The 46,489-nt window shown below is 39.4% G+C and carries 62 protein-coding genes, 1 tRNA gene and 10 pseudogenes; 24 read left to right on the top strand and 49 right to left on the bottom strand.

What is annotated here, in order from left to right:
• Nucleotides 1–588: 588 nt before the first annotated feature.
• The 40 genes and pseudogenes from AYJ55_RS20520 to AYJ55_RS20340 all read right to left on the bottom strand — a co-directional run bounded on the left by AYJ55_RS20520 (nucleotide 589) and on the right by AYJ55_RS20340 (nucleotide 25,767).
• Entirely contained in the window at nucleotides 589–906 is a 318-nt protein-coding gene (locus AYJ55_RS20520; protein ID WP_063657756.1) for a hypothetical protein, read from the bottom strand.
• Between the two features lie 40 nt (nucleotides 907–946).
• Complete coding sequence (locus tag AYJ55_RS31185; RefSeq protein ID WP_187153347.1) at nucleotides 947–1,549, bottom strand: hypothetical protein; 603 nt, start codon at nucleotides 1,547–1,549, stop codon at nucleotides 947–949.
• Nucleotides 1,539–1,997, bottom strand: a pseudogene (locus AYJ55_RS20510) (phage head-binding domain-containing protein); the annotation flags it as partial. The gene AYJ55_RS31185 and the pseudogene AYJ55_RS20510, both read right to left, overlap by 11 nt.
• A 71-nt stretch (nucleotides 1,998–2,068) precedes the next feature.
• Complete coding sequence (locus AYJ55_RS20505; RefSeq protein WP_063657753.1) at nucleotides 2,069–2,824, bottom strand: hypothetical protein; 756 nt, start codon at nucleotides 2,822–2,824, stop codon at nucleotides 2,069–2,071.
• On the bottom strand, nucleotides 2,805–2,927 hold the full coding sequence (locus AYJ55_RS34895) for a hypothetical protein (RefSeq protein ID WP_281181205.1): 123 nt from the start codon (nucleotides 2,925–2,927) through the stop codon (nucleotides 2,805–2,807). The genes AYJ55_RS20505 and AYJ55_RS34895 overlap by 20 nt, the downstream gene beginning before the upstream one ends.
• Nucleotides 2,928–3,033: 106 nt before the next feature.
• Nucleotides 3,034–3,156, bottom strand: coding sequence for a hypothetical protein (locus tag AYJ55_RS34890; protein ID WP_281181204.1), 123 nt, complete (start codon nucleotides 3,154–3,156; stop codon nucleotides 3,034–3,036).
• Complete coding sequence (locus tag AYJ55_RS20500; RefSeq protein ID WP_063657752.1) at nucleotides 3,153–3,866, bottom strand: hypothetical protein; 714 nt, start codon at nucleotides 3,864–3,866, stop codon at nucleotides 3,153–3,155. The genes AYJ55_RS34890 and AYJ55_RS20500 overlap by 4 nt, the downstream gene beginning before the upstream one ends.
• 80 nt (nucleotides 3,867–3,946) lie before the next feature.
• Nucleotides 3,947–4,198 (bottom strand): hypothetical protein, encoded by a 252-nt coding sequence (locus AYJ55_RS20495; RefSeq protein WP_063657751.1) that lies wholly within the window; start codon nucleotides 4,196–4,198, stop codon nucleotides 3,947–3,949.
• Between the two features lie 121 nt (nucleotides 4,199–4,319).
• A complete protein-coding gene (locus AYJ55_RS20490; RefSeq protein WP_063657750.1) occupies nucleotides 4,320–4,727 on the bottom strand; it encodes a hypothetical protein in 408 nt (135 codons plus the stop codon).
• A complete protein-coding gene (locus AYJ55_RS20485) occupies nucleotides 4,693–5,508 on the bottom strand; it encodes a phage DNA ejection protein (protein WP_063657749.1) in 816 nt (271 codons plus the stop codon). The genes AYJ55_RS20490 and AYJ55_RS20485 overlap by 35 nt, the downstream gene beginning before the upstream one ends.
• An 11-nt stretch (nucleotides 5,509–5,519) precedes the next feature.
• Entirely contained in the window at nucleotides 5,520–6,128 is a 609-nt protein-coding gene (locus AYJ55_RS20480) for a lipase chaperone (RefSeq protein WP_063657748.1), read from the bottom strand.
• Nucleotides 6,106–6,571, bottom strand: a pseudogene (locus AYJ55_RS20475) (DUF2824 family protein). Before AYJ55_RS20475 ends, AYJ55_RS20480 begins: the two are co-directional and overlap by 23 nt.
• Complete coding sequence (locus AYJ55_RS33830) at nucleotides 6,571–6,939, bottom strand: hypothetical protein (protein ID WP_245677487.1); 369 nt, start codon at nucleotides 6,937–6,939, stop codon at nucleotides 6,571–6,573. The pseudogene AYJ55_RS20475 and the gene AYJ55_RS33830 overlap by 1 nt, the downstream one beginning before the upstream one ends.
• 17 nt (nucleotides 6,940–6,956) lie before the next feature.
• Nucleotides 6,957–7,217 carry a hypothetical protein gene (locus AYJ55_RS33825; protein ID WP_245677486.1) on the bottom strand — a complete coding sequence of 87 codons (261 nt, stop codon included), beginning with the start codon at nucleotides 7,215–7,217 and terminating at the stop codon, nucleotides 6,957–6,959.
• The gene (locus AYJ55_RS35235; protein ID WP_342668192.1) at nucleotides 7,214–8,974 is read right to left on the bottom strand and encodes a packaged DNA stabilization protein; all 1,761 of its coding nucleotides are present in this window, start codon (nucleotides 8,972–8,974) and stop codon (nucleotides 7,214–7,216) included. The genes AYJ55_RS33825 and AYJ55_RS35235 overlap by 4 nt, the downstream gene beginning before the upstream one ends.
• Complete coding sequence (locus AYJ55_RS20460) at nucleotides 8,946–9,425, bottom strand: packaged DNA stabilization gp4 family protein (protein WP_063657662.1); 480 nt, start codon at nucleotides 9,423–9,425, stop codon at nucleotides 8,946–8,948. The genes AYJ55_RS35235 and AYJ55_RS20460 overlap by 29 nt, the downstream gene beginning before the upstream one ends.
• Nucleotides 9,406–9,609, bottom strand: coding sequence for a hypothetical protein (locus AYJ55_RS29925; protein WP_063657663.1), 204 nt, complete (start codon nucleotides 9,607–9,609; stop codon nucleotides 9,406–9,408). The genes AYJ55_RS20460 and AYJ55_RS29925 overlap by 20 nt, the downstream gene beginning before the upstream one ends.
• 56 nt (nucleotides 9,610–9,665) lie before the next feature.
• Nucleotides 9,666–10,643, bottom strand: a pseudogene (locus AYJ55_RS20450) (P22 phage major capsid protein family protein); the annotation flags it as partial.
• 46 nt (nucleotides 10,644–10,689) lie between these two features.
• Nucleotides 10,690–11,729: pseudogene (locus tag AYJ55_RS20445) on the bottom strand (IS481 family transposase).
• Between the two features lie 100 nt (nucleotides 11,730–11,829).
• Nucleotides 11,830–12,135: pseudogene (locus tag AYJ55_RS20440) on the bottom strand (P22 phage major capsid protein family protein); the annotation flags it as partial.
• 10 nt (nucleotides 12,136–12,145) lie between these two features.
• Nucleotides 12,146–13,044, bottom strand: a pseudogene (locus AYJ55_RS20435) (phage capsid protein).
• A 10-nt stretch (nucleotides 13,045–13,054) separates the two neighbouring features.
• Entirely contained in the window at nucleotides 13,055–15,256 is a 2,202-nt protein-coding gene (locus AYJ55_RS20430; RefSeq protein ID WP_063657665.1) for a portal protein, read from the bottom strand.
• Nucleotides 15,257–15,258: 2 nt separating this feature from the next.
• Entirely contained in the window at nucleotides 15,259–16,698 is a 1,440-nt protein-coding gene (locus AYJ55_RS20425; protein WP_245677485.1) for a PBSX family phage terminase large subunit, read from the bottom strand.
• Entirely contained in the window at nucleotides 16,682–17,092 is a 411-nt protein-coding gene (locus AYJ55_RS20420; protein ID WP_063657169.1) for a DNA-packaging protein, read from the bottom strand. The genes AYJ55_RS20425 and AYJ55_RS20420 overlap by 17 nt, the downstream gene beginning before the upstream one ends.
• 16 nt (nucleotides 17,093–17,108) lie before the next feature.
• The gene (locus AYJ55_RS20415; RefSeq protein ID WP_063657170.1) at nucleotides 17,109–17,333 is read right to left on the bottom strand and encodes a DUF2560 family protein; all 225 of its coding nucleotides are present in this window, start codon (nucleotides 17,331–17,333) and stop codon (nucleotides 17,109–17,111) included.
• Nucleotides 17,334–17,351: 18 nt separating this feature from the next.
• On the bottom strand, nucleotides 17,352–17,555 hold the full coding sequence (locus AYJ55_RS20410) for a hypothetical protein (protein WP_063657626.1): 204 nt from the start codon (nucleotides 17,553–17,555) through the stop codon (nucleotides 17,352–17,354).
• Nucleotides 17,552–17,869 (bottom strand): hypothetical protein, encoded by a 318-nt coding sequence (locus AYJ55_RS20405; protein WP_063657627.1) that lies wholly within the window; start codon nucleotides 17,867–17,869, stop codon nucleotides 17,552–17,554. The genes AYJ55_RS20410 and AYJ55_RS20405 overlap by 4 nt, the downstream gene beginning before the upstream one ends.
• A 647-nt stretch (nucleotides 17,870–18,516) precedes the next feature.
• Nucleotides 18,517–18,966, bottom strand: coding sequence for a lysis protein (locus AYJ55_RS20395; RefSeq protein WP_063657745.1), 450 nt, complete (start codon nucleotides 18,964–18,966; stop codon nucleotides 18,517–18,519).
• Nucleotides 18,936–19,418 carry a lysozyme gene (locus AYJ55_RS20390; protein WP_063657628.1) on the bottom strand — a complete coding sequence of 161 codons (483 nt, stop codon included), beginning with the start codon at nucleotides 19,416–19,418 and terminating at the stop codon, nucleotides 18,936–18,938. The genes AYJ55_RS20395 and AYJ55_RS20390 overlap by 31 nt, the downstream gene beginning before the upstream one ends.
• Complete coding sequence (locus AYJ55_RS20385) at nucleotides 19,378–19,614, bottom strand: phage holin family protein (RefSeq protein ID WP_245677484.1); 237 nt, start codon at nucleotides 19,612–19,614, stop codon at nucleotides 19,378–19,380. Before AYJ55_RS20385 ends, AYJ55_RS20390 begins: the two co-directional genes overlap by 41 nt.
• 324 nt (nucleotides 19,615–19,938) lie before the next feature.
• The gene (locus AYJ55_RS20380; RefSeq protein ID WP_063657743.1) at nucleotides 19,939–20,316 is read right to left on the bottom strand and encodes an antiterminator Q family protein; all 378 of its coding nucleotides are present in this window, start codon (nucleotides 20,314–20,316) and stop codon (nucleotides 19,939–19,941) included.
• Between the two features lie 76 nt (nucleotides 20,317–20,392).
• A complete protein-coding gene (locus tag AYJ55_RS20375; protein ID WP_063657629.1) occupies nucleotides 20,393–20,749 on the bottom strand; it encodes a RusA family crossover junction endodeoxyribonuclease in 357 nt (118 codons plus the stop codon).
• The gene (locus AYJ55_RS20370) at nucleotides 20,750–21,685 is read right to left on the bottom strand and encodes a hypothetical protein (RefSeq protein ID WP_063657630.1); all 936 of its coding nucleotides are present in this window, start codon (nucleotides 21,683–21,685) and stop codon (nucleotides 20,750–20,752) included.
• A 19-nt stretch (nucleotides 21,686–21,704) separates the two neighbouring features.
• Nucleotides 21,705–21,950, bottom strand: coding sequence for a DUF1187 family protein (locus tag AYJ55_RS20365; protein ID WP_063657391.1), 246 nt, complete (start codon nucleotides 21,948–21,950; stop codon nucleotides 21,705–21,707).
• A gap of 33 nt (nucleotides 21,951–21,983) precedes the next feature.
• Complete coding sequence (locus AYJ55_RS20360) at nucleotides 21,984–22,673, bottom strand: ATP-binding protein (RefSeq protein ID WP_162505771.1); 690 nt, start codon at nucleotides 22,671–22,673, stop codon at nucleotides 21,984–21,986.
• A gap of 90 nt (nucleotides 22,674–22,763) precedes the next feature.
• Nucleotides 22,764–23,252 (bottom strand): IS630 family transposase, encoded by a 489-nt coding sequence (locus AYJ55_RS27180; protein ID WP_063653499.1) that lies wholly within the window; start codon nucleotides 23,250–23,252, stop codon nucleotides 22,764–22,766.
• Nucleotides 23,253–23,269: 17 nt separating this feature from the next.
• A pseudogene (locus AYJ55_RS33820) lies at nucleotides 23,270–23,587 on the bottom strand (IS630 transposase-related protein); the annotation flags it as partial.
• A gap of 133 nt (nucleotides 23,588–23,720) precedes the next feature.
• Complete coding sequence (locus AYJ55_RS20350) at nucleotides 23,721–24,746, bottom strand: hypothetical protein (protein WP_063657741.1); 1,026 nt, start codon at nucleotides 24,744–24,746, stop codon at nucleotides 23,721–23,723.
• Between the two features lie 239 nt (nucleotides 24,747–24,985).
• Nucleotides 24,986–25,357 (bottom strand): hypothetical protein, encoded by a 372-nt coding sequence (locus AYJ55_RS20345; protein WP_063657740.1) that lies wholly within the window; start codon nucleotides 25,355–25,357, stop codon nucleotides 24,986–24,988.
• A 182-nt stretch (nucleotides 25,358–25,539) separates the two neighbouring features.
• Nucleotides 25,540–25,767 (bottom strand): helix-turn-helix domain-containing protein, encoded by a 228-nt coding sequence (locus AYJ55_RS20340; protein WP_063657739.1) that lies wholly within the window; start codon nucleotides 25,765–25,767, stop codon nucleotides 25,540–25,542.
• 77 nt (nucleotides 25,768–25,844) lie between these two features.
• On the opposite strand from AYJ55_RS20340, the pseudogene AYJ55_RS33815 reads away from it, so the two are divergent.
• Nucleotides 25,845–26,072, top strand: a pseudogene (locus AYJ55_RS33815) (helix-turn-helix domain-containing protein); the annotation flags it as partial.
• Between the two features lie 464 nt (nucleotides 26,073–26,536).
• A complete protein-coding gene (locus AYJ55_RS20330) occupies nucleotides 26,537–26,779 on the top strand; it encodes a hypothetical protein (protein ID WP_063657738.1) in 243 nt (80 codons plus the stop codon).
• A 138-nt stretch (nucleotides 26,780–26,917) separates the two neighbouring features.
• On the opposite strand, the gene AYJ55_RS20325 is transcribed toward AYJ55_RS20330, so the two are convergent.
• Nucleotides 26,918–27,121 carry a Cro/CI family transcriptional regulator gene (locus AYJ55_RS20325; protein WP_063657737.1) on the bottom strand — a complete coding sequence of 68 codons (204 nt, stop codon included), beginning with the start codon at nucleotides 27,119–27,121 and terminating at the stop codon, nucleotides 26,918–26,920.
• Between the two features lie 99 nt (nucleotides 27,122–27,220).
• Between AYJ55_RS20325 and AYJ55_RS20320 the strand changes: the two genes are divergently transcribed.
• From AYJ55_RS20320 to AYJ55_RS27165, 4 genes are all read left to right on the top strand, one after another.
• Nucleotides 27,221–27,916 (top strand): LexA family transcriptional regulator, encoded by a 696-nt coding sequence (locus AYJ55_RS20320; protein ID WP_063657736.1) that lies wholly within the window; start codon nucleotides 27,221–27,223, stop codon nucleotides 27,914–27,916.
• A 377-nt stretch (nucleotides 27,917–28,293) separates the two neighbouring features.
• On the top strand, nucleotides 28,294–28,728 hold the full coding sequence (locus AYJ55_RS20310) for a transcriptional antitermination N peptide (RefSeq protein WP_245677405.1): 435 nt from the start codon (nucleotides 28,294–28,296) through the stop codon (nucleotides 28,726–28,728).
• Entirely contained in the window at nucleotides 28,721–28,960 is a 240-nt protein-coding gene (locus AYJ55_RS20305; RefSeq protein ID WP_063657380.1) for a hypothetical protein, read from the top strand. The genes AYJ55_RS20310 and AYJ55_RS20305 overlap by 8 nt, the downstream gene beginning before the upstream one ends.
• Nucleotides 28,961–29,307: 347 nt before the next feature.
• A complete protein-coding gene (locus AYJ55_RS27165) occupies nucleotides 29,308–29,565 on the top strand; it encodes a hypothetical protein (RefSeq protein ID WP_063658154.1) in 258 nt (85 codons plus the stop codon).
• Here the strand turns inward: AYJ55_RS27165 and AYJ55_RS20300 are convergent.
• Nucleotides 29,544–29,619, bottom strand: a tRNA-Lys gene (locus AYJ55_RS20300). The genes AYJ55_RS27165 and AYJ55_RS20300 overlap by 22 nt on opposite strands.
• A 10-nt stretch (nucleotides 29,620–29,629) precedes the next feature.
• Nucleotides 29,630–30,049: a CCDC90 family protein gene (locus tag AYJ55_RS20295; RefSeq protein ID WP_063657734.1), complete on the bottom strand. Its 420-nt coding sequence runs from the start codon at nucleotides 30,047–30,049 to the stop codon at nucleotides 29,630–29,632.
• A gap of 104 nt (nucleotides 30,050–30,153) precedes the next feature.
• Between AYJ55_RS20295 and AYJ55_RS20290 the strand changes: the two genes are divergently transcribed.
• From AYJ55_RS20290 to AYJ55_RS27160, 7 genes and pseudogenes are all read left to right on the top strand, one after another.
• Nucleotides 30,154–30,939, top strand: a complete 786-nt coding sequence (locus AYJ55_RS20290; protein WP_063657733.1) for a KilA-N domain-containing protein — start codon at nucleotides 30,154–30,156, stop codon at nucleotides 30,937–30,939.
• 251 nt (nucleotides 30,940–31,190) lie between these two features.
• Nucleotides 31,191–31,577: pseudogene (locus tag AYJ55_RS36430) on the top strand (ORF6N domain-containing protein); the annotation flags it as partial.
• A gap of 467 nt (nucleotides 31,578–32,044) precedes the next feature.
• Nucleotides 32,045–32,866, top strand: coding sequence for an antA/AntB antirepressor family protein (locus AYJ55_RS35230; RefSeq protein ID WP_074168180.1), 822 nt, complete (start codon nucleotides 32,045–32,047; stop codon nucleotides 32,864–32,866).
• Between the two features lie 9 nt (nucleotides 32,867–32,875).
• Nucleotides 32,876–33,013, top strand: coding sequence for a hypothetical protein (locus AYJ55_RS31180; protein ID WP_187153132.1), 138 nt, complete (start codon nucleotides 32,876–32,878; stop codon nucleotides 33,011–33,013).
• A 146-nt stretch (nucleotides 33,014–33,159) separates the two neighbouring features.
• Nucleotides 33,160–33,408, top strand: coding sequence for a hypothetical protein (locus tag AYJ55_RS20275; protein ID WP_063653611.1), 249 nt, complete (start codon nucleotides 33,160–33,162; stop codon nucleotides 33,406–33,408).
• Nucleotides 33,405–34,154, top strand: coding sequence for a Sak single strand annealing protein (locus tag AYJ55_RS33805; protein ID WP_063653613.1), 750 nt, complete (start codon nucleotides 33,405–33,407; stop codon nucleotides 34,152–34,154). The genes AYJ55_RS20275 and AYJ55_RS33805 overlap by 4 nt, the downstream gene beginning before the upstream one ends.
• On the top strand, nucleotides 34,096–34,311 hold the full coding sequence (locus AYJ55_RS27160; RefSeq protein ID WP_245677346.1) for a PDDEXK family nuclease: 216 nt from the start codon (nucleotides 34,096–34,098) through the stop codon (nucleotides 34,309–34,311). The genes AYJ55_RS33805 and AYJ55_RS27160 overlap by 59 nt, the downstream gene beginning before the upstream one ends.
• A gap of 33 nt (nucleotides 34,312–34,344) precedes the next feature.
• On the opposite strand, the gene AYJ55_RS20265 is transcribed toward AYJ55_RS27160, so the two are convergent.
• On the bottom strand, nucleotides 34,345–35,385 hold the full coding sequence (locus AYJ55_RS20265) for an IS481 family transposase (protein WP_063654070.1): 1,041 nt from the start codon (nucleotides 35,383–35,385) through the stop codon (nucleotides 34,345–34,347).
• A gap of 76 nt (nucleotides 35,386–35,461) precedes the next feature.
• Here AYJ55_RS20265 and AYJ55_RS20260 point away from each other — a divergent pair, with 76 nt between their 5' ends.
• From AYJ55_RS20260 to AYJ55_RS20215, 11 genes are all read left to right on the top strand, one after another.
• Entirely contained in the window at nucleotides 35,462–35,884 is a 423-nt protein-coding gene (locus AYJ55_RS20260; protein ID WP_162505770.1) for a YqaJ viral recombinase family protein, read from the top strand.
• Nucleotides 35,836–36,273 carry a single-stranded DNA-binding protein gene (locus tag AYJ55_RS20255; protein ID WP_063657731.1) on the top strand — a complete coding sequence of 146 codons (438 nt, stop codon included), beginning with the start codon at nucleotides 35,836–35,838 and terminating at the stop codon, nucleotides 36,271–36,273. Before AYJ55_RS20260 ends, AYJ55_RS20255 begins: the two co-directional genes overlap by 49 nt.
• 38 nt (nucleotides 36,274–36,311) lie before the next feature.
• Nucleotides 36,312–36,467, top strand: a complete 156-nt coding sequence (locus tag AYJ55_RS31175; protein ID WP_187153348.1) for a hypothetical protein — start codon at nucleotides 36,312–36,314, stop codon at nucleotides 36,465–36,467.
• Nucleotides 36,468–36,846: 379 nt separating this feature from the next.
• A complete protein-coding gene (locus tag AYJ55_RS20250) occupies nucleotides 36,847–37,560 on the top strand; it encodes a Rha family transcriptional regulator (RefSeq protein WP_245677483.1) in 714 nt (237 codons plus the stop codon).
• A gap of 62 nt (nucleotides 37,561–37,622) precedes the next feature.
• Nucleotides 37,623–37,856 (top strand): KilA-N domain-containing protein, encoded by a 234-nt coding sequence (locus tag AYJ55_RS20245; RefSeq protein ID WP_063657730.1) that lies wholly within the window; start codon nucleotides 37,623–37,625, stop codon nucleotides 37,854–37,856.
• The gene (locus tag AYJ55_RS20240) at nucleotides 37,853–38,635 is read left to right on the top strand and encodes an ORF6N domain-containing protein (RefSeq protein ID WP_063657729.1); all 783 of its coding nucleotides are present in this window, start codon (nucleotides 37,853–37,855) and stop codon (nucleotides 38,633–38,635) included. Before AYJ55_RS20245 ends, AYJ55_RS20240 begins: the two co-directional genes overlap by 4 nt.
• A 260-nt stretch (nucleotides 38,636–38,895) precedes the next feature.
• Nucleotides 38,896–39,063: a hypothetical protein gene (locus AYJ55_RS31165; protein ID WP_187153273.1), complete on the top strand. Its 168-nt coding sequence runs from the start codon at nucleotides 38,896–38,898 to the stop codon at nucleotides 39,061–39,063.
• A gap of 236 nt (nucleotides 39,064–39,299) precedes the next feature.
• Nucleotides 39,300–39,503 (top strand): DUF4224 domain-containing protein, encoded by a 204-nt coding sequence (locus AYJ55_RS20230; protein ID WP_162505773.1) that lies wholly within the window; start codon nucleotides 39,300–39,302, stop codon nucleotides 39,501–39,503.
• Nucleotides 39,504–39,505: 2 nt separating this feature from the next.
• The gene (locus tag AYJ55_RS20225) at nucleotides 39,506–40,522 is read left to right on the top strand and encodes a tyrosine-type recombinase/integrase (protein ID WP_063657727.1); all 1,017 of its coding nucleotides are present in this window, start codon (nucleotides 39,506–39,508) and stop codon (nucleotides 40,520–40,522) included.
• A 446-nt stretch (nucleotides 40,523–40,968) separates the two neighbouring features.
• A complete protein-coding gene (locus tag AYJ55_RS27155) occupies nucleotides 40,969–41,790 on the top strand; it encodes an IS630 family transposase (RefSeq protein WP_063654603.1) in 822 nt (273 codons plus the stop codon).
• 406 nt (nucleotides 41,791–42,196) lie between these two features.
• A complete protein-coding gene (locus AYJ55_RS20215; RefSeq protein ID WP_063657757.1) occupies nucleotides 42,197–43,156 on the top strand; it encodes an Rpn family recombination-promoting nuclease/putative transposase in 960 nt (319 codons plus the stop codon).
• Nucleotides 43,157–43,214: 58 nt separating this feature from the next.
• Here AYJ55_RS20215 and AYJ55_RS20210 read toward each other — a convergent pair whose 3' ends face one another.
• The 5 genes and pseudogenes from AYJ55_RS20210 to AYJ55_RS31160 form a co-directional block, all read right to left on the bottom strand.
• On the bottom strand, nucleotides 43,215–43,772 hold the full coding sequence (locus AYJ55_RS20210) for a tail fiber assembly protein (protein ID WP_063655168.1): 558 nt from the start codon (nucleotides 43,770–43,772) through the stop codon (nucleotides 43,215–43,217).
• A 10-nt stretch (nucleotides 43,773–43,782) separates the two neighbouring features.
• Nucleotides 43,783–45,054: a phage tail protein gene (locus tag AYJ55_RS29900; RefSeq protein ID WP_162505768.1), complete on the bottom strand. Its 1,272-nt coding sequence runs from the start codon at nucleotides 45,052–45,054 to the stop codon at nucleotides 43,783–43,785.
• Nucleotides 45,055–45,117: 63 nt separating this feature from the next.
• The gene (locus tag AYJ55_RS20200) at nucleotides 45,118–45,765 is read right to left on the bottom strand and encodes a baseplate wedge 1 family protein (protein ID WP_063656255.1); all 648 of its coding nucleotides are present in this window, start codon (nucleotides 45,763–45,765) and stop codon (nucleotides 45,118–45,120) included.
• Nucleotides 45,762–46,160, bottom strand: a complete 399-nt coding sequence (locus AYJ55_RS20195; protein ID WP_187153345.1) for a hypothetical protein — start codon at nucleotides 46,158–46,160, stop codon at nucleotides 45,762–45,764. Before AYJ55_RS20195 ends, AYJ55_RS20200 begins: the two co-directional genes overlap by 4 nt.
• Nucleotides 46,129–46,489 (bottom strand): annotated as a pseudogene (locus AYJ55_RS31160) (baseplate J/gp47 family protein); the annotation flags it as partial. The pseudogene AYJ55_RS31160 and the gene AYJ55_RS20195, both read right to left, overlap by 32 nt.

Here is a 46,489-nt window from a genome sequence, read left to right as displayed (position 1 = left end):
TATATATGACATAAAAATATTTAATCACCACGGATTCATTAATAACTCATTTACTTATTAATTTCTAAGATTAATTTATATGAAACTGAAAATCCAACTGAATTTATTGGCGTTTGTAAAACTATTTGTGAATCAGTGTTAGATACTACACCTATTGGAGCTGCATTTGTAGCTGTGATTGACTAGAAATCACAGTGTGAACATCAAAATCAATGATTTTAAATCCTTCGGGGCGTCTATGGATACTCGTCCATCTGGGTTAACGGGTTTAAGTTTCCAACCTTTCATAATACACATTCCTTTGCCTAAGTATCTGTATGCTGTACCCGAATCAGGCAAAAAGCAGGGCTCTAAATATTTATCATTAATTACGTCTATATTCACCCAATTATTTGGTGATAGTCTTCGAAATCGCCAGTATAAATACCTGTATTAAAGAAAAGTACCCCACTAGATGAATCTTGATAACTAAGATATGCCGAATTGAAGACCTCCCTTGATGCATCCATTTTAAATTTTGACAGTTAATCGTCCATGAGACATAGAATAAAACAATGAATTATTACCAGATGGAATTGTTAAGGCTGTTCATACCTGTAAGTAATGACATCGAATGCCAGGGCCATTTTTCCCCGTTGAATTAACTATATCTTTTTGCTGTGCAAATGACTCTGATATCTCAAGAGCAGCATTTTGCAAGAGTACGTGAATTCCTTCCCATGCTTCAATTCCTAACCTCATGTTATTACCATCACCATTCAACATTGTCACCGCAATTGCTGTCTCGTTTGTACTATCATAGTTCCCCTGACCTACAACTGCTCCCTCAATATAGCCAGTAAATTCAGAATAACCACAACTTCTCAATACAAGGCCAAAAGGACACGCATCAATTTCTACTCGCAAATTAAAACTTGTATTTCTATTATTTGGAGGAGAAAGATTCTCAGGCGTTGGTGTCACGGGATCTGCATAAAAAACCCTTATGACATGAGTCTATGCGAATTGTACCTTTTGTTCCCCAGCATGAATATCCAAATACCCCATACTCACAGTCATTGACGGTAACGTCTATTTCAGCCTTAATAGCATAATTAAGATGTAATCCGATTCTGCCAGTACTCTTAGTGGGAGATCTTCTTGGTAATCCATACGTAAGCTTAAATCCTTTGAAAACCACTCCGCGTATAAATTCATCTGCACTACCTGCTGTTGTAGCGTTCATTACTCTTACGAAGCAGTCTTGTCCGAATGGCGGTGAGACGACATTAATGGTACGCTTTATTGTTGTGCCTCCAGAGTCAGTTTGTGGGTTGATTCCAGCTTTCCATTTTGAATTTACACCTATGCTTAAATAGTCGAATTTAAAATGATATTGAGCATATGAAGGACAATTAACTTCTGTCTTCCCTCTAGCATAATTCTCTGCTGCTTGGCATGCCGCCCAGTCAATGGTTTGATCTAATGAAGTTACGTGAGGGTAAACCGTTTGTGCTTCTTTTAATGTCTTAAATCGCTCAGATAGCGGCGTGGACATTACCATCACCAATCGCACCAAATTGTTCAGGCGTAACATAATGCAACATCTGTTGCAGATTACCCGATGGCTGGACACCTATCATTGATGCACCATCGGGTTGTTTAAGCTTACCTTTAAATTGGTCAGGATCGTACTTTAGAATATTTGGAAAATAGAATTGTTGCGCACCATGGCTGTCATACACAACCATTGAATGACCTTCTACTGTGACAAACTTGGCAATTTGACCATTGTAAACTGGATAGCCGGCTTGATTGATGATAATAGGTTGTGCAACAGGGACATGTGATCCGTCTTCATTCTCAAGATATACCTGAATCTGGTTCTCTGGGATGGTGGGATCCCTATCGATTTTACCGATGTAAACCTTACCATTGCTTGCAGCAGCAAACTTTCTTCTTAAGGTGAATAATTGGCTTGGCATACTCACGACAACATTAGGCATAATATCTGACATTTTTTCTCCAGATAGAAATGAGGTGTATATTTATTAAATAATGGGATTTATAAAACTTTTAGATAGGATTGTTATTCGTTGTTGTTACTTTTTGTCATTCCACTCATCGTAGCAACAAACCCAAGTCTGGCCATTTGCTGGAACTCTTCACGACTCAGCGTATCACGAAGTACTCTCATTACGGCTTTATTTTTAACAAAGCGTCTTTCAGCAGCTTCAATGGCTGATTGACTCGCTCCAGCATTAACCGCTTTAGTTGCTTCCTGAATAGCTTTCTCTATTGCATATCTGCCACTACGTTTACTGGCTAAATTGGCAATACCAGAATACAAAGCAGAACTCGCTAAAGAACCTAATACAGAACCAGTTACTCCAGCTCCTGCATAGCCAGCAATAGCCCCAACCGCTTTATTCTTGAGTGGGTCAGAAATAATTTGTAATATTTTTGGTAATTCACCATTGAGCGTTTTCAGGACGGGAACTGATCTTCCTGTATGTTCAATGCTTCTTAAAGGTTTTGACGCCGCTTTTGCTAATAAGCCATAAGCTTCTGTCAGTCTTCCAAGATCGGGTGAATATTGTCTAATCACATTAATGTTTTGTGGTGTAAGTATTGAAGCAATATGTGAAATTCCCGCGCCTTCTGATTTACCCCCTCTCACACCTTGTGATGCTGCATCCTGCAATATTGATGCTATCGTTGGTTCATGTTCATCCTTTGGAACAGATTTCATTATTTTATGAAAATCTTTTAAACCTTTTTTCGATGAGCTTTGTAATGCAGAAACGCCTTTTGTGATTAGCGCATCATTTGATAGGTCTTCCAAAAATAGCTTCAGCATCTTTTTGGGCGGTTATTCTTGCCTTAGATAATTCATTAGCTTTCGTCCAGTCTTCAAGAAAACCACCCTGTTGTGCCATTTTCTGCATATCTTGTGTTATGGCTTGTCTAACTTCTCCAGCACGTCTGGCCGCATTTGCTTCACCTCTACGGCTATATTTTCTGCTGCATCAGAAAATTTAGCTCTCCATGCTTTCATGCCATCAAACGTAATTCCCCCTTTTTATAAGCAGAAACAAATTGCTTCATTTCAGATGATAAAGGAACGCCAGCAGAATTTTCAGCTTGAACAACCGCATTGGCATTAGCCATTTTCATCTTTTGATTTGGCATTGTAGATCTAACATTTTCCAGGCTTTCCACTCTGCCTCTCTCATTTCATCTAGATTTGATATGACTCTTCCTTTAATCGCTGCGCTTTTTTCTGATGCCGTTCCAGATTCTGCACCTAATTCCTCTAAGTTTTTGTTCAACTTGCTTTTTATTTCATCAAATGCTTTCATGTGAGCATCTTGCACAATTCCTGGTGTTGAAGATAAAACTCCTTCAGTTTGCGCAATGCCTGTACTACCTGAACGCATACCTGGCGTTAAAGCATTAATGTCAATACCCGTAACATCAGCTGCTTTAGCAACATCCGGATCTATTTTGGCGGCTTGTTCTGCTATTGATTCTCGTCCTGCTTCAGATCTGGCTAATTGTACAATATCATTTGCCGTGTTAATTTCAGTTGATGCTGGTGATGCTGTACGTTGCACAACTGCATTATAAGCTTTACCTAATAGCGGAGTAATCGCTCTCGTTAATCCACTACCAGCAACCCCAATACCCAAATCAGTCGCTAAATTTTGGCCATTATCGCGCTGACTATTCTGTGCTAATGCCCCTACACTATTTTCAGCCACCATATCCGCTAATTTAGTTGCACCACGCTCCAGTCTTCCCGCGTTGGTAACAGAACCTAATGCGGCTGCTGTTCTTTCTGCGCCAACACCAGGAATAAGATAAGGCCCAATTTCAGCACCCAATTTGGCATATGGATCTTGTGGTTTTAAATTATCAGGTAACTCTAATCGCTGTGTTGGTGTATAAGTACCATCGCCAATTCCTAACTGATTACCCGCCCACGAAGCTCTGACATAAAAGCATCGGCAATTTCAGGGATAATATTCGCTACATTAACACCTGTTTGCAAAAGTCCTTTTCCTGCCTCAGTAATAGGATTACTATCTTGGTTTTGAGTAGATCGTCTTTGTTGAATTAATCCAGCAATTCGTTGAGCGCCAGTCTTATCGCCTGCTGAATCCGCATTTCTTAATGCAGTAAAAAGCTGTTCTTCTGAATAATCATTGATAGCCATGATTACCTCGATAAATATTTATTTAATAATTCATCATCTGAAATATTTGAACTATCAACATTCATCTTTTCGTTAGGCTCATCTTGCTTAAAATCCGGGTAAATTTGCTTGAAGTTAGCATTCAGCCTATTTTTGCTAGTATTTGCGTTTTTATAATATTCTGCAATGTTTTTCTGAGCGCTTCTGGCGACTGTTTTTCACTCAAATTACCCAGTGAATTCTGCAATGAACCAAATTCTCGGTTAGTGGTATTCCCTAATCCAGCGGCACCATTGGCTGACAATTCTTTCATTGAGCTTAATGTTTGCAGTCCTATTTGATCTTTCAAATTGCTAATCTGTGCCGCTAAATCTGCTCTGACAGTACCAGGAATATTTGGCATTATACTTCCTGCCCCAACCGTCCATTCCAGATAGGGATTATCCAATATACTTTGCGCTTGTTGTGCCAATCTGTCTGCGTTGTCATTAATTGTATCAATGCGTTTTCTATCATTAATCGGGCGACACGTTTTTTTCAGTTGCTTCATCTATCTTTTGTTGATTAGCCGCAATTTGTTGCTCTAATGCTTGTTTTCGCAATTCGTTAGTCGAATTTTGTGCTTGTCGATCAAGTTTCTTGTTCTCAAGTTCTGCTCTTTTTATCTCTCTATCCAAGGCTGCATTTTGCGCAGAAATATTTTGACTTCTCATTGTTAAAGACTCACCTGCTCGGTTGCTGCGTTCTGTTTCAGCAAGTTTACCTCTGTCAATGTCACGACCTTCTTGTTTATCTTGAATATCAAAATATTTTTCTGGACCCAATGCATGCATACCAATTAAATCAGTCATCTGATCAAACTGTTTTGGGTCTTGCTTGTAGGATAAAAATGCTTCTTCTGGTGATAATCCCATCTGATTTAATATCGGTGCATTTTTCTGTAATGATGACATCAGTGATTGATCACCACTTTTTGCAGCAAGACGCAAATCCATGGCTGCTTGTCCAATAACCTGATTTCTGTCCTGGTCAATAAAACCCATCCCTTTTTGAATGCGTTCAATTTGTTCAGGATGAGCCACAGCAAGTTGCTTCATTGCGTCGCGATCATTAGCCGCATAAGCCGCACCGAAAGATTTCATAAAATCCGCTTCTGATTGCTGTTTTTCTCTTGCCTGCAAATTGTCATAAATTGAACCTATACCCTGTGCAAGCATAACACCCGTATTAGGACGTTCAGCATATTGTGGTACTGCTGGCAATCCTAGCCCTCCCGCAGTTTGATTCGATATTTGCATACTGGGTAATCCAGCAAGTTGAAACGCCGCCATAGAAACTCCAATTAAAATAAACTACCCAGTGCACCTAAACCACCACCAATTACAGCTCCCCATGGTCCGCTAATACTTGCGCCTGTTGCAGCTCCTGCCATGCCACCACCTAATGCTCTCTGCCATCCAGAAGGGCTACTTGCCGAAGCCGCATTTGCTGCTCCAATGTTCTGTAATAATTGACCGACATTATTAGCGTAATTTTGACCTGCTGAAGCTTGTCCGGTTGCTGCATTCATGCCAATGCCAACTAAATTACCGTAATTTTGCATCTGATTAGATAGAAAATTCTGCCCTAATGCTGGAGCGATAGATGCTAATTGATTACCTGTTGCCGTCGAACCTAAACCACCTGTCGCTTCGGCGGCATTTAAACTTTGGTACCTCGCTTGACTAGCCAAATCATTAAACTGTTGCGAATTATAAAAATTGTTCAATGCCTGTGCCTGTCCCTCTGGCGACATCAAATTTTGCAATTGATTTAACGCTGGCACCCCGACTCCCATGTATGGCGTTAAATTTTGCATTACACGTTGCCATTGGTCTCTTTGTAGATCTATTGCTTCACGTGATGCCCTAGCTTGTTCGCTTGCGCCGTTATCCCCACCGCCTCCACCCATCTTCTAACTCCTCTTTTGTTACCTGATACATTGTCATATTGATTTGTTGATTACCTGCCGTTAATGCATTATCAATCACACCGACTCTTCGCATGTTCATTAATTTGCAAATAATTTTCCCCCACGGGTTTTTTCAGGAACATACGTAATCACGGTTGAAAAATTGATATTATCCACCAACCATTTTGAAAATTTTTTTGTGGCTTCTAATGCATATTTTCCTCGAAAACCTGGATCAAACACAGGATGAATTTCAATTAACTTGTTGCGAATAAATTCTATTGAAAAAAACCAACCAGCATTAACCCTTCATAAACACCCACATAAAGCTGATTGTTCTTTAATTGATAATCCCCGTTATTTTCCATTGCATAACCGATCTTGCTTTTATCCATAAAAAACCGCTGGAATTGTTGGATATTGTCAATAACTTTAATTTCCATCAGTCAATCAACCCGTGCGATCTTAACGCGTCTTCTAGTGCCTTGATGCGCTGGCGGGATGCGATTAATGCATTAGCCAATGCATCAATTTCATCTTTTTTATACTTTTTTCCAATTGCGAAGGATTGATCTGCATCAAAAGCGTTCTTCAATGGAGTACCGATAGCGGGAGTAAATCCAATAACACGCTGACCAACCACTTTTGTACCGTTAACGGAATAAGCAGTGTTGACATTGAGGGATGATGATAAATTTTGCTGAGTCACTCGACTCAAGGAGACGTAATCAACGATAATTTCGGATACTTTGCCATCCAAGTCTTGTATCTTTATTTTAAGTCCGTTAACGTCGTTCTCAATATTAAGCACCCGAACCTCAAGACTTGCTAAACCCTCCTCAGTTTTGTTATCCTTTCCTCGTGATTCCCAAGGATAATATCTTGCTCTTCATTTTTAAGTTGCGCAGCATAAGCTTCATATCCTGAGTCGTTAGCTCTGTTAACGACTTTGCCTATATCCTCGGCACCACTTAAAACGATCCTACGATAAGATTCGCTGAAATTTGAAGGAAGGATATCAGGGGTGATATATGAACCTTGGACGCTGATTGGCTCCTTTAATCCTGGATTTGCATATTGATTCGTCATTGTTCAATCCTTAGCGACATATTCGATAATGTCACAGGTGATTTAGTGATGATACGTATTTTAAAACCAATATTTTTTCTAACTCTGCCAATTCTTCGCCAAATAACTCGCTGGTCATAACGAAACGGGGAGTTTTGCTCTATTAATTGCTCTCTGCCATAATTGATGCCGTCTGTTGTTGCGGACAGAAATAATTTATCTGCAATTTGAGCAACACCAGTCGAAGATTCCAGTTCAAAATCAAATAATCTTGCATTGTCAGCTTTTATCATTGGTGTATAAAGAAGGTGTTCTGTCGATTGTTCGTATTGACTTGATGCGTCGAAAACTAAATTACCGATAATTCCTTCTTTCTTGTCACCCGCTGTGATTTGATTTCCATAGAACATAAAATCAATCGCACGATAGGGATTGTCATAAAGTCCTGATTTCAGTATCGACCATTGATTATTTGCAGAAATATCGAAACAAAGAGTATGCTTTGAAAGATGAATAATTAATAATTCATGATTATCAAATTTAATTGATTCCATAACTGATTTAGACAATTCATCAGCAGAATAATTACTGATGATTTTATCAATAGTAGCCGTTGATATTTTGTTTTTTTCACCTGAACCTATAATATAAACTGATGGTTGACCAATAGAATGATGACTAATAATTGCGTAATTGTCCTGATAACGACATTTGCAATTACGACCTGCAATACCAATCTGAATCATATACGCTGGTTGAGCAATATAAATGGGTTGTGAAGTATCAGAAGAGCCAGTTAACGAAAAGTATTCAATCGTAGAAGAACCAAAACAGACTATCATGTCTCGCCATGATGCAACTGAAACTATCCCATCAGGTTGCGATTCAGCGCTGTAAAATGGTCTATATCTATCAGGTTTTGATTCATCTTCAAGATCAGTTATGCCAAATCGATTACCCCCTTTTTGCAAAAATACATAACGACTTCTATTGTGACAAACATCAATAACTTCGCCTAAGTTGTATTGCGGATATCTTTCAATAACTTCTGGCACAGTCTGAATCATTGCAAATTCTGTAGAATCAGTGGTGGAACTATTCATCTTATAAGTTATTGTTATTTTTCCCCCTATTCGCTTAATTCCTTCCACCAAAATATCCGTCAAATAAGGTTTATTTCCTCCAGGATTACTTTGCGATACACGTGATCCGAACTGAGATTCAGAAATCGTTATTTCATTTCCCTTTTTGCCATCAGATGATTTTGGAATAATTTTAAGGGATAAATATCCTTCAATATCATCTTTTGATAATGTCACAAAATCATCATTACCAGCTTTATGTTCCCATTTTTTTACTTCTCGTGTGTATCCTTTTTTGACAACAACCTCTTCTGGCCAATTTGATAATTCTTTTTCTTTCCCATCATAGTCATAGAACTTTAATTTTCCACCAAAGCAAATCGCTTGACTGTTTCCTGAATGAGAAAGTGAAACCCGATCAGTTCCAGGTATATTAGCAATTTGAATGCCATTAAGATAAAGCTTGTTACCACAGACTCGATAGATAGTGTTGTTTTTTGTATTAAATTGCACACCACGTGATATGCCGTTCACTTCCTGTTTTTTTTCAATACCAGGGAATGATCTTAAATAACCCGCAGCATTAAGCACCTCTTTAGGTGTTGCCAGCATATTTACGGGTAATGCATCAATATAATCTGCGGTCTTGACATCTTTAGCTAATCCTTTAGCTAGCGGAATCTGCATTTTTGGCATGGAATCCCCTCTCAGCATAATAGCTATCAGCGCCTAACGAGGAGTATTTATTACCTTGACCAACAGGCATATCACCCCGCCTTTCTATTGGTGGAACACTGAGCGTGTCAATAAGAAGCGCATCATAGGAGGCGGCGGCCGACGCTTCTTGTCTCGGGGTAGGCTCAATGCAATAATCCGATAACATTCTCAGCATCAATTGATAACCAATAACCTGTTTATATTTACGAGGAAGACCTGACGCATCATCGGCTGCGGGTTGTTCATCTAATGAAAACTGATAGCCCAAATCCCCAAATGTAATTTGTAACTCTGCCATCAAGTCTTCAAGGTCAGTAATACTATCTTCAAACGATTGTGGTTCTACCTCTGTGTTAGTCGCATCTGAGGCAATACCCGCCTTACGCAAAGCAAACAGAACAATCTCACCTTTAGTTAACGGCTTTCTCATCTTTAGTGCCCTTTTCTTTTTTAGGCTCATTAGATTTTTCAGGTGTTTTTTTAGGTTCCTTTACTTCATCAACAGATGAAACAAAGCCCATTTTTTTGAAGACAGGGAAATCCGCTGCAACAATCACTGCCTGAACAAATCCAGCTTTATTATCCGACCAGACGAAAACGCTTTTTCTTTCCATGAGTAACCTCAAATAAAAAAAAGGGAGCCAACGCTCCCATATTGTTACGAAGATAATCAAGCATTGCCAAAAAATTGGCCACCCATATGTGGATTAAAACAGACATAGGCAGGTAATAAATCAAAACGCATCATCTGTTTATTTGCATCCCCATCAGCATATTTGTGTACACGAATAGAGAAACCCTCATAACTTGCGACTGCTGAATCAATGCTATGTAATTTTGGCAAGGGGATGGTTCCTAACCCACAGAAAAACTTATTGTAAAAAAGATTAGGTTTCATCTGTTGTTTTGCAGTTCCTATGATAGAAACGGCATCTCCTGCCTTAACTTTTGCATCAACGGCATTGTATTGGGCATTTTTTTCATCATAAATTGGAACACCCGATAATTTGACAGTAACATCACCAGAAGATGTAGAGTCAGTCTCTTCCAGCACTGTTGCTGTAAAACTGATTGCTGTCGATCCGTTATATAACGTTTGCTTACTTTGCTGATTTAACCAGTGAGTAGACGTAAATTTAAGCTGATCACCGGCTTTTAAAAAACCTGTCTTACTCGGTGTTGCTCCAGTTAATGTTATCGTAAACTGGTAGGAATCCTTAACAGAAAGATAATCAACGTTAGGCGCTGTTTTCACTGTGATTGTTCCGTCAAAATCCCCTTGCTCTCTTGATGCAAGACCATTAGACATTAATGCACGGATCCCCCCAAAATTACCTGTTATTTGCGCGTTTTCCCAAGCTGAACGCACTAAAGGTTCAGCGGAGATAGTAGTTTGTGCATCGGCAAGCCGTTGGGCTGACCACGGATCCATGACGGCGTAGTTTTCACTGGTTTTAATGCCAATATCTTTTATGAATGAGGCCGTTTGAGCCACATCTGACCATTTCTTTATCGGTGTATTCGGTGAGCCTAGCGATAGCGCACCATTGTTCATCATGAAATGGGCTAATTCTGTTTCAAGATCAGTCACCATACGCTCATGAATCGGTGATAGAATTTGTTCAAGCTGATTAAGCTGTAGTAGCTCAGACTTAATCTGACAGTTACCGGTTATTTATACAGTACCTGTCAGGTTAAATTTGATTTAAATCTTTCTCTCTCCAAAGTTGTTTTCCATCGTGTAAAGTTGCCATAGGAGTTCGACCGCAACACATTTTTCCTTGATGAGTGCGTTGGTTATTATATTCCGCTAACCATTTATCTAAATCAGCTTGTAATTCATTTAAAGCCCTATAGATTTTCTTACGAAAAGCCACCTGATAGAACTCTTGTAATACAGTTTTATGAAAGCGTTCACAAATCCCATTAGTTTGAGGTGAACGAGCTTTAGTTTTTGTATGATCAATATCATTGATAGCGAGATAAAGTTGATAATCGTGATGTTCAACTTTACCACAATACTCACTGCCTCTGTCCGTCAGTATACGTAACACCGGTAACCCATGCTGGGAATAAAAAGGGAGAACCTTGTCATTTAATAAATCTGCCGCCGTTATCGCGCTTTTTGTTGTGTAAAGCTTACAATGAACGACTTTACTGTAAGTATCAATGTAAGTTTGTTGATAAACACGACCAACGCCTTTTAAATGACCGACATAAAAAGTATCTTGTGAACCCAGATAACCTGGATGCGCTGTTTCAATCTCACCACAGGCTTCATCATCTTGCGCTTTCTTTTCTAGAGCACTGATTTGTGATTCTGACAGGATAATTCCTTCTGTTGCGATTTTATCTTCAAGCGCTTTTAGGCGTTTTGTAAAATTTTCGAGATTATGGCGCAGCCAAATAGAGCGAACGCCACTCCCCGAAACAAAAATGCCTTTTTTTCTTAGTTCATTACTACTGCGGTGTTGACCGTGTGCAGGGTATTCAATCGCATACTCGACTACAGCGCTTTCAATCTGTTCATCTACTCTATTTTTTACGTTAGGCACCCGTCGATTTTGATTAATTAAAGCGTCTATCCCACCATCGTTAACAAGTTCCTGGTAGCGATAAAACGTATCTCGGGATACCCCCATAATCTTACAGGCTTTTGAGACGTTATTAAGCTTTTCAGCGAGGTTAAGTAACCCGACTTTATGTTTGTGATAGGATTATTTGTTTGATACATAGAATTACCTTTTATTTAATTATCTAATGATGTTAATTAAAACCGGTAACGCTCTTTTTTAAATCAGAATTGTCGGATTAAGTTAAGACTAATACAATTTAAGCTTTAACGCTTCTTCAATTTGTGTCCATTCAACAGCCACCGTGATGTATTTACCGACTTTGCCTGTCGCTTTGCCAGAGATAAGACCATTTTTATCTTTCCCCGTAATGTCACCTGTCTCTGTTCTTTCAGACTTGAATTGATGCGGACGCTTAAAGCTCACACTGTCGCCCGTGTTTGAGTTTATCTCACCCGATAATAATTGCCTGTCAACGGTTTTACACAAAACAATATCCGACATAAAACCGGGTAAGAATTTTTTTAAAACGATTTGACTAATATTTGAGTCTAGATTATTTGCCATTTTTTTACTCTTATTCAATAATTGCACCTGGGCACAATTTGTTAAACTCATCGGATTTCACGTTTCCGGCGCCACCTTTTAGCTCGGGTTCAGGCTTAGGTGTTTTTTTAGGTTTGGGTGCCAGTTTTACCTTCTGGCTAATTTGACCTAACAGAAACGCGGCTCGGATAGGATCATTCTCAGCGGTAAGCCGCTGGCGTAATGCTTTGTTTTTTCCAAGTGCATAGGCGATAAGTTCTGTTCCCTCATCAGCAGCATGAATTAAAATTTCCTGTTGTAGTACTGGAACTTCTGAACGTACAACCTCTTCCATCTCCGTATAATCTTTTACGGGTAATTTAGCTGCACGTTGTTGATGGGATTTTAAACGCTGAATAAATCGTTCCTGAACTTCTTGTTGCTGCCTTTGCTGCGCTTGTTTTTTTGTTCGACATGGCTTTTTTTCTCATGCCAATCTGTCAGTGCTTTTTCATAGACTTCTTCATCATAATCACATGATTCCAAGGTGGGTTTAGCAGGAATAACGTTATCATGATTCACTGGCGATTGATAAGACTGCTTGGTTGTCAATTCCTCAAGCTGTCGTTTCAAATCGCGATTTTCTTTCTGTGTTTCTTTAAATCCTTTTCTAAGTTCTTTAACCCACTTAGGAGCTGGCTTTCCTTCAATTGAATCATCGTCATCAGCCAGCGAGATTTCTTCATCGCCGATCTGCAAGGAGTAATCTTGTTCCTGATCGACGTTCTGATCTGGTTTTACTTCAGATGATTCACCAGTCACAATTTCAGCATTGTCAGTGGTGTTACTCTCACTAACTTGCTTTGTTTGTTCTGTTGTTTCTAGCTGTTGTCGTTTCTGATTTTCAGACATAGGTACAGCCTGACCATCAATGATCAGTTCGTTTTCCATCTATTACCCCTTAACTCTGCGAGAAGTCCGCAGGAGACTGTTGGTTATTTTGTGATTGAATAGTTTTCGCAACATCTAAGCTTTGCTTATGCTGCATATCGGTTGCTTTTAGAATTAACTCGGCATCTGCTCGTGATGAGTCGCCTTGTTCTTTCTGGAATTGATGTAACATTTTTAGCGCTTCTCTAATTTCAGAGCGCTTTGTACTATCAGCAGAGGCAAGAATCTGAACAACTTTGGCTTCTGCTACTCTAGCCTCAGTCTGAGCCTGAAAAGCTTTAACCTGAATAGACAACTCTTCGTTCTTCGCTTTCTGAACTTCAGCTTGCCCTTGCATCAATACCCCTTGAGCGGCTACAAGTTCAGCATTAGGTTGTTGGGCTTGCTGTTGAGCCTGATCAACAACTTGGGCTTCTTCTGCATTACGAGGCTTAACAACGCCTTGAGTTAATAACTGCTTGCGATTGTAATCTTTGAACTCGTCGAGCCCTTCCCCGTCCATATTGTCTAGAATAATCCCCTGAACAACTGCACGCATTGGGTCTTGCGGTAACATTCCAGCCAACAGATTAGTCAGAACTGAAACAGTAGCATCACGTCTCGCTGTATAAGATGGCCCCACATCAACGGTGACATCATAACGCCCCGTCGATAAGTCATTCATCGCTACCACTTGTCCTGTCTGCTTATCTTTGATGGCAACCGACATTAACGCTATATCGTCCGTACCATCATCATTAACAATACGGACTTCTCTGTCTGAACCATAGACTTCACGTGCCATCGATAACCAAACTTCACCTGCTCGCTTAAGACTTTTGGCCATGTTATCAAGGTAAATAAATGAGGACATATCAGAACGATGCATCAGATTATTAACCGTCTCTTTAGCTATATTGCTTGGCATTTGTTGCATAGCCTGACTTGAACCGGTTACTTCCTGAATATCACTACTGGTTTGTTGTAATAATGCCGCCATTGCCTGATTGAGTGGCTGCGGTTGGGTGTATCCTATTGGCGTTGGTGGCGCAATAATATTGCCTTGTTTGTCAACAATCTCATTTAATGGTAAAAAAGCGGGTCTGTTCTTATTTCTAGTTTCCCAATATTTCTCCAGTTTTTTTATCTGACTTTTACCAACAATCGGAATTGAGCCCGTATCCTGAGTCGCAGAATCTGCCAGCATCGACACTTGTAAGTTATACAACCGTTGTGCATCCATGGCTTTTGCTATATGCCCCTCAACTCGCTCAATATCATCGATAAACCACCGCTTACCATAGACTGGAATTAACGGAATATGATCACCTGGTATTCGTTGAGCTTTCTCGAGGAATCCATCACCATCAATCACTGAGACATAAACATGTTTGCGCTTTATGGTTCGCCGAGCTTCCTCGATAAAGCCTATGTCTTCAAGATCATCCTGAACAAGTTGAAGTTGATCACTGTCATAGGTGACTTTTTCATTAGTGAAGGGATTGCTAAAACTAATAACATCGACGGATTCTTTTTTTACTTCATAATACTTGGCAATATAAACAACATCATTATCAAACCAGTCATAATCCCAAGTTTTCTCAATTCTGCTATCTAACGTCGACGGATCTTTATTGTATTCAGTTTTGTATTTATCAACTGACAGTGAATACATACAGAAAGCCCATTCAGCATCAGACTTATCATATTTCTTTGCGTCAGGATCAAACCAAACGGAGCGGGCAGGATCGTATATTGGCTCCAAGCGAATACGCTGTCTTTCATCCATGGGTTCAAGTTCATTGACTAAATTTGTCGTCAGCCTGAAACAACCAAATCCACCTGTCGCTGCATCATCGAATGCATTATCACATGCCTCACCACCGTCGGTTTCTTCGTAATCAGCACGAAATAACCCATTTAATTTATTGGCTAATTCTTCGCTAGCTTCCTTGTCACCAGGCCTAAATTTCACCGTAATTCGATTATTGCGATATTCGCTAATTATTCTGTTTAATTCATTAGATATTTTATTGATTTCAAATTTGGGATATTTCTCAAAATGTTCTTTTACTTCAGATCCAGCGGCCGTTGCGCCTTCCCATTGCCCACCAGGAACTCGCGCAAATCTTGTCGCCTCAATACATTTACTTCTTACTTCTTTTTGCGATAAGTGCGCACGGTCAAATCTGAGCATAATTTGCTCATGTCTTTTATGTAATGTTTCAGCCATAATTACCAACTAGAAGATGAGGGAACGAATATTTCAGTGTCTTCTTTTAAACGAATGGGATTAGCAAATGACATCATGAGGGTATCAGCCATATTGGGTGATTTTATTCCTTTTGATCTCATCTCCTCTTTGCTAATCAATTGGATTAATCGATTACCCGCGGTGCGTTTTCGTTGTTGTTTAACCAATTCAGACTTAAGTTGTGATAGTTTTTTTATTTTTGATGATAGGCTTATCAACTCATCCGGATCGATATATTCTCTCTTTTCAACTGCGCGCCAGGTTTTATAAAATCTATCTGCCAAATAAACCCAATATTGCGCGCGTTTATTTCTAAACGTATCACGGTTAGTTCTGTCATCATTATTTGTTGATGAAATATATTCACCATTCCCTGGAACATATATTTCATTAGGATAATCAGGAGAATCACCAGCGCCAAAGCCAGTTACAACCATCTTATTACCATCGTTACTCTGTCTTAGATGAGTTTTTACTGTACCCGCACCTAAACCAATGTTGTCATAAATAAAATCATCAGCTCGATAGTCAAATGCTTCATCAAAAGCCCTAATAGTTGCATCTGCCACATCACCTTCTGACCAACTCACACAATCCTCAACAAGCACGCCATAGCGTTTTGATAATGCTTTTTCATCCTGACCAGAATCGGCAGGGTCAAAGGTAACAACACGAATGCCTCTTGGCCTAAGTCCTAACTTGATGTGAGCATCGATCGCAGCATCCACCCACTCAGGCTGAATTAATGCATCATCATAATTAGCATCACACTCGCCACCGTAAACATGAAGCCATTTTTTATAGTTTTCACGTTTCATCTTCTCAGCATCATTTTTGAGTTCTTCGGATAACCAGGGATTATCCAGGTAACTCACTTTGCCGACATATAAGTCATCGTCTTCGTAATAGCCTTGAACATCAATTATTTCCTTGTAAGGCTTAACGAAACGCTTATATACAGCGCCATCTTCTTCTGCCGGATTAAATGAAAACCACAGCTCAGAACCAGGCTTTCGTATTGTCGGTATAAGTATATCAAGACTCTTTTCAGATACTGTTTCAGCTTCTTCTATCCATGCAACATCAAAATCATGCTTTGACTTGATAGAAGCTATATTACGTGCTAATTGTCCGTATTTAAAAATAGAATCATTTATACCTTCAATATAATTATTAAGAATGCGAAATCGGTTTTGTAATCGCAAAGTTTCTATTTCCGCTTGTAAAACAGCGTGTACAGAATCTTCAATTGAATTCATAAACTCACGTAAGCATAAAAACCTACGTTTATTAATCGATGCTGTTATTAATGCTATCTTAGCGAAAGAAACCGTTTTCATGCCGCCACGACCACCAAAGTAAACTTTTATGCGTTTCGGTTTAAACATTGGCGCGAACTTTTCACTAATTTGCACCTTCACTTATAGTCATTCCTATAAATTCAATGCTAATTTTGTTGTCCGTTTCAATTGCGCCGCCATTTTTACCTGACAATTCAGTTTCTTGTTTATCAGCATATCCATGCTTACTTAGCATCAATTTGGCAATAGTAGGATTGAATTCCCCTTTCAAACCAGAATTTAGCAATTTATTTTCTTGCAATGCGAGAATTCCTTCAACGATGTCCGAAAATTCAACATTTGTTGATGACCATTCATAAATTGTCGATCGAGAAATATTGAGATAACAAGCTAAACCAGCGATATTAGGCACAACATCCCCTACTGTTTTATATTCGCCCATTAAATAGGCCTTGGCCTTTTCAAGACTCATGGCTAACTTACTTGGGCGTCCAATTTTCTTTTTGCTCACCATAAGTTACTCTCTAGGTTTACTGGAAAAGGAGTAAAGCCTCTTTCCCTTTTTGAATTGACTTTTGCGCACGGGCGACAGGTGTACTTTCTGCGCCGGATTCGTGCCATAAATCCTTAAATATCTCAAATTTCAGCTTCTCGTCTTTCACAAAATCGATGGTGATTTGTGCTGCTGCTGTATCAAGTAATACCAATCTTAAAATATCAAGACGCACTTGTTGTTCTGCGGTTATTTCTTTCATCATTTCACCTATTTCGAATTAATATTTATGTTTAGCCGCACTCATTGCCCATCGTTTAGCCTGATTTAGACAATCTTCTAGCATCTTGCCTCGTTTACTCGCTGGCTGTTTGCGGTAGTACCGGATAGCTTCATTTGTTGCTAAACTGGCTACAGAGTTAGAAAAGCCGAGCTTCATTAACTCGGCCTTGACATTGGTTTCGATGAATTGTTCAGGAGTCATGCTTGACTTTCTCCATTTGGCGTATCATCAAATCCTGGTAGTCTTAATTGAGAAAGTGCCATAATTGTTTTTTCTGCTTTACGTATCTTATTCAGATGACGCTTACGTAAGTTCATTAAGTCGCTTCCTTTTCTACCAAAATTGTCAAACGACCATTTATTTGCAGCAACCAACCTGTTTTGCATTTCGCCAATCGTTAATGATTTCAATCCTTCCATATCTAACAAAGCAAGATTTGTTGGTTGGCTTTCTTTTTCCGCTAAATCCAGTAACCACTTACGGAGTGATTTAGCGACTTTGGTTTTAGATAACATTCCGATTAGATGAGCGCCACGAACTGAATAAATTCTTATTTTTTATAGCGTAACTCATTGTTTTTATTAGTCTCGGTCAAATTGACCGTCCCTGACATCTCATTTGTAAACTCATCTTTATTCCTGTTAAAAATGCGAGTAATAGAAGATGCGTCCTTGTATTCCAGTAAGATAGATAGTTGTTTATTAGTGAACCAGATTTTTCCGTCACCGTTATTAAAGGGAACGATATTGTGTGTTTTAAATGTTAATACATGATTCATGATGTCTTCCTTACTTAGGTAATGAACCTTTGCCACATAGGAAATCAGCCCATCGAAGTGACATCAGCAAAACTGATTACCTCAAAGGCTCATTCCTAAATAACGGGTTCGATGTTTGGATTAGTTGCGCATGTGGTACGCTGGGTTGTAAGTTTTGAAAATTGTTAATTAATAAAAGTTAACATTGCTCTTAATTGTTACTGATTTCATGATGCTTACCTTTCAAAAAAGAGACCTCAGCTCACACAGAACGTACAGACCCAGAACGCATCATGATTGACTGACGTTCTCTGAGGTCTATTTTGTGAATTGTCTCGGGTTTATTTAAATGCGCGGTGATGGCGCGGGGACTATCCGGAATTTCCAGATAGTTAAGTTCTTAATTCATTGACACTGCGTTTTGATGTACTGCTGTAGATATTCCGTTTGCTTTTCGTTCTCAATCATCATCTCTCTGAGACTGAAATAATCTTGTCTAGCTGCTTCGCTAAGTTGTGGGGTGGCTTCATCATATCGGCTCTTGGCGGTAGTGGTTTTGGGTGCACCACACACGGCGTTGACGCGCAACCGCTTAACGCCAGCACGCACAGCATCATTGAGCTTATCAATTTCCGCTTTGGCATTATTGAGTTCCTCGGTGTGTTTAATATCGAGTTGGCGCAAGGCTTCTATCTTCTGCTGCTGCAATTCCAACGCTTCAATTTGCTCGTGATATTTCTGTTTTAGCGTTTGATAGTTTTGCTTGACGGTTTTGTAACGGCTGTTGAGAAAAACGAGTGATAAAACCAATGCGACAATCATCGCTACGACAAATGCGTAAGGTCTCCATAACATATTACGCTCTCTATTTCCCGACGGGTCATTAGCCCTTTCCAGACTTCGCCTTTTACGTAAATCCATCGTTTCATCTCATCACATGCGCCTTTTCGGTCATCAGCGTTGAGCTTTTTGAGTAATGTGGATTTCCCAAAATTCCCCACGCCCACGTTGTAAGCAAATGAGTAAAGCGCTGCTTGAGTCAGGGTATTGATACTCACCTTGACCAGCGAGTCAACATGACGCTTAACCGCTTTCAAATCGTCATCAAGCCACTGATCACATTCGGCTTTGGTGTACGTCCTGTTACGCTCAATGTCCTTGCCTGTGTGCCCGTAGCAAACCGAAAGCACACCACCTCCGTCAAAATAGGGCTTAAGTCTCAACCCTTCAAAATGCGTTATCATGCTTGACGATAAAAACAACGCACTACCGCCCGTTGCCATCAATATTTTTTTCGGTATCTTCATACTGACGTTCCTTGAGTCTGTACTCCTTTTTGCGGTAGTACACGTTGATAAAAAATGTCCCTATCGTGCAGACAATACCTATCACAGCTACCCACTGCTCAAGGGTAAAAAAATCAAAAATCGTTGTCATGACTCCCCCGATGGTGGTCATGATGCCCCACAGATAGGCGGCAGGTGTTGAGTATTTTTCAAACATACGCATATACCCTCCCGTTGAGGGTTCCATTGCTTTGAATTGAACAGGGAGCCAGCCGCCTTACTCGTTTTGATGATTGTTTGTGTGAGTATTGCGGTGGCGTAAACGAAAAACCCCACGTTTTCACATGGGGCTATGCACTACTGCCTTATTTACCTTATATGTACCATACGAGCTTACAAAAAGTAGTGCGTTGATAAGATATTATTATTTGGTTAATGAAGCAACAAAAAACCCCGCAAAAGCGAGGCTCATAAGTTAGCTGACGTTGTTGTCACTCTTATCACAATATCAGGATTTTTACGATCGTAAAGTATTTTTATGCTATTTTTGTACATCCGGATCCATCTCCAGTTTTATATTCAGCATCATCAACATACCTTCAATCACCCCTTCTGCTTTTTGTAATTTTTTTCCTATATGCGTATCTGAGCAATGGTGTTCATAAGCTAATTGGATAAATGTTTTACCAAATACATAGTATTCAAAGAGTAAATCGTGGATATCCCTGTTTTTTTGATTTAGTTTAGCCATACAGCTTGAAATAATCATGGCATCATCTTCGCAGCACTGGGGCTTGGATTTTATTTTGAGCGGAATTAATCCTTTAAATCCTGTTGCAACAGGTGACCAATACACATCTTCTCTATTATCAGCTACCCAAGCTCCCCAGCGAACTAATACCTGCTGAATGTCACGCATTAATTCCCCTCCGGCAAAATATGAATTGAGGCATGGTCTCAATGCCCTGCGTTGAATAGTAATGGTGGTTTCTTGATTATTTGATTTCCCAAATGGTGATAATTAATTTTCCGCCCTTAACGATTTCCTTTCGCTCAACGTGCAACACATCTATCTGAGAATCATCAACTATCAAACTGCCATGACAAAGTGCATCAATCGGTGCTTTCATCAGGTTATCTAAATCTCGCTTACGACGGTCAGGTGGATATACTCCTATCTCAACCCCCAAACGTTGAGATAATCGTTTACAGAGCTTTTGACGCATTATTTCAGCGACTACCGACTGACGATATAATTTGCCTTTTGCGGTGATGAAGTGTTTGTGTTTGGCGTGATACCAGTAGTGATTGACAGAAGGGGGAAAAGGAACGGTGATGTTATAAGTTTTCATTCATAGCTTAATCTCTCTCATCTCCACCCCTTTAGCGGTATAACCGGTTAACTGTTTACCTGCTATTCGTTGACGCTTTTTCGTCAAAAAGTGGATGTGGTCTTCATAAACATAACGGTATTCACCATCGACAAGGATATGTTTAAAGGCTTTCGTTGGTTGCTTTGCATACTGCACAAATCGTATTAAACCATTGTTTTTAATGTTTTCTTTTGTGCGCACCTCTTTGAGCGTTTTTTCTTTACATCGATAAATCCAAAAATCATTTAGCTTTCCGGTTATCTTTCTGGTACGCACTTTGATATAACCCAGTCGCTTCATGAGCTTGCTAAATTCTGCGTCATTACGGATTAAGTTGCCGATATATCGTAGCGGTTCAGCTTGCCAGCCTTTAGCTTGATAAATTTTCATTAATGCGCGATGATGATGTTTATTAAAAATCGTGTATTTATCGCCTTGCTTGGGATTACGGTATAATATCCAATTATCAGCGGCTTCTTTCCGTGCTTTTTGGTCAATCAACAACGCGAAGGTAACCAAAGGTGAACCATCTTTACGTTCAGTGAATTGCTGGCTAACTTTGCAAATAATATTCAGTGCATAACTATCAATATCTTTAGGCTGCACAAATTCATAATAATCATTATTTTTCAATCTATTAGTTGTGCGCACCTCTGAATGATAATCATAAGATTTTTTATCCTGACCTGTTAGTCCAATATCGCTATCTGCCTCATGAACGGAAATCCCCGAATTAAGCCACACTAACCCATTGCCATCGTGTCTTAGTCCCAAATCCGTTAATGTGCAAATACCGTTGTTAATGGCTAACCAGTTGCCCGAAGTAACCGCTTTTCGAAGATTAAATATATCGAAGTCCTCACTTTGGACACAAAGGTATCCTTCACGGCGATTTTCCCTGCTTTGAATTTTCATATTTTTGCCTATTTGATTTTTATTTGGTGGGGTTTAGCGGATTACAGGTGAAGTTTTCTATTAACACTTTTGGCAATTTGTCACGCTTTCCAGCACTGCCTCCCGTCCAGTAATAATCAATTTCTTTAAATTGCATTCTAAACATGGACGGCTGGGATAAGATTTTCAGGCAATCCTGTTCTGATAGTGCTTTGTCACTATAGTGCTGCCAATACACGGGTTCGCCGCCATTTTTAACAATGGTTGCTTCGATTTGGTATTTCATTGGGTTTCCTGATACGAATAATCTAACAGTAAACTAAGCGGCTTGTCTGCGTGAACGGTAGCTTTCCCAAGTGAACGTTAGTGTACAACCCCCTCCGTCATTCATCCTGTCCATAACTCGCTCGCCAACAAAGGTTGCTAATTCTTCCTTGGGCAAATTACTAATTAATATCGTTGGTTTTAAATTTTCATAACGACAGTTAATAATTTCAAATAAAATCATTTTTTCCACATCACTACCGAATTGGACACCCACCTCGTCGATAATAAGCAGGTCTGGTGAAGCGTACATTTCAATTACATCTGACTCACGTTCTTCTGAATCCTTCGCCCATGTTGCCTTAAAGTTTCGGGCAATTTTAATAGCTGATGTCAGCCTGACCGAAGCCATGAAGTTTTCAATAATCGATTTCCCTATTCCAATTGCCAAATGGTTTTTTCCTGTCCCTGGCTTACCGCACATAACCAATCCTCCGCCCTGTTTCAACCTTTCAGGCCATTTTGTAGCATAGGACTTACAAACAGCTAAACACTGTCTGGCGTAACTATTGATGGGTTCATAGTTATCCAGTGAAGCCATATCAAACCGTTTCGGAACATTGAAAAATTTTAGTAAATTAAGCTTTTCTTGATGAACTCGCTTGAGCTCAACCGCTTGATACTCCTGCTCTAGCGCTATTATTTTTTCTCTCAGGCATTCAGGACATTCACCTTGTGTTTCCATCCCTCTCAGACTCAACAATTTTCGCTTGTAAGTTTGATATTCTCCGTGTTTTTCACAAGTGACAGTTATAGCTAGGCGACTTAATTTTGATTACAGCATATGTATTAAAAACAGGTCATCGATAGTGCATCCTGTTTCCATCTTTTTACGTTTAGCTTGAGACCATTTATGTTCTATAGGATTTAAATCTGGTGAATACACAGGCAAATATTCTATCTGGTGTCCTGCGTTTATAATTGCCTGTTCAATATTCTTACCTTTGTGAAAGCTAGCGTTGTCCATAAAAATAACAGAATTTTCAGGAAGTTCTGGGAGCAATATTTTTGTGATCCAAACATAAAAAACATCACGATTAATATTGCAATCAAATAATCCGATAGCAAAAAGGGTTGTTCCCAATAAAGCGCCAATAACATTTGTTCTTCCCTTAGCACCCCAGTTTTTCAGGCCAAAACAACGGTGACCTTTTGGGGAATAGCCGTGAGTTCGTGGAGTGTCATGTGAAAAACCACTTTCATCAATAAAAACAACAGATTTATCTTTTTTTTCATACTGTTGTCTTTTTTGCTGATGTGCCAGCCTGTCGCTTTCGTTGGTTTTTGGATGGAATAGAGTTTTTTTTTATAGGTTAATCCCAGCTTTTTAAGGGATTGCCAAATAGTCTTTTTACAAACACCGAATCGCTCTGCCCGTTCCTTTTGGTAAGCATCTGGATACTGTTCCACATCTTTTGCTAAAGCATTTTTATCGAGCTTCCTCTTACGTGGCGTTGAATTTTTTGGCTCTGGTCGTTTAAGCCAACGTACTAAAGACGCTTTTCCAATACGGAATTGTTTCGCAGTTTCTCGAATTGTTAAACCTTCGGCTTTCCTTACAGATATTACTTTACGTCGAAAATCAATTGTATAACTCATAACACACCTTGTAATCAAAATTAAGTCGCCTAGCTATATCTCCTGCACGACAGTATTTTCTATCACTTTCGGTTTTTGAAGTGTATCTTCCAACCGAATTTTCAATGATTCGATTTTTGTTCGATAACCCATGTTACACCTCCGCCCATGATGGAATTTCGGTTTGACCATAATCAAAATGCGAAAAATTAGTCACCATACCTGAAACCTTTCGAACAGGATTTCTTACAGCCTGTTTATTCTGGTAATTCAGTTTCTGACTCGTGGTGATAAACCATTTCTTCGGTTTGTCGTGTTGATATTCAATATCCAGCCTCAGTAATTCACTGGGCAGATCGAGATTGGGGTAAAGTTTTTGCCAATCAGCGAAGTCTTTGTGATTCAGGCGTATCACCTTTCCCTCAAACGCATATTTTTCTGACATCGAATGAACATCAGCAGATATTTCTTCCCCTTCATCCTCACAAGCCATTTTTTCGGCTTGGGTGTTATAGGGAATCAGGTTAAGGGAATCAGGAATCAGGTTAAGGGAATCAGCAGGATTAAAACTGTGCTTGTATGGTGCTTGCACTGTACTTGTACGGCACTCTTCTTTTTTATCTTGTTTTTCAGTAGTTTGAAATAATTCATCATGTTCCTGAACAACAGTCGGCGACAAATTGTTTGGCTGTTCATCCTGTTTAGAAGTCAATGTCGATTGATTATAACCAACATGAGAAGTGTTTAAATTTTGTTCGTTCGTTTGTTGGGTTTTAGGTTTTAAGTGCTTGTCAGATTCTTGCACTGTATTAGTATGGTGCTTTTCTGATGCCGCTTTATTATCAATAAATTGAGTAATCTGTTCAGGGATTTCACTGGGTGACTCTTTACAATGAGGATTTTGATGTTTTTTCCAATTATTAATTTGGATGTAGTCATTCCCATCAACTGAATACCGAGTGATAAAATTTTTACTGTGTAACTGGGACAATAACTTTTCACAATCCGCTTCATCATAAGGTAATACCATTGCTTTTATTTTACGGGGCTTATCTTCAAGACGACCTTCTCTATCCGCAATCGTCCATAATCCCGCGAACAAAAGTCTTGCTAATGGTTCGCACTCAGCTAAATCATCATTGCTGAAAAAACCAGGTTTGATATTTCTTGCTCTTGCCATAACTTTATCTCTTTTAGTGAATTTGTAACTTTTTCAGGACTTTGATACTAACCGACGGGCAAAATCTTTGTTTTTTGATGCAGCAACCAATAGCCCATCAGGACTATCTGGATGGGCTTTTTCTTCATGGTTTTTATTGATAAATCGGCGATTTCTTGGCATAATGACCTCGCTGAAATTGAAAGAAAAAAAGGGAAATTCGTCGTTTCCCTTCTCCTTGAAATACTAAACTTTCTTCATCAAACACAAAGCTCATTACAATTCTCAAAAGCTTCATCGTTTTTTAACCTTGAAGCTTCTTTTTTTGGCAGTCTAAGATGCTCCAGCATGTCTATCAGCTTGCGTATCTCTTCACCTGATATATTTGTAATAACAACCTCCTGTGTCGATGAATCAGGCACACTCACTACATGACTAGGTAAGCCGTATTCTGAGACGACCTGACAGGCTAATTTAAATATTCTGGTTTTATCCCGACTCGCTGTTGATGGGTGGATCCCTAGTGATTTAGCAAACCCGTTATTACCGCCTTCTGATGCCATCTTCTGGTAGAAGTAAGATTCCAAATGCTCAGGTTTGCAGGTGATTTTGATAGTATTTGAATTTTCCATGGTTATAATCCTTAAGTAATAAAATTCCCTACCTCGATATTCCTATGGGGTTTGTGAAAAAATAATAGATAGAGTGAGATTGTGGATAATTAAGTGGGTTTTGCCGCTTCAGCCATTTAGCAGGACGCTATCCGGTCGCCCGATGGTATACCGCATCGTTCGGTGAAATATAGGTATATTATTCAATTTGAAAGAAGATTTTTCTTACTCAAACTAAGTAAATCTTCTGCTTTGTATTTCCCATCGGATATTGTTTGTATCGTTTTGGCATAATTTGTTTTACCAAAAAATTCTGTTTTAGGTAAAAATCCGTTTTTTAACCACTTATAAACAGCTCTATCACTAACACCGCATGCATTAGCAACTCTAGATATGCCTATATTCTTAATTGGGTCATATAGATTGTTCATATGACATTCTCCTTATGTACTTACAGTACACATATTATCGTACTGATAGTTTTTTGCAAGAGGTTTATATTGTACCTATGGTACAGAGTGAAAAAGTGCGTAAAGAATTTTCCCAGAGGCTAGCACGAGCCTGTGAACAAGCTGGGTTAAACCAACATGGTCGAGGTGCAGCTATAGTTAAAGCTATAGGTGTCACTTCTAAAGCTGTTAGTAAATGGTTTAATGGAGAATCTTTGCCAAGACAAGATAAAATTTATGCTCTTGCTAATTTTTTAAACTGTGATCCTATTTGGTTGCAACATGGTAAAATAAGCCCTGTTTCACATATCATCTTTGATAAAGATCGAAAATCATTTCAAGAAACTTTAACCCCAGAACACATTGAATTAATCAAATTATTTAATGATCTCCCAGAAGAAAAAGCTTTATATTTCCTTGAAGAAATGAGAAAGCAAAAAAAATATTTTGATTCTGTTTTCAATGAAATGCTAAAAAAGAAAAAAAATAATCCTCTATAAATCAATAATATAATATCTATTGAAAAATTTTTATCAAAATAACGTACTTTTGGTACTTGAATTAATTGTACTTATAGTTCAATATGATATTCATCAAAGGCAAATAGCTAGCGATTGAAAAAAGTGAACGGCGCACTCTAACGCACGGGCGGACGGCGTATCTCTTAAGAGACAATGTACCGAAGAGGCAGAACCCATTTTCCATTACAAACACGATTATTCATTCATCTAATTTGTTAAGGAAAAATATTATGAAAAAAACATCTGCTATATGCCCTGTATGTTCTAAACGGTTTAATCCCAATAAATCTTACGAACACATTAAAGAATTTCACCCAACAGCAAGTGACTATCAATTAGCTATCATTCGTGATGCACGCCGTAAATGTTATGGTCAGAGTAAGCCAATAAAACACAAAAATGCTGCTTTACTTCCTAATGCTTCAATATTTGCGGTATCAAGAACAAGAGCTACTAAATTAAGAATTGCATAACGATTTGATAGTCTTTGCAACAATCCTGTTCTACACTTAATTCCATAAGTTTCAGATAATAGTTATCCCTCCCGATGGGCTGGGAATTTAATAATCTCCCAATTTCAGGGAGGCCAGGTTGTTAAAGAGCGGTGTAAATTAGTTCGTTTTTTGCTTGATGTTGCTTGACGGAAAAGGTTTTACTTCCTCAGCTTCAACTTTCCCGTCGTCATGGATAAGAACAGTAATTCTTCTTCTCATCCGGAGTGCTTTGCTTATCGCGCTTTGATAAATACCTAATTTTCTAGCAGCTTCAGCTTGACCAATTTTTTTTACGAAATTAATTAATGAATAAGTTTTCATGCATCCCCCAAAAAGAGAAAATAATTATTACCAACAGTGTTGAAAAAGTCAATACCCATGGTTTTTGATAATTATTCCTTGTGGTAATAAAATGACAAAATGAAAAAGAAACCATTAACAGAAGAACAAATAGAAGATAGCCGTAGACTTAAGACTATTTTTGAATCAAAAAAGAAATCTCTAGGAATATCTCAAGAGTCCGTAGCTCACGCTATGGGAATTGGACAAACAGCGGTAAGTCATCTACTCACTGCAAAAAATGCTATTTCATTAAAACACGCTTTATCTTTTTCAGAAATATTCCAAGTACCTGTAGAAACATTTAGCCCATCACTCGCTGCTGAGATTAACCGATTAGCACAAAACGTATCTAATGACACGTTTGAGTATGCTGGTAAATTAAAGCACGGCCGAATCCCTGTTACGGGAGAAGCCATATTAGGAGTAGATGGAATGATCAATCTAATAAAATTAGACTCTGGATGGTTAAATATTCACAGCACCGATCCCACTGCTTATGCTGTTAGAATTATGGGTGATAGCTTGTGGCCTAGATTCAAATCAGGAGAATTTATTGTTATTGAACCAAAGACTTCTATTCACTCTGGAGATGAGGTTTTAGTTACTCTAAAGAATAAAGTTCTTATGGTACAACAGGTTATTTATTTGAAAAATAAATATCAATTCATTAGTATTAATGGAAACTGTCGGCCTATAACTATGTTTCATAACGAAATTAAATCAATGCAGAGCATTGCTGCAATCGTGAAAGAGATTCGTTATACAAGAAACTAAAATCCTCAATATTATACGTCAACTCTAATTGGGTTGGCTTTTATCTGCGCCATTTTGCATTAATGATTTGTGAAAAAAATTAGAGTAATCGTTTTTTTATACATTTTTAACACCATTGGTATTTACAAAATAAACCACCAATGGTATTATTTTTCTATCAACTCACTGCAACAGGCAAACGCCAGACAATACTCCGAGTTATCTGAAACCTTGCCAGACGTTGCCAAGTAGCCAGCCTGAGGCGTATGAACATGAAGGCAAGTGACGACAGTTAAGCAATACCGCTCTTTAACACCATTTCGCTGAAAAAGCGAACCATAAAACACCCAAACAGTCGGTTTTGGGGTGTGTGAAATAACCAAATTGCAGCCATAAAGTTGAAACCAACACCAGGGTACTACCAATATGACTGTAAATATAATCCGGATACCTCCGGCACACACCACCAAAACCCATTGTCAGGAGGTAATATGTGTAACTTTCATGGTTATGATAATGCTCGCTGTCGTAGACATGAGCGTAGAAGCGCCAAGCGAGCAGCCTATAACTATAACAAAGCGCTTAATTTGGCATTGAAAGCAGCGTTGAACCCATCTAAAAAATCTAACCAACTAACAACTCCAAATCCTAAACGCCCTATTCTTTCACTAAAAAGAAAAATGATGAGTCGTGTAGAAAAAGCAATATCAATACGCCTAACTAAAGTTTATGACTCATTTGATAATTGCTGTTTGCCTGAAATAGCTTTATACACTGCTAAAAGGTTTAAAAATAAACCTAAGCTCAACTTCGGAGTAACTGCTAATGTTTGAGAATAACAAAACGATTAAGGTTCAAATTGTTGCTGATGTTAGAGCAAAGTGTAACTATATAGTAGATATGAACGAAGAAGATTATAAAAAATTTGAAAGAATTATCGATTCACAAATGACATCCAGCAAGATGAATGATGCAATTCTTGATATAGCAAGCAAATATGGAATTTATGATAATATCGACTTCTGCGAACCTGAAGACATTGAATTCCATCTGATAGGAGCATAATTAATCAATTCACAAAATCAAATCCTTTCTTTTTATTAATCATAAATAAACAATTCATAATATAATCAATGTCTTATTAAGGTGATCATTATTCCTGTTTTGTGTGTTGTTGGATTACACAGAGGGAGCGAGCCTGACGCGCCAGAAATATCTGGCAATCAAATTAGTTTCAGGATGTGTGAATGCGGCTCTGCGCTCGCGGGACAGTCAACATTCTATAAATTATCTTCAAATAGCTAAATATAGTTTGATTGCGTTTACCCGACCGTGATGACTGTAATCGGACACCAAGAGGCACTTGGCACACATCCTAACTTTTCAGCAAATGTTAACAAGGAGTACACATAATGAGATTGGACAATCCACGCATTGTAACGGCAAAGCATCCCAATATGGGTAATCTGGTTGGGATTACTAATGGTAGTCGTCATTTGAGCGATGCAAAATACTTAAGCAGCATTGATATATGGAATGACGACGACATGGAAACACGCACTTTTAAAACAATCATACAATGCTTAACAAAGGAAAATGATTATTTAAAAAGAGAGAAGCGAAGACTAATGAAGATACATTGTGAAATTGGTGGGCTATGCAGGACTTGAACCTGCGACCGATGGATTAAGAGTCCACTGCTCTACCAACTGAGCTAATAACCCGCAATATGTGTTATAAGGCAGGTATCAGAAAAGCTTTCACCACTAAAGAGAGAATACCTAAAATACCCGCACCTAACATCCAGCGGATTAATTTTTGTTCAGCTCGAATACTTGACATCTCTAGTTGTAGGTCTTTGCGAACATCAGATATTTGTGCGTCTACTCTTTCGAAACGTAAATTCATCTCAGCAGATAAGTCTTTACGGACATCTGCGATCTCAGCAGATAAGTCTTTACGGACATCAGCTATTTCTTTTCTGACATCAGCTATGTCACGTTTAACGTCAGCAATATCAGCTTTAGTAGCTACATCAACCGCCTCGTGTGATTCACGGACAGCTAAAGAAATGGCTTTAGCCTGATTTTTAGGCAAGCCTTCTTTTTCTAATGTTTCAACAAATTTTAATGTATCAAATGCAACCTGACCCATAGGGAATCCTCCTGTGTTTAGTTAAGTATAACGGGTTTAGGGTTCAATCTGCAAAATCTTTCACGTTAACACTTTTATTCGTTTCATTACGGAGAAATATTTTTATGTCTAAATTAGTGGTTATTGAAAATACCGTTGTCCGTCAAGATGCTTTCGGGCGTTATTGTCTTAATGATTTACATAAAGCCGCAGGAGAATTAGAAAAGGATAGACCTAAATATTGGCTCGCCAATGATAAGACTCAAGAATTAGTTGCTCAATTCGTAACCGATGGTGGAATTCCCCCATCGGTTATTAAAGGAGGTACTGAGCAGGGAACTTACGTTGCTAAAGAACTGGTTTATGCTTATGCAATGTGGATTAGTGCAGCTTTTAATCTTAAAGTTATCCGGACGTTTGATGAAGTTATTTCTACACCTATCCAACCATTAACCGATAAAGTTCAGGCTGGATTAGCAATGCTGGCATTCTGCAAACAAGAATTGCGTATCGCCCCTTCTGGTCTACTTGGCGCAATGAAGAAGTTACAATCTTCCCTTGGTATGCCGGATATCCTTCCTGCTTATGCTGTTGATGCACCAGAAGGGAGTTTAACAGGTTCAAGTGAAGTAACACATTCTTTTACTGAGCTTTTACTACTGCACGGAAAGCCCTATACGACACAATCTGGTTATCGGCGGCTACAACTGCTCGGACTCGCTGAGCGTAAATCTTGTCCCAGCAGCAAACATCCTGATAAGGAAAAACTATTCTGGTCATTGACAAAAAAGGGATTACAGTTTGGTAAAAATCTGACTGACCCTAATAATCCACGTCAGACTCAACCTCACTTCTACGATAACCAGTTTCCTAGATTGTTAGGTCTCATGATGAACGGAATTGCAGCATAATAAAACATTGACGAAAGAAGAAATCATGCGCTATATTCTATATCAGGTGCTGAACACACCACTAACAGCGGATACCGCTCCCGAAAGTAATGCGGTTTTTTTACGTCCATAGATTGTTATGGTCGGGTAGCGAGCAAAAGATACAACACCTTTTAGAAGGGAAAATTGCTGGCCGTCTGTTAGCGGTGTTCAAGTACCCGACCGCCCATCCGAGCAATGGGTTATTTGAACAATCTAACAGGATGTAAATTATGAACTATCAAATTACTGCAGATAATCTTACTGTTATTACTCACAATGACCTCCCTGTAATCACTACCGAACTACTCGCTCAGCTTTACAGAACAGAGGTCAAACATATCCAAAATAACTATCTTCGAAATGCTGATAGATTTATTGTTGGTAAACATTTATTTAAACTTGAAAACTACGAGTTAAAAAATTTCAAGAACAGACCCTCTTTAAGAGGGTTAGTTGCTAAAAATACCCGTAGCCTCATCCTTTGGACAGAACGTGGGGCGGCAAGACATGCTAAAATGCTTGAAACCGATAAAGCATGGGATGTATTCGAGCAACTAGAAGACTGTTACTTTAATTCAGCAAAAGTTAATAACCCGCAACCAAGACCCGAAGCCCCCGAACTCTTAAATGATAACGATACTCGTAATCTAGCTCATCTTGTTTGGAGCATGGCTAATGGATTTAGGTTTGAAAAAGCATGGACACAAGGTATCTGGTATGCGCTACGTCATGCGACAGGAATCGCATCGCCTCAGCACTTCGAGGTTAATCAAATCGCAATAATTGCAGAAGAATGCCGCCGGATTTACGGCATGACTAACACGCTCAAATCAGCTATTTTTGATGCTGAAAAACAAGTTATCCGTCGTTTACTTCGTCATAAAGACGATGTCGAGACCGTACTTCGTGAAATGCAGCAACTGTTAGAATCCAGCACTCACGAACACGATAGCGTCATGACTCAATCCCTTGAAAGATGGCAACAGGCGAACGTCAATCGCTTCCTCCAACGTAACTAAATAATCCTAACGCCCCTTTTTACAGGGGTAATCATTCATCAATTTAACTATTGAGAGATACCTTTATGTCAAATTTAATAAACATCGAAACAAAAAACATCAACGGGGCATTAATCCAAACTGTCAATGCACGTGATCTACATGCGTTTTTGGAAATCGGTAAAGATTTTACCACATGGATAAAAGACAGAATTAAGCAATATGGATTTGCTGAAAATATCGACTTTATAGTTTTCACCAATTCTGGGGAAAACCCCTTCGGAGGCCGTCCGGCAAAGGAATACCACATTGCCCTCGATATGGCGAAAGAACTATCCATGGTTGAACGCAACGAAAAAGGGAAACAGGCCAGACAGTACTTCATTGAATGCGAAAGACGAATTTTACAATCACAATTACCCAATAACCCAACAACTTTAGGCTTACCTAATTTCCTTGACCCTGCTGAATCTGCAATTGCATGGGCTGAGCAGCATAAAAAAGTTCAACTGTTAGGGGTACAGGTTCAACAGCTTGAAACCGAAATCGATAGTCTAAAAAACCTGTTTCAGATTGGTATGACACCTGTTCAATTCTGCAAGCAGCTTAATGGCGTAAATATTAACCAGGTCAACCTTTTTCTGGAATCGCGTCATTTTCTCTACGATGCAGAAAAGGATATCAGCAAGGCTCATGTCTGGCGTGTTCATTCTTATGCGAGAGATACCTATCTAACCGAATCACCCTTCATCATGACAAACGATTACGGGAAACGCCAGTGTTATAAAATCGTTCTGCTAAAAAAGGGGGCTTCATGGCTATATAACCAATACCTCAAAAGTAAGCTACCGATGAAGAAAGACTGGAACGGCGAATTCACTCACGACAAATATAGTCAGGTGGCATAAGGGGTAACGATGAACAAAGACAACATCCTGCTAGCGCTGGCAAGACAGGCAGCAAAGTTAGCGATTGATACCCAACGACAAGATATATGGCTAATCGCTTTATCACTGCAACTAAAAGCTTATGGAAAAAATCATCATGCCCCTTAAATCTGAAAAGGCGAAAAAACGCCATCTTAAAGAAAAAATTATCACTCTGCTACTGGATTCGTCCTTTTCACAAAATGAAATCGAGTTATTAGTCGCGGAGATTAAAACCAGAAAAACAGGATGCTATTTCAGTTCGAGGAGGTCAAATGAACCCTTACGCCATGCAAGATTACTGGTACGAACAACAGCAAGAAATTGCTTATTGGGAAGACAGGCTGGACGACGAAATCAGCGAACTTGTCCAGCCTGTTTATGACTGCCTACCTTCCTCAGTGATGCGAAAACTCAGTATTGAGGATTTTGACGATATCTGGAAGGCGCTGTTTAACCATTTCAAAAATGAGAACATCCATCAGTACAAAGCACTTCGAGCACCTAAGAGGAAATATCTATGAGCGAAACACAACATACCGAAAAAGAGAGAAGTTTTCAACAACAGGTTTGGGAAACGCTGTCGGTGATTAATGTTAACGATAAAGTTGAAAAGAAAAACGGCCTTTCTTATCTCTCATGGGCTTGGGCATGGGGCGTATTAATGGCACATTATCCAGAATCCTACTATGTCATTGATGCCATTAGCTATAACAATGATGGCAGTGCGATGGTGTCGTTAACACTCACGGTTAAACAAGGAAATAATGAGTTTCCCCGAAAAATGTGGTTACCCGTTATGGATTACCGGAATCAGGCTATTTCTAACCCTAATGCCGTTGATATCAATAAAACGCTCATGCGCTGTCTCACCAAGGCTATTTCAATGTTTGGATTAGGATTTTATATCTATGCCGGAGAAGACTTGCCTGAACAGGAAAAAATTGTAATACAGAAAGAAGCCGCACAACAAAAAGCCCGTTACGAACAATTAATCCAGGAATTAGAAACATCAGCAAAAGGCGGTATTGAATCAATGAAATCCCATTGGCTGAAATTAACACCAGAAGAGACGGATATCATTGGCGAAGAAAATAAAATGGCTATTTATCGCAATATTGCAATGAAAAACGAGGCTAATCATGAAGCAGAAAACGGACGAATGGTTTCAGGCAAGACTTGGGAAAGTCACCGCCAGCAATTTACACAAGGTGTTATCCAAAGGCAGGGGAACAACGCAACGAAACTACCTCATGCAATTAGTTTGTGAAACCCTTACCGGACGACGAGAAGAAATTAAAACCAATCAGGCCATTGAACGGGGCATTGCCCTTGAACCACAAGCTAGAGCGCGATATTGCCTCAATGAGTTTGATGTCACGGTCACCGAAGTGGGCTTTATCTGTAGTAGCTCAGACTTAATCTGACAGTTACCGGTTATTTATACAGTACCTGTCAGGTTAAATTTGATTTAAATCTTTCTCTCTCCAAAGTTGTTTTCCATCGTGTAAAGTTGCCATAGGCGTTCGACCGCAACACATTTTTCCTTGATGAGTGCGTTGGTTATTATATTCCGCTAACCATTTATCTAAATCAGCTTGTAATTCATTTAAAGCCCTATAGATTTTCTTACGAAAAGCCACCTGATAGAACTCTTGTAATACAGTTTTATGAAAGCGTTCACAAATCCCATTAGTTTGAGGTGAACGAGCTTTAGTTTTTGTATGATCAATATCATTGATAGCGAGATAAAGTTGATAATCGTGATGTTCAACTTTACCACAATACTCACTGCCTCTGTCCGTCAGTATACGTAACACCGGTAACCCATGCTGGGAATAAAAAGGGAGAACCTTGTCATTTAATAAATCTGCCGCCGTTATCGCGCTTTTTGTTGTGTAAAGCTTACAATGAACGACTTTACTGTAAGTATCAATGTAAGTTTGTTGATAAACACGACCAACGCCTTTTAAATGACCGACATAAAAAGTATCTTGTGAACCCAGATAACCTGGATGCGCTGTTTCAATCTCACCACAGGCTTCATCATCTTGCGCTTTCTTTTCTAGAGCACTGATTTGTGATTCTGACAGGATAATTCCTTCTGTTGCGATTTTATCTTCAAGCGCTTTTAGGCGTTTTGTAAAATTTTCGAGATTATGGCGCAGCCAAATAGAGCGAACGCCACTCCCCGAAACAAAAATGCCTTTTTTTCTTAGTTCATTACTACTACGGTGTTGACCGTGTGCAGGGTATTCAATCGCATACTCGACTACAGCGCTTTCAATCTGTTCATCTACTCTATTTTTTACGTTAGGCACCCGTCGATTTTGATTAATTAAAGCGTCTATCCCACCATCGTTAACAAGTTCCTGGTAGCGATAAAACGTATCTCGGGATACCCCCATAATCTTACAGGCTTTTGAGACGTTATTAAGCTCTTCAGCGAGGTTAAGTAACCCGACTTTATGTTTGATGATAGGATTATTTGTTTGATACATAGAATTACCTTTTATTTAATTATCTAATGATGTTAATTAAAACCGGTAACGCTCTTTTTTAAATCAGAATTGTCGGATTAAGTTAAGACTAATACACTTTATCCCCCACCCGTCTATTGCGCTATTTGGGGCAAGTCCTGATGGTTTGGTTAATGATGATGGACTTATCGAAATCAAATGCCCCAACACCACTACCCACATTGAAACCATTGTCACAGGAAAACCGAAATACGAATACCTGTTACAAATGCACGGCCAAATGATGTGCACAGGCAGAAACTGGTGCGATTTTGTCAGCTATGATGACAGACTTCCCCCTAACCTTGCCTACTACAAAATCCGGATTATCAAGGATGACAATCTGGTTAACGAAATTGAACAAGCCGTTCAAGCATTTATCGAAAAGCTGAAATCAGAAATCAACAAAATTAATCAAAAAGCGGAGGCAACATGGCAAACCACAACCAGTGTAACTTTACCGGACGCATCGGCAAATTAGATATCCGCTATACCCAAGATAAAAATCCCATATCCGTATTTTCTATCGCTATCAGCAAATCAAGAAAAGACAACAGCGGTCAATGGATTGATGAGACCACATGGGTTAATTGCAAGGCATTTAAACAAATAGCGGAATATATCAATAATCATGCACAAAAAGGCACTTTTGTTCGTGTTACCACGGTCTATCAGGAAAATAAATGGACAGATAAATCCGGTCAGCAAAGGATATCGCCCGAATTTTTAGTCAATGACGTTGAAATATTGGGCAACAGGAAGGAAATAAAACCGCAGGAAAGTCAAAGTAGACCGAATGTGCCAACCACAAGCCAGCCAAGCAATAATCCTGTGATTGAGCCTGATTTTGATGATTCCATCCCCTTTTAGACGCAGGAAAAATTACTATGTGGATTTTAATCTTGTCCATGTACGCCAGTCCTTACTCATCAAGTAACTTTGCAAGTCTTCATACTCAAGAGTTTGACACTGAGAACATGTGTCAATTTGCCGCTAAACAGTTTGAGCGGGAGTTTGAAACTTTCAAGGATATCAGCGCCAAAGCGATTTGCGTTAAAAAGTAATTACCCTACCTGTATTTACCGTGCTTAATTAACTCATGCAGTAAAGCAATTAATGATTATGTTGACGAAAGAAGAAGTCATGCGCTATAGTTTATTTGCATCTGCAAAATCAGATGTAGGGTGTAGGAACCCACCGTAAACTACCGCGACATATGCACGCCGCGAGCGTGTTTTTTAGTGTCGTAATCTAGCCGCATTCAATGGTGGGCTGGATGGGACAACCGAAAGGTTGGCCGGTCGGTAGTTCCGGTATTCCTACTCCCTTTCAGCTCACCACCCATAAGTGTAGGAACTTCAAGTGGTGATAATTAAAATACTACCATCGGAGGTCTTATGACACTTCAACTTTCCGTTATTACCCCTAAAGTTTCTATCCATAATGGTAAAGCTGTTACTAAATTCTAGAGATGTTGCCGATTACTTTGGCAAGCGTCACGATGATATTTTAAAGAAACTTCGTAACATTGACTCTTCACCAGAATTTAACGCCCGCAATTTTGCGGAGGTTAATTATATCGACGCAAAAGGTGAAAAGCGCCCTATGTACGAAATGACCAAAGACGGCTTCGTTTTTTTGGTAATGGGATTCACAGGCAAAAAAGCAGCTGTATTTAAAGAAGCCTATATTGCTGAATTCAACCGTATGGAAGCAGAGCTACATTCTGCACCAAAATATCAATCGGAAGCTCACGAAAAGTTCAGCAGCAAAGATACCCAAAATCTCGCTCGTATCATTGCACTGATAACGCAAAACTTTCGTTTCAGAGATGCATGGAATAATGCTATCTGGCATGCCTTAAGAGAAGTCACAGGAATTCCTTCACCTTATCCTATGGAAGTCAGACTAGTCCCTTCTATCGCTACAGAATGTGAGCGTATCTGGCATGTAACGGAAGAGCTTCAGGATAAAATAGCCGATGCAGAAAAAACAGCGATTAAGCGTATTATCCGCAAACGTGAAAATGCTGACAAAGTTATCGCTGAAATAGAAACTTTGTTATCGCAGGCTACACAGGATAATCAGCTAATACTAAATGGTGCCTTTTCAAATTGGCATAAAGCTGAACTAACACATTTCCTCCAACGTAACTAAATAATCTAAACGCCCCTTTTACAGGGGCAATTATTCATCAATTAACTTTGAGGAATATCTTTATGCAAAATTTAACAAATGAAAATTATCCCATCATTGCGGGTGTAGAAATCACGACAGACTCAGAAGGTCGTTTCAACCTTAATGCGTTACATAAAGCTAGTGGTGGAGACGAAAGTAAGGAGCCAAATAAATGGTTGCGTAATAAACAAACAAAAGAGTTAATAAATGAGCTAAGGGCAAATTTGTCGGTAGGTCAAGAAGTAATCAAAGTTCAAAAAGGAGAATCACAATGAAAACTGAATTAATTACTATCGATTCAAATCAATTACCCGTTATCGAGTGGCAAAATGTTCGAGTGGTAACTACTGAAACCCTTGCTAAGGGGTATGGTACTGAACCCTCAAATATCAGAATGAATTTATCTAACAACAAATCTCGTTTTATTGAAGGCATTCATTATTTCAATGTCACAGGTGAAGCACTAGCACATTTGCGAGTAAATAATATTTACGCACAAATTTCGAACAAAACACGTGCTATTACCCTATATACAGAAAAAGGCGCAGCTCGTATGTCCAAAATTGTTGATACCGACGAAGCGTGGGCTTTCTTTGAAAAAATGGAAAACGCTTATTTTCATCCTGTCCAATACCAAAAAACACTACCAGGAAATTATATTCAGGCATTGGAAGCTCTAGTTGAGTCAGAAAAAGAAAAGCTGGTTATTTCAGATGAACGTAATGAAGCAATTAGGACAAAATCACAAATCAGTCGCACTCGTGAAGCTTCTGCAATGGGTAAACTCAGTGTTGCTACTCGTAAAAATCGGGAACTGACAGAACGATTAGGAGAAAGTGTTAAACATGCCACCATCACAGCAGTAAAGAATGCCACAGGGAAAGAATATAAATTTGCTCCACTTCGTCGATGGTGTCGTGAGAACCAGGTGGAAGCAACCGAAGTACCGGATATTCGTTATGGTCAGGTTAAGTCATGGCCAGCTGAATCATGGCTACAGGTATACGGTATTAATCTGAAATCGTTATTTGCTAATAGCCAAAGTATTCACTAGAAATTGACAGCTATTTGGTATTTCCGCATCACTAAAAAAAAGACCAGCGCAAGGCTGGCCAACACCAGGTAAAATGTTACTGTTAACAAACACACAACGTTAACAATACTACCATAAATAACCTTATAAAAATTAATGTTTTGATCAACATTTACATTCATGTAATCAATAATCGGAGTAATCCTATGAATAACATCCACGAATACCGAACAACGTTACATCATGTCAAAGCAGGGATGCAGGTTATTTATCATGGTGAGGTGATGAAAATAATTAGATTGAAGGAAAAAAAATTAACAAACAAAGGATTGATATATCAATTCGATACCGATGGAGAAAGCGGAATATTAACCGGAAATGGCGGTAATAAAATCACTGTCTTAGAAAAAATAGACGACTTACATAAAAGTAAAAGCTGGTATATTTAACAGGAGATGAAGTGAAGTATGACCTGATACTCGCAGACCCACCTTGGCAATACCAAAAAAAGCATCAAACAACGCAGCAAATAAATCCTAATACTCTACCCCACAAATTATATCCCTAACCTAACAAAAGACGAAGATAACCATTCATGGCTTCGCTATTGATTTTTGTGGGGCAATGAAGCGCCTGAAAATAGTGTGAGTTTTTAAATGAGGACATAAACGTGAATAATAATTCTATGTTCATTACAGATGAACAGATGAAAGAACTAACAGGTTACCAAAAACCATCCAAACAATGCAAAGTTTTAGAAGAAGCCGGAATATTTTTCATTAAACGGCCTGATGGTCGTCCTAAAACAACATGGGAACATTTCAATAACCCATCTTTAAAAAAACTTGATATTAATTTTGCTGAGAAACCAAATTTCGGAGCTATGTAGTTATGTCTGGAAAGCGAAAAAATCCTGCTGATAATTGGATGCCTCCACGCGTATTTCGTGGGAGATCTGCATACGAGTTTAAGCATCCAAATGGTCGTACAATTCGTTTATGTGCTCTAAATGTAGATAAATCTGTTGTTTGGAGTCATTACGAACAATACGTTAATGACGAGAAACATATTTTTAATTATGAATCGCTGATTAATCAGTTTCTATGTTCAGCAGATTTTATCGAATTATCGAAAGACACGCAGAATGATTATCAAAAACATTCCAAAAAAGTTATTCCTGTTTTTGGTAAAATGAATCCGGATAATATTAAACCTGAACATATTAGAAAATATATGGATAAAAGAGGATTGAAGAATAGAACACAAGCCAACAGAGAAAAATCCTTTATGTCCAGAGTATTTCGATGGGGCTATGAACGAGGATTAGTAAAAAATAATCCGTGTAAAGGCGTTAAACAATACAAAGAAGTAGCCCGTGACCATTATGTTACAGATACAGAGTATCACTCATTATATTCTATTTCACCGTTGATTGTTCAGATCGCTATGGAACTAGCCTATCTTTGCTGTGCTCGGCAAGGAGATATTTTAGCATTACGCAAAGATCAACTCATGGAAGCAGGAATTTATATCAAACAAGGGAAAACAGGAAAAAGCCAGATAAAAGGTTGGTCTGAAAGATTAACTAAAGCTATAAAATTAGCTAAACAATTACCGTTAAAAGAAGGTGTTAATAGCTTATACGTTTTACATCAAGCAAATGGAAAAGCATATACCAGAGATGGCTTTAATAGTAGATGGTTAAAAGCTAAAGAAGAAGCCACTAAAAAATACCCTGAATTGGATTTCAATTTTACCTTTCATGATTTAAAAGCAAAAGGTATCTCTGATTTAGAAGGAACACTACAAGAAAAGCAAGCCATTTCGGGTCATAAAAATATTGGTCAGACTGCCAGATATGACAGAAAAATAGAAATCGTTCCGGTCGTAGGTAATCAGAAGAAATGAATAAATATTCAAATTGATTTAACTTATCTTCTGAAAGCATCTTCTGAAGATGTTCTGAAAGGTGATTTTAGTCACAAAAATTTACTCTTAAGAGACTAAGTTTTCACCACTTATAATGAAAAATTTTATGGTGCCCAGGGCGGGACTTGAACCCGCACAGCCTTAAGGCTGAGGGATTTTAAAATCATTGTTATTTACTTATTTATCAAGTAGTTACGCTCACTTTTCGCTATATAACTTATATCTACGGCCTAGAAAAATCAATTAATTACCACTAACTATATACTTAATATAGCGAAAAAATCAACGCTTAAATTCTATACCCACATCTTAAGTATTTATTAAATCTGTTTAATAAAAAGCTGAACAAAACCACCGTAACCATTCGTTTAACTACGGAGAAATTGTTATAGCTAGGCGACTTAATTTTGATTACAAGGTGTGTTATGAGTTATACAATTGATTTTCGACGTAAAGTAATATCTGTAAGGAAAGCCGAAGGTTTAACAATTCGAGAAACTGCGAAACAATTCCGTATTGGAAAAGCGTCTTTAGTACGTTGGCTTAAACGACCAGAGCCAAAAAATTCAACGCCACGTAAGAGGAAGCTCGATAAAAATGCTTTAGCAAAAGATGTGGAACAGTATCCAGATGCTTACCAAAAGGAACGGGCAGAGCGATTCGGTGTTTGTAAAAAGACTATTTGGCAATCCCTTAAAAAGCTGGGATTAACCTATAAAAAAACTCTATTCCATCCAAAAACCAACGAAAGCGACAGGCTGGCACATCAGCAAAAAAGACAACAGTATGAAAAAAAAGATAAATCTGTTGTTTTTATTGATGAAAGTGGTTTTTCACATGACACTCCACGAACTCACGGCTATTCCCCAAAAGGTCACCGTTGTTTTGGCCTGAAAAACTGGGGTGCTAAGGGAAGAACAAATGTTATTGGCGCTTTATTGGGAACAACCCTTTTTGCTATCGGATTATTTGATTGCAATATTAATCGTGATGTTTTTTATGTTTGGATCACAAAAATATTGCTCCCAGAACTTCCTGAAAATTCTGTTATTTTTATGGACAACGCTAGCTTTCACAAAGGTAAGAATATTGAACAGGCAATTATAAACGCAGGACACCAGATAGAATATTTGCCTGTGTATTCACCAGATTTAAATCCTATAGAACATAAATGGTCTCAAGCTAAACGTAAAAAGATGGAAACAGGATGCACTATCGATGACCTGTTTTTAATACATATGCTGTAATCAAAATTAAGTCGCCTAGCTATATGTCTAAAATTACTCACAATTCAAAATAGTCAATTATTCGTTTAGCCGGACTTACACAAATCCACTTACATGCAACCAACAACTAATAGTTAACAACTTCCTCCAGCGCTGCTAATATGGTGCCATTAAGTGGGACTGAGTATCCCAACGATGAAATTGTCCACGGGTTTTTTGAAGCGGAAAAAAAGCCAAAGAGACAGGCGCGGTGCTTGAGAAACGAAGTCCATACCGATTTAGCCCGAGTCATTAAGAAAAATGCCCCTGAGCAAGTAGAGGCGTCTCCTTGCTAAAGCTGGGTTGTGATGAAATAAATAGCGTACTCAATGTACCTTATTTGTTTTCAATAACGCAACGGGATGTTAACAACTGTGAAAGAAATCGGATGAGTAAAAAATTCACCCCAACGCCCCATGATGCGGTATTTAAGCAGTTTTTAAGTGAAAAAGAGACCGCTAAAGATTTCTTTGATATCTGGCTACCGGATGAGATTAAAGCATTGTGTGATTTGGATAGCCTCAAAGTGGAATCTGGCTCATTCGTCGATAGTGAGATGAAAAGCTATCAGAGTGATATCCTGTATTCTGTCAATACCCAGCAGGGACAAGGTTATCTCTATCTGCTGATTGAGCACCAGTCAACACCGGATAAACTCATGGCTTGGCGATTAATGCGCTATAGCATGGCAGCCATGCAGAAGCATTTAGAAGCCGGACACAAAGAACTTCCTATCGTTTTTCCTATTCTGTTTTATTGTGGCGAACAAACTCCTCATCCTTACAGTACTGACTGGCTAGACTGCTTTAGTGGCAGAGATATTGCGGAAAAGATATACACCAAACCGTTTAAGCTAGTCGATGTCACCACGCTTGATGACGGTGAGATTATGCAACATAAGCGAATGGCGTTATTGGAGCTTATCCAAAAACACATTCGAAGACGGGATATGGCCGAGCTACTGAATAGTATTGTTAAACTGTTGTCGTATAATTATTATACTGATAATCAAGTTATTACTATGTTTAACTATCTAATCCAAGAAGGCAATGCTGAGCAACCAGCAAAGTTAATCAAAGAGATAGCCAGACAGACAGAGAAACATGAGGGGGCATTGATGAATATTGCACAAGGTATACGAGAAGAAGGCATACAACAAGGCATACAACAAGGCATACAACAAGGTATACAACAAGGTATGCAACAAGGTATACAACAAGGGAAAGTTGAGGGCGAAAAACAGGCTTCCATGAAGATAGCGCGCCAACTTCTTGAGAAAGGCGTTGAAAAAGAAATCATCAAATTCTCTACAGGTCTGTCTGATGAGGAATTAAATCAGTTAACCTGACACCGGAACCTAACTCAATCATTCGAGTGTGTCAGATTTGGGTTCTTCTCAAAATCTGTCAATCCGGTTTTTTCGGCCAGTCAATATCGGGTGCAGCTGAAACATCCGTACGGTTCACAAAAACCCGATATTTTTTCCAGGCTATCAGTCGTTTTTTCTCGTCTTCGGTGGCCATTTCTAAATCGACTGCATCTTGAAGGGGTGCAATTTCACGAGTGGCATCATATAATTTTTGTTGTTTGATGCCTTCTAATTTTTGTCTTTCTGCTAATTTTTCAGCTTCTGCATCCTTGACCCACTTTTCACCATCCCAAACATCATATTCGCTTTGAGGGGCTAATGATGTTAAATATTCCGGTACCTTACCTAATTTTTCAAGGGTGACAGATTGACGGCTTTTCGTATCAAACAAAACCAAACCGCGATGATCTTCCTGATATTCCCATTCCTGATTTTGTTCATTAAAAACAACAGCGAAACCTTCCTTTTTGTCAATTGGTTTTTTCTCAGTATGAAAAGGCAGTATGTCATGAGTTTCATCCGTGTAAGCATCGCAAGGACCCAGCAACTCATGTGTATCACTCGTGTAGGTATAGGCTTTAAAAATTCTAAACATTTTTGATTCCTTAACTGATTCTGTACCAGCCCATTAGCGTAATAAAAGCATTCGTTATATTAATTTCGCTACTACTTCCCGTCTTTCCCGTTGTACCTGAAACAGAATGGGTGTGTGCACCGATAGTAACAGTATGTGAGTGGTTCCCCGCTTGTGATGTATTTTGAGCCCTTGGTTTCCATTGATTAGGATTACCGTCATCGCCTCTTGCATTCCATGGGTCACGTACAACGCCTGCAAAATTATGTGCATGATTACCCGTTGCATTCGTATTTTTAGTACCATAATCATAGCTACTGGTTGTTGCTGAAAAAGTGTGCCCGTGAGCGGGTAATTGGGCTTCTGTCAGCTTAATAGCATCAGCGCCTCCGGTAGTGAATACATTAGAACCATCTGCTTTTGCTAAACGAATGGTTTTATTTTCACCAATGTATTGCCATTTTGTATTTGGAAATAAGGTATTGGGATTTTTATTTTGAGCAAACCAGACAACAATCCCTACCGGATAAATTCCGTCAATACTTACGGTTTTCGCCAAGTCATAAGCGGCTTTGACGGCTTTGGGTGTGGCGGCCAGCGTTTCATCATTGCTGTCAGTGGCGCTACTTAACCGTGTGAGACCGTGTTGAGTGAGCGACGCAACGAGGATAGCAAAAATAATCTGTGAACCATCGCAACGGATAACATTTCTGCCACTGGGCAGTACAACACCAGTCCCTGACAGGGGTTTACAGGTCAGGGTGAAATTCCCCTGACAGTGATTGGCGACAGTCCAGTTTCTTATCCATGGCGGGAAAATTACGGTGGTATCAGCAATAAGATTGCCACTGAAGACCAGTTCTTCTTTTGCGGCCTGTAAGGTAGTCAAGGTTATCGTGCCGGTTTCCAGTCCGGTTATACTGGTGATGCCGTAACTATTCACGGGTACCCACCCTGTTGCGGAGGCATCCAACACTTCCGGATTGGTCGTATTCCCGTCTATTGTATTTAGCCAAAAACCGTCATTCGTGGAATTGGGCACTTTCGCCCCCGCCGGATAACCACCAATCGCCGTGGCAAAATCGGCATCAAAAGGGTAACCCGCGCCCGCATTATGCCAACGATAGCCGGTGTATAGTTCGTTAAGTGCCTGATTCATGTCACGGCCATCAGGGGGCAAGCCGCCTGCGGCTTTAATCGTCATGGTAATGGGAGGAAAACCGGCATCATAAGAAGCCTGATTACTGCCGGTTGGTGTTTTCGCCGTTAAATCACGCCGTGAACCATTCGCCCCAAAGGGCACCGGATTTACGAGCGGGCAAGTCTGTTTTTTTCATAAAATACTCCAAAAAATTCTACTGGATGATTAACGCCCCGCCGTAAAAAACATCCCCTCATTAAACGGATAGGCATCCTCGGCAAAGCCAAAGTAGGGGGCGACGACCTGATTGATATTCATCAGTACCCCAGAAGGTAACGGGGTGACCTCGCTGTTTCTCAATACCGCCAATTCAAAGGGTTCTAGGGGAAAGGCGGTGGTAATACCAATAGTCATGTCACGATAATTCACACAAAACGCCTCGCCGCGTCCCTTAAACAGAAAACGTAAGAAGCGATTGATTTCAGGAATAGTCGCAATACTGATGTTAGAAAACGCCTTGCTGAGTATCAAGGTTCGATAAGCGTTGTCCGCTAGCCGGATTTTTCTGGTTTCCTGCACACCCGCGTAATAAGGGGCATCACTGAACGGGGTGGGATAATCCGCTTTTCCTTCGTCTGCCTGCGCAAACCCAAACGCGCTGTTATCGACTTCCGCCGTGATGTAACGTGAAATGTTGACGATTTTCCCCCACATATCCAGACCAAAGCGGTTGCAGGTGGTGATATCCCACACTTCATCAAGAAACCGGTCAGTGAAATACTCCAGACTCACCGCCTGCTCGAATGTTGCGATGACAGACAGCAATTTCTGGCTGGCACTGTACTGGTTTAGCACCGTTTTTTGCCAACTCATCTTAACTCCACGTGAATGTTATCGGCTTGCAAAACGGGGACTTGCGCCACGCCTGGTGTTAACGCAGACAGCCAGTTTTTGCCGTCTTGGGATATCATCACTGATACGACACTCACCGAATAAGGCTCAATCGCAATAATCGGCGCGTAGTATTTACCCACATTCAGGGTTGCCCCTATGCCCGCACGTTGAATACCTTCTACCTCGCCATTAAACACGCGAATAACTGTTTTTTTAACTTGCTCGGTAATGTCACAGGGAGGATTGAGACTTTTATCAATGTTGACGGAAAAATAGACGCTTAATGGGGTGGCTCGCTGCCACTGCATCACATATTGCGGGTAAGGCGGCGAGTCGTTCTCTTTAGTCATAAACAGTAAAGGTGGTATCCCCATTCATGTCCGCGCCAGGATTGTAATACTGGAAGATCGTCTCGGCGATATCGGTATCGTTGCCACCATTCACACAAATAAAAACGGAATGCGGTTTAACCGGATAAAGAGTCGTGCCGATAGTAACCGTCTCCCTTGTTCGGTTTGACCAGACATACGCATCCGTCACACCTTGGGTTTCCAGTAGGGCCGCTTTCATCGCACCATCGGTATTACGACCGTTGCGCGCCACTGATTGGCGGCGGCGTGTTTCAAAGGCAATGCGGGATTCTACCTGTGACCCGACACGGGCCGGTGTGTCATTGGTGATGGCGTCCCACCCTGAAACAGAG

Origin of the sequence: Candidatus Arsenophonus triatominarum, from assembly GCF_001640365.1 — a bacterium.
Lineage (GTDB): Bacteria > Pseudomonadota > Gammaproteobacteria > Enterobacterales > Enterobacteriaceae > Arsenophonus > Arsenophonus triatominarum.
This window is presented reverse-complemented; position numbering and strand designations above follow the sequence as displayed.

Coding starts and splice junctions, on each gene's coding strand:
- AYJ55_RS34895 (WP_281181205.1), bottom strand. CDS start 2,927: ATGCAGAAAATGGCACAACAGGGTGGTTTTCTTGAAGACTGGACGAAA.
- AYJ55_RS34890 (WP_281181204.1), bottom strand. CDS start 3,156: ATGAAAATGGCTAATGCCAATGCGGTTGTTCAAGCTGAAAATTCTGCT.
- AYJ55_RS20495 (WP_063657751.1), bottom strand. CDS start 4,198: ATGGCTATCAATGATTATTCAGAAGAACAGCTTTTTACTGCATTAAGA.
- AYJ55_RS20490 (WP_063657750.1), bottom strand. CDS start 4,727: ATGAAGCAACTGAAAAAAACGTGTCGCCCGATTAATGATAGAAAACGC.
- AYJ55_RS20485 (WP_063657749.1), bottom strand. CDS start 5,508: ATGGCGGCGTTTCAACTTGCTGGATTACCCAGTATGCAAATATCGAAT.
- AYJ55_RS20480 (WP_063657748.1), bottom strand. CDS start 6,128: ATGGGTGGAGGCGGTGGGGATAACGGCGCAAGCGAACAAGCTAGGGCA.
- AYJ55_RS33825 (WP_245677486.1), bottom strand. CDS start 7,217: ATGACGAATCAATATGCAAATCCAGGATTAAAGGAGCCAATCAGCGTC.
- AYJ55_RS35235 (WP_342668192.1), bottom strand. CDS start 8,974: ATGCCAAAAATGCAGATTCCGCTAGCTAAAGGATTAGCTAAAGATGTC.
- AYJ55_RS20460 (WP_063657662.1), bottom strand. CDS start 9,425: ATGAGAAAGCCGTTAACTAAAGGTGAGATTGTTCTGTTTGCTTTGCGT.
- AYJ55_RS29925 (WP_063657663.1), bottom strand. CDS start 9,609: ATGGAAAGAAAAAGCGTTTTCGTCTGGTCGGATAATAAAGCTGGATTT.
- AYJ55_RS20430 (WP_063657665.1), bottom strand. CDS start 15,256: ATGGCTGAAACATTACATAAAAGACATGAGCAAATTATGCTCAGATTT.
- AYJ55_RS20420 (WP_063657169.1), bottom strand. CDS start 17,092: ATGGTGAGCAAAAAGAAAATTGGACGCCCAAGTAAGTTAGCCATGAGT.
- AYJ55_RS20415 (WP_063657170.1), bottom strand. CDS start 17,333: ATGAAAGAAATAACCGCAGAACAACAAGTGCGTCTTGATATTTTAAGA.
- AYJ55_RS20410 (WP_063657626.1), bottom strand. CDS start 17,555: ATGACTCCTGAACAATTCATCGAAACCAATGTCAAGGCCGAGTTAATG.
- AYJ55_RS20405 (WP_063657627.1), bottom strand. CDS start 17,869: ATGTTATCTAAAACCAAAGTCGCTAAATCACTCCGTAAGTGGTTACTG.
- AYJ55_RS20395 (WP_063657745.1), bottom strand. CDS start 18,966: ATGTTATGGAGACCTTACGCATTTGTCGTAGCGATGATTGTCGCATTG.
- AYJ55_RS20390 (WP_063657628.1), bottom strand. CDS start 19,418: ATGAAGATACCGAAAAAAATATTGATGGCAACGGGCGGTAGTGCGTTG.
- AYJ55_RS20385 (WP_245677484.1), bottom strand. CDS start 19,614: ATGTTTGAAAAATACTCAACACCTGCCGCCTATCTGTGGGGCATCATG.
- AYJ55_RS20380 (WP_063657743.1), bottom strand. CDS start 20,316: ATGCGTGACATTCAGCAGGTATTAGTTCGCTGGGGAGCTTGGGTAGCT.
- AYJ55_RS20375 (WP_063657629.1), bottom strand. CDS start 20,749: ATGAAAACTTATAACATCACCGTTCCTTTTCCCCCTTCTGTCAATCAC.
- AYJ55_RS20370 (WP_063657630.1), bottom strand. CDS start 21,685: ATGAAAATTCAAAGCAGGGAAAATCGCCGTGAAGGATACCTTTGTGTC.
- AYJ55_RS20365 (WP_063657391.1), bottom strand. CDS start 21,950: ATGAAATACCAAATCGAAGCAACCATTGTTAAAAATGGCGGCGAACCC.
- AYJ55_RS20360 (WP_162505771.1), bottom strand. CDS start 22,673: ATGGAAACACAAGGTGAATGTCCTGAATGCCTGAGAGAAAAAATAATA.
- AYJ55_RS20350 (WP_063657741.1), bottom strand. CDS start 24,746: ATGGCAAGAGCAAGAAATATCAAACCTGGTTTTTTCAGCAATGATGAT.
- AYJ55_RS20345 (WP_063657740.1), bottom strand. CDS start 25,357: ATGGAAAATTCAAATACTATCAAAATCACCTGCAAACCTGAGCATTTG.
- AYJ55_RS20340 (WP_063657739.1), bottom strand. CDS start 25,767: ATGAACAATCTATATGACCCAATTAAGAATATAGGCATATCTAGAGTT.
- AYJ55_RS20330 (WP_063657738.1), top strand. CDS start 26,537: ATGAAAAAAACATCTGCTATATGCCCTGTATGTTCTAAACGGTTTAAT.
- AYJ55_RS20325 (WP_063657737.1), bottom strand. CDS start 27,121: ATGAAAACTTATTCATTAATTAATTTCGTAAAAAAAATTGGTCAAGCT.
- AYJ55_RS20320 (WP_063657736.1), top strand. CDS start 27,221: ATGAAAAAGAAACCATTAACAGAAGAACAAATAGAAGATAGCCGTAGA.
- AYJ55_RS20305 (WP_063657380.1), top strand. CDS start 28,721: ATGTTTGAGAATAACAAAACGATTAAGGTTCAAATTGTTGCTGATGTT.
- AYJ55_RS27165 (WP_063658154.1), top strand. CDS start 29,308: ATGAGATTGGACAATCCACGCATTGTAACGGCAAAGCATCCCAATATG.
- AYJ55_RS20295 (WP_063657734.1), bottom strand. CDS start 30,049: ATGGGTCAGGTTGCATTTGATACATTAAAATTTGTTGAAACATTAGAA.
- AYJ55_RS20290 (WP_063657733.1), top strand. CDS start 30,154: ATGTCTAAATTAGTGGTTATTGAAAATACCGTTGTCCGTCAAGATGCT.
- AYJ55_RS35230 (WP_074168180.1), top strand. CDS start 32,045: ATGTCAAATTTAATAAACATCGAAACAAAAAACATCAACGGGGCATTA.
- AYJ55_RS31180 (WP_187153132.1), top strand. CDS start 32,876: ATGAACAAAGACAACATCCTGCTAGCGCTGGCAAGACAGGCAGCAAAG.
- AYJ55_RS20275 (WP_063653611.1), top strand. CDS start 33,160: ATGAACCCTTACGCCATGCAAGATTACTGGTACGAACAACAGCAAGAA.
- AYJ55_RS33805 (WP_063653613.1), top strand. CDS start 33,405: ATGAGCGAAACACAACATACCGAAAAAGAGAGAAGTTTTCAACAACAG.
- AYJ55_RS20265 (WP_063654070.1), bottom strand. CDS start 35,385: ATGTATCAAACAAATAATCCTATCATCAAACATAAAGTCGGGTTACTT.
- AYJ55_RS20255 (WP_063657731.1), top strand. CDS start 35,836: ATGGCAAACCACAACCAGTGTAACTTTACCGGACGCATCGGCAAATTA.
- AYJ55_RS31175 (WP_187153348.1), top strand. CDS start 36,312: ATGTACGCCAGTCCTTACTCATCAAGTAACTTTGCAAGTCTTCATACT.
- AYJ55_RS20250 (WP_245677483.1), top strand. CDS start 36,847: ATGGTAAAGCTGTTACTAAATTCTAGAGATGTTGCCGATTACTTTGGC.
- AYJ55_RS20245 (WP_063657730.1), top strand. CDS start 37,623: ATGCAAAATTTAACAAATGAAAATTATCCCATCATTGCGGGTGTAGAA.
- AYJ55_RS20240 (WP_063657729.1), top strand. CDS start 37,853: ATGAAAACTGAATTAATTACTATCGATTCAAATCAATTACCCGTTATC.
- AYJ55_RS20230 (WP_162505773.1), top strand. CDS start 39,300: ATGTTCATTACAGATGAACAGATGAAAGAACTAACAGGTTACCAAAAA.
- AYJ55_RS20225 (WP_063657727.1), top strand. CDS start 39,506: ATGTCTGGAAAGCGAAAAAATCCTGCTGATAATTGGATGCCTCCACGC.
- AYJ55_RS27155 (WP_063654603.1), top strand. CDS start 40,969: ATGAGTTATACAATTGATTTTCGACGTAAAGTAATATCTGTAAGGAAA.
- AYJ55_RS20215 (WP_063657757.1), top strand. CDS start 42,197: ATGAGTAAAAAATTCACCCCAACGCCCCATGATGCGGTATTTAAGCAG.
- AYJ55_RS20210 (WP_063655168.1), bottom strand. CDS start 43,772: ATGTTTAGAATTTTTAAAGCCTATACCTACACGAGTGATACACATGAG.
- AYJ55_RS20200 (WP_063656255.1), bottom strand. CDS start 45,765: ATGAGTTGGCAAAAAACGGTGCTAAACCAGTACAGTGCCAGCCAGAAA.
- AYJ55_RS20195 (WP_187153345.1), bottom strand. CDS start 46,160: ATGGGGATACCACCTTTACTGTTTATGACTAAAGAGAACGACTCGCCG.